The following is a 55,014-nucleotide window of genomic DNA, read 5'->3' as shown; positions in this document are numbered from 1 at the left end:
GTTGCCAGCGGCGTGATGGGCAATGACCAAGATTTGGTGGACGCGCTGCTTGCCGCCGCGCGCGAAAGCAACGACAAAGCATGGCAGCTGCCGCTGTTCCCTGAATACAAAGAGCAGCTCAAATCCAATTTCGCCGATTTGCAAAACATCGGCGGCCGCCCCGCTGGCACCATCACCGCCGCCACTTTCTTGGCGCACTTTGCCGAGAACTACAAATGGGCACATTTGGACATCGCAGGCACGGCTTGGAAATCGGGCGCGCAAAAAGGCGCGACAGGGCGACCTGTGGCGTTGCTGTTGCAGTATTTGAGCAATCAGGCGAAGTAAGCCTGTTATCGCCATCGTTCCAACCTTAAAAGGCAGCCTGAAAACCGTTTTACCCGCTTCGCTCGTTTTCAGGCTGCCTCAATCTTGTTCCCATCATCCCCACCATGACCCACCTAGACCTTGCCGCCCTGTTTATCCTCATCGCCATCCCGCTGCTCGCCCTCGCCGCGCTGTGGCAGCTCTACGTCATGCTCAGCGAAACCTACACGCTCAACCGCTATCAGCAGCAACCGCACCAAATGCTGCGGATTGCCGTCAGCCTGTTTTTCACATTCAGCCTGAGCGTGTATTGGCATTGCTCCAACGCCCGCAAAAAAGGCATCCTGTTTGCCCTGCTCGGCGGCGCGGGCATCGTGTGCTACGCGCTGGGCATGTGGTACAAAAACCATCCTTAAATCCTTAAAGGCAGCCTGAAATCCCATTTTTCAGGCTGCCTATTTGCAATCTATTTTGTAAATGAACGTAAAGCAAACCCGCCGCAAAAAGCGTACAATGCCCCCCGCCTCCCACCACCACAAAGGAAAAGCCATGACCGCACAAATCTCCCCCATCCCCGAAATTCTTGCCGACATCAAAGCAGGCAAAATGGTCATCATCACCGATGCCGAAGACCGCGAAAACGAAGGCGATTTGGTGATTGCCGCCCAATTCGTTACCCCCGAAGCCATCAACTTTATGATTAAACACGCGCGCGGCTTGGTGTGCCTGCCGATGGAAAACGCCCTTGTGGACAAGCTCGGCTTGCCGATGATGACCCAGCAAAACGGCACGCAATACGGCACCAATTTCACCGTTTCCATCGAAGCCGCGCAAGGCACCACCACCGGCATTTCCGCCGCTGACCGCGCCCTCACCATCCAAACCGCCGTGTCGCCCAATGTGCAGCCGCAAGACATCGTGCAACCGGGGCATATTTTCCCGCTGCGCGCGCAAAAAGGCGGCGTGCTGATTCGCGCGGGGCACACCGAAGCCGCCGTGGATTTAGCCCACATGGCAGGGCTAATCGGCGCAGGTGTGATTTGCGAAATTTTGAACGACGACGGCACCATGGCGCGCATGCCCGAGCTGCTGCAATTTGCCGAACAGCACGGCTTAAAAATCGGCACGATTGCCGACTTGATTGAATACCGCAGCCGCACCGAAAGCCTGCTGGAAGAAATGGGCGACACGCTGGTGCACACCCCGTGGGGCGATTTCCGCCAACACGTTTATGTAGACAAGCTCAACGGCGACACCCACCTTGCGCTGGTGAAAGGGCAGCCTGAAAACACCGATGAGACTGTAGTGCGCGTGCACGAGCCATTTTCCGCGCTGGATTTTATTCAACCCGACCCGAACCATTCATGGACGCTGCCGCAAGCCATCCAGCGCATTCAAGCTGCCGAAAGCGGCGTGATTATCCTGCTGCACCGCACCGAAGACGGCGCCGCCCTTCTGGAACGCACCCTGCCGAAAAACAGCCAGCTCGTGCAAAAATGGGACAGAAAAACCTACGGCATCGGTGCGCAAATGCTCGCCAGCTTGAACGTGAAAAAAATGCGCGTGCTGGGCAAGCCATCGGTGATGAACGGGCTCACAGGGTTTGGGCTGGAAGTGGTGGCGTTTGAAGAACAGCCGAGTGCGTAGCGGGTTGTTGCACAATAAAAGGCAGCCTGAAAACGGGAAAACTCGTTTTCAGGCTGCCTTTTATTGTTTACAAGATTAAATCGCCATCAAATCTTCTTCTTTGGCGGCGAGGATTTTGTCCACTTCTGCAATCGCTTTGTCGGTTAATTTTTGGATTGCCTCCTCGCCACGGCGCGCTTCGTCTTCCGAAATTTCCTTGTCTTTCAGCAATTTTTTGATGTGGTCGTTGGCATCTCGGCGCACATTGCGGATGGACACGCGGCCGTCTTCCGCCTCGCTGCGCACCACTTTAATCAAGTCTTTGCGGCGCTCTTCGGTGAGCATCGGCATCGGCACGCGGATGACATCGCCCATGGCGGCAGGATTTAAGCCCAGATTGGAATCGCGGATGGCTTTTTCCACGGCGGCGGCCATGTTGCTTTCGTATACTTTCACGCCGATGGTGCGCGCATCCAGCAGGGTTACGTTCGCCACTTGGCTCACGGGCACGGCGCTGCCGTAGTAGTCCACTTCCACTTGGTCTAGCAAGCCTGTGTGGGCGCGACCTGTGCGAACTTTGGCGAGGTTTTCTTTCAACACTTCAAGCGAGCGTTGCATTTTGCTTTCGGCGGATTTTTGGATGTCGTTAATCATGTTGTATTCTCGTAGGGAGTTGAATAAAGGGCGGATTATAGCAGAGTTGGTTTGTTCGTTTCAGGCTGCCTTGATGGGGATGGGGCAGCCTGAAAATAACCGTCAATTATGCACCAGCGTGCCTTCGTCTTCGCCCAGAATCACGCGTTTGAGCGCGCCTGCTTTGTGGATGCTGAACACCACGATGTTGAGATTGCGCTCTTGGCACAGCGTGAACGCGGTGGTGTCCATCACTTTCAGTTTTTTCTCAATCGCTTCGTTAAAGGTTACGTTTTTATAGCGCGTGGCGGCGGGGTCTTTTTTGGGGTCGGCGGTGTACACGCCGTCCACATTGGTGGCTTTGAGCATCACTTCGCAGCCCATTTCGGCACCGCGCAGGGCGGCGGCGGTGTCGGTAGTAAAGAAGGGGTTGCCTGTGCCTGCGGCGAAGATAACGATTTTGTGTTCTTCTAAATATTGGATGGCTTTGGGGCGGGCATAGGTTTCGGCGATTTGTTGCATGGAAAGGGCGGATTGCACGCGGGCTTTTGCGCCAACGCTTTCAAACGCATCTTTTAACGCCAGCGCGTTCATCACGGTTGCCATCATGCCCATGTAGTCGGCGGTGGCCCGGTCCATGCTGCCCGCTTGGGCGGATACGCCGCGGAATATGTTGCCGCCACCCACCACAATGCCCACTTGCACGCCTAAATCGGCGATTTCTTTGACTTGGCGCACGATGTTCATAATGGTGTCGCGGTTGATGCCGAACGGGTCGTTGCCCATCAGCGATTCGCCCGATAGTTTGAGCAGAATGCGTTTGTATTGGGTGGTCATGTTGATTGCCTTATCTTGGAGCGTTGGAGAGTTTGGGAATGGATGGGGTTGGCATCCGTATCTGCCATCAGGGCGACGCGGATTTTTGCGTTTCACGCAGCCAAACGGCGCGGATTATACGCGTTTTCAGGCTGCCTGAAATGGGGTTTTGCGGTAAACTGCGCGGATTTTTGTGAACGCGATGGGGCGGGCTGGGGCATGGCGGGGCAGCCTAAAAACGATACGGCGTAAGGCAGCCTGAAAACGGAAAATGCCGTTTCAGGCTGCCTTCTGATTGAACCAAGAAAGCAAACATGAATTTATTAGCGGTTTTGGCGCGGTTAAGCAGCATGACGATGCTCTCGCGCGTGATGGGTTTTGTGCGCGATGCGATTGTGGCGCGTTATTTTGGCGCGGGCGCGGCGATGGATGCGTTTGTGGTGGCGTTTCGGCTGCCGAATTTGCTGCGCCGCATTTTTGCCGAGGGCGCGTTTTCGCAGGCGTTTGTGCCGATGCTGGCGGATTATAAGCAGAACAAATCGGATGAAGAAACGCGATTGTTTGTGCAACACGTGGCGGGGATGCTGACATTTGCGCTGTTTATTATCACGGCAATTGGCGTGTTTGCCGCGCCTCTTGTGATTTGGGCGACGGCAAGCGGTTTCGTGCGCGATGGCACGCGGTTTGAGCTGGCGGCGAAGCTGTTGCCGATTATTTTTCCGTATATTTTGTTGATTTCGCTGTCGTCGTTTGTGGGCAGCATTTTGAATACTTACAATAAATTTTCCATTCCCGCGTTTACGCCTGTGTTGCTGAATGTGTCGTTTATTGTGTTTGCGCTGTTTTTAACGCCGTTTTTTCAGCCGCCGATTATGGCGATGGGCTGGGCGGTGTTGGTGGGCGGGCTGTTGCAGTTGGGCTTTCAGCTGCCGTGGTTATACAAGCTGGGCTTTTTCAGGCTGCCTAAGCTGCGCTTTGGCGATGCGGCGGTGAGCCGTGTGATGAAGCAGATGCTGCCGTCGATTATCGGCTCGTCGGTGGCGCAGATTTCGCTGGTAATCAATACCACGTTTGCGTCTTATCTGGCGGTGGGCAGCGTATCGTGGCTGTATTATTCGGACCGCTTGATTGAGCTGCCTTCGGGCGTGGTGGGCGCGGCGTTGGGCACGATTTTGCTGCCGAGTTTGTCTAAACACGCGGCGGCGAACAATGCGGTGGAGTTTTCGGCTCTGGTGGATTGGGGGCTGCGCTTGTGTTTGCTGCTGATTTTGCCTGCGGCGGTGGGCTTGATGGTGGTGGGGTTTCCGCTGGTGGCGACGTTGTTTATGTACCGCGAAGTGTCGCTGCACGATGCTTGGATGATTCAAAACGCGCTGGCGGCGGCGGCGCTGGGTTTGCCTGCGATGATGATGGTGAAGATTTTTGCCCCTGCGTTTTATGCGCGCAAAAATGTGAAAACGCCTGCCAAAGTGGCGGTAATTTCGCTGGTGTGCACGCAGTTGTTTAATTTGATTTTGGTGTGGCATTGGCAACACGTTGGGCTGGCGTTGGCGGTGGCTTTGGGGCAGATGGTGAACGCGGGGCTGCTGTTTACCATGCTGCGCTTGCATGAGGTGTATGCGCCGCAGTTTGCGTGGAAGCGGTTTTTGCGGCGGTTGGCGATTGCGCTGGCGGTGATGGCGGGGGGCTTGTGGGGCGTGCAGGCGGCGTTTCCCGTGGATTGGGCGGCGTTAGGCGGCGGGAGGCGCGCGCTGGTGTTGGCGGGGCTGTTGCTGCTGGCGGTGGTTTTGTATTTTGGCACGCTGGGGGTGCTGGGGGTGCGCCCGCGGGAGTTTCGGCGCAGGGAAGCGGGATAGGCGGGCTGAGGCTTTTGTGAACGCATAGAGGCAGCCCGAAACGCAATCTGAGCCTGTGCAAAACGCCTTGGAGCGGTCTGCGTAGCGAAGCGGAGTGGCGAAGCTAGAAATAAGAAATGCCGTCATTCACATACGGGTGAGAATCTGGTTTGATATTCAGAAATAATTGTAAAAACAACCTGTTGTTTATCAGCAGCCCGACAAATACCGACCTATTTATCTTAATAATACGCCACAACTAAGAAACGTCGGGCATCTATGCCCAACCTGCTTGGGAAAAAGTTTCATCTAGGCAGCCTGAAACCCGCCATCCCGTTTTCAGGCTGCCGCCCTAATCTCCGAAAAACCGCCATGAAAACCTACCGCCAACTCACCGTCCTCGCCGCCATCCTGCACGAACATCCCGCCGACAGCGTCATCCTTATCCCCGAAACCGCCGCCGCAGCCCTCCGTCCGCAAACCGTCGGCAACCTCGCCGCCCTGTTCGCACCCACCGCCCGTTTTATCGTTCAGGCTGCCGATGCGCCCCTCCGTCTCGGCTACCGCCAATGGCTCACCGTCGGCGCGCTGCAACGTATCAGGCAAAACCTGCCCGCCGCCCCGTCCCAAGCCGACTGGCTCAACATCCTCGCCACCTATCTGATTGCCCCGCCCGCCGAACCCATATCCAACGCAGACATCCCGCCGCTGGCATGGGCAGAGCTTGCCGACGACGAAGCGCGCATCCAATGGTGGATGCAATGCGTCCGCGCCTACCTCAACGGCGACGACTTCACCCCCGCCAGCCGCGCCGCGCTGGACGACTGCGAACAGCGCATCGGCTGCCCCCTGCCGCCGATGCTGCGCGCCTACCACCAACACATCGGCGTGGAATACCTCGCCGAAATCATCAACCCGCCCGAGCGCATCGAGCCGCTGCTTGACGCTTTTCCCGGACTGGAAGACATCCTTGAAGACCTGAGCGCCGAGCAAGCCGCCGCCACCCGCGCCCTCGCCGGGCAACTTATCGCATTCGGCGACTATCTGGGCAACGGCAACCTCTGGTGCCTCCACCGCCAAACAGGGCAAGTCTGGTACTGCGACCACGACACGGGCGAATGCCTCACCCCAATCTTCAACAACGTGCGTGACTACCTCGACGCGGTGATGGTTTTAAGCCTTGCCGAAGCGCACGACTCCGACGACGAAAACCATGAAACCGCCGAAAAAATGCTGCGCCAACGGCTCGGCGACGCGGTAGTGGAAAAATGGATGTATTGAGGCAGCCTGAAACGCCATCATCCCTGTTTTAGCTTTGCCAAAGCGTGCAAACCCGTTTTCAGGCTGCCTCAACCACCCCAAAGGCAGCCTGAAAACCCAACAAGAAAGGAAACCAAATGAACTTCACCGTCAAAGCCTTCGCCGAGCTCTCCCCCGCCGAACTCCACGCCATCTACACCGCGCGCGTGGCGGTTTTTGTGGTGGAGCAAGCCTGCCCGTATCAAGAAGTGGACGCGCAAGACCCCGCCGCGCTGCACATCTTCGCCGAGCAAAACGGCAAAGTCATCGCCTACTGCCGCCTGATTCCGCACGGCGACAGCGTGCATTTGGGGCGCGTGCTGGTGTTGCCCGGGCATCGCGCCGAAAAACTGGGGCGCAAAATCGTCGCCTTTGCCGTGGACTACGCCCGCGCGCATTTCCCGCAATGCAGCGTTTATGCCCAAGCGCAAGCCTATTTGGAACGCTTTTACGCCTCGTTTGGATTTGCCAGCCAATCCGCCCCTTATCTGGAAGACAATATTCCGCATATTGATATGCTATTGCCCGCCGCGCAATCATAGCGGCTCAACCCGGTTTGCAGTAAAATCACACACTTTCAGGCTGCCTAACCCTTCAAAGGCAGCCTGAAAGTTATCTTATTAATTTTAGAGAAACCACGACCATGAAAACCAACGAACTCCGCGCCAAATTCCTGCAATTTTTCCAATCCAAGGGGCATCAAATCGTTGCCTCTTCTTCGCTCGTCCCTCACGACGACCCCACGCTGCTCTTTACCAACGCGGGCATGAACCAGTTTAAAGACGTATTCTTGGGCTTTGACAAACGCCCCTACACCCGCGCCACCACCGCGCAAAAATGCGTGCGCGCAGGCGGCAAGCACAACGACTTGGAAAACGTGGGCTACACCGCCCGCCACCACACATTCTTTGAAATGATGGGCAATTTCTCGTTTGGCGACTACTTCAAAAAAGAAGTGATTCCGTTCGCGTGGGAATTTCTCACTTCGCCCGAATGGCTCAACATTCCCAAAGAAAAACTGCTGGTAACCGTGTATGCCGAAGACGACGAAGCCTACAACATCTGGCACGATGTTATCGGCGTGCCTGCCGAGCGCATCGTCCGCATCGGCGACAACAAAGGCAGCCGCTACGCTTCCGACAACTTCTGGCAGATGGGCGACACCGGCCCCTGCGGCCCCTGCACCGAGATTTTCTACGACCACGGCGAAGAAATCTGGGGCGGCATTCCCGGCAGCCCCGAAGAAGACGGCGACCGCTGGATTGAGATTTGGAACTGCGTGTTTATGCAGTTCAACCGCGACGAGCAGGGCAATATGAACCCGCTGCCCAAGCCCTCTGTCGATACCGGCATGGGCTTGGAGCGCATGGCCGCGGTGATGCAGGGCGTGCACAGCAACTATGAAATCGACCTGTTCCAAGACCTGCTCAAAGCCGTTGCCCGCGAAACCGGCACGGCGTTCAGCATGGAAGAGCCCAGCCTGAAAGTGATTGCCGACCATATCCGCTCGTGTTCCTTCCTGATTGCCGACGGCGTGATGCCCAGCAACGAAGGGCGCGGCTATGTGTTGCGCCGCATTATCCGCCGCGCCGTGCGCCACGGTTACAAACTCGGTCAGAAAAACGCCTTTTTCTACAAACTCGTGCCCGATTTGGTGAAAGAAATGGGCGGCGCGTATCCCGAGTTGAAAGAAAAACAAACGCATATTATGGAAGTGTTGCGCGGCGAAGAAATGCGCTTCGGCGAAACGCTGGAAAAAGGCATGGGCTTGTTTAACCAAGTGTGGGACGCGATGCAGTTCGCCAAATTGGAAAGCCTGTTGCCGATGGACGGCGTGGGCGAGCCGTTGCGATTGACCACCGCAGACGGTGTAGCGTTTACCGTGGTTTCGCGCAATGCGGGCAACGGCAAACAAATCGTGGTGCGCCCGCAGGTTTCAGGCAGCCTGAACGAAAGTTTCGCCTTTAATATGGAAGACGTGGTTACCAAAGAAAAACCCGAAGCCCACCGCGCTTACGGCGAAGCCCTGCAAGGCTACCTGAAAAACAATATCGCCAACAGCAAGCTGATTATGTCGGGCGAACACATCTTCAAACTCTACGACACCTACGGCTTCCCCTATGACTTAACCGCCGACATGGCGCGCGAATTGGGCATCGAGTTGGACGAAGAAGGCTTTGAGCGCGAAATGGAAGCCCAACGCGCCCGCGCCCGCGCCGCGCAAAACTTCAAAGCCAACGCCCAAGTGGCCTACGACGGCGCAGAAACCCAGTTCCACGGCTACGACAAACGCAGCCTGGACGCCACCGTACTCGCGCTCTACCGCGACGGCGAAGCCGTAAACGAGTTGAACGCAGGCGAAAGCGGCATTGTCGTGCTCGATCACACCCCGTTTTACGCCGAATCGGGCGGACAAGTCGGCGACGTAGGCTTTATTTTCAGCGGCGAAAACCGCTTTGAAGTGGAAGACACGCAAAAAATCAAAGCCGCCGTGCACGGACATTTCGGCACGCTCGTTTCAGGCAGCCTGAAAGTCGGCGACAGCATTTGCGCCGAAGTGGACAACGTTGTGCGCGAAGCCATCATGCGCAACCACAGCGTTACCCACCTGATGCACAAAGCCCTGCGCGACGTACTCGGCACCCACGTCGAGCAAAAAGGCTCGCTGCAAAACGCCGAACTCACGCGCTTTGACATCTCCCACCCGCAAGCCATCACAGCCGAAGAAATCGCCGAAGTGGAACGCCGCGTCAACCACGCCATCATGCAAAACGTGCCCGTGCGCGTCGAAACCATGAGCCTGGAAGACGCGCAAAAATCCGGCGCCATGATGCTCTTTGGCGAAAAATACGGCGACTTCGTGCGCGTCATCACCATGGGCGACTACTCCACCGAGCTGTGCGGCGGCACCCACGTTGCCCGCACCGGCGACATCGGCTTCTTCAAAATCATCAGCGAAGGCGGCATCGCCGCAGGCATCCGCCGCGTCGAAGCCATTACCGGCCAAGCCGCGCTCGACTGGGTGCAAAACCAAGAAAACCTGATTAAAGAAGCCGTAAACGAAGTCAAAGCCCAAGGCGCAAAAGACCTGCTCGCCAAAATTCAGACGGCCTTAGCCCACAGCAAAGCTCTTGAAAAAGAACTCGCCCGCGCCAAAGCCGAACTCGCCGTACACGCAGGCGCCAAGTTGCTCGACAACGCCGTAACCGTCGGCGCAGCCAGACTCGTCGCCGCCCAAATCGAAGCCGATGCCGCCGCCCTGCGCGACATCGTTACCGATTTAACCAGCAAAGGCGACAACATCGTCGTCCTCCTCGCCGCCGTAAACGACGGCAAAATCGCCCTGTGTGCAGGTGTATCCAAAGCCATGACAGCCAAAGTGAAAGCTGGCGATTTGGTCAAACACGCCGCCGAACAAATCGGCGGCAAAGGCGGCGGCCGCCCCGACTTGGCACAAGCCGGCGGCAGCGATGTCGAAAAACTGCCCGCCATGATTGAGAGCGTGAAAGATTGGGTCGGCGCGAAGCTGGATTGATGTAAGAAAGGCAGCCTGAAAGTTTCAGGCTGCCTTTTGTGCAAAGAGGCCGTCTGAAAGGCCTTGTTTGCCGTAGGTTTGGTCGCGACCCAACAGATTTTGTGAAGTATAAAAAATGTTGAGGCATGATCCAAGCTACTTAATGAAATGGAGAGAAAATAAATGGATTGTACAAATGATATAGGTCAATTAATTTCATCTGTTGTGAGCGGTGTTGCAGCAATTATAACTGCCTGCGCAACAATATTTCTCTACAAAGTAACAAAAATTCTTGCAGTAGAGACAAAAAAGATGGCAGATGCTTCCAAGCCACATATTGTTGCTACTTTGGTTATAAATAAATGGTCAATGATGCATATGGATTTGCATATTGATAATACGGGGAACGCAACGGCCTATGATATTGAAATCTCTTTTAATCTTCCATTGAAAAATACTGGGGTAAGAGAAAAATTAGAAACATTGCCTTTTCAGAAAATAAGTGTATTAAATCCAAATCAAGGATTATCTACCTATTTATCTGAATATTCGGATATAAAAGATAAGTCCTATTTTGTTGAAATTAGTTGGAAAAATAATTCAATGGCAACCGAGCGAGAATACAATAGGTATATTTTGAACATTGGTCATTACGAAGGTGTTACCAAACTTGGTGATGATAATCCTTTATGTAGTATTGCTAATAAAGTTGAAAAAATTTCTGACGATATTCGGAAAATTACAAATAAACTTAAATAATTCTTAAGAGATATTTTTTATATATTCCTCAAGGTTCGATAAAATAAGTAACCACATCTACTATCATCAATGGCAAATTTGCCGACCGTTACAGCAAGCGCGGCAGCAGCATTTATGCCCGACTCTTTACAAATGGGATTTGTCGGGCATAAATGCCCGACCTACAAATCCAAGTTTCCCAACTGCCCGCTACCGTCTGAACCCCCAAACCCCGTTTTCAGACGGCCTTTTTCCGCTAAAATCCCCCTACCATCCAACCCGAAACAAAGGAGAACCATCATGCAAGTTACCACCTCCGCCATCATCAACGGCGAATTTGCCGACCAATACGGCAAGCGCGGCAGTCAGTTTAGTGAAAACGGGATGCCGACTTATTCGATTCCTTTTGAAATCAGCGGCGCGCCAGAGGGTACGCAGTCGTTTGCCGTGGTGTTGGAAGACAAAGACGCGATTACCGCCAGCGGTTTTGTACAATTGGGCGAGCATCGGCAATAATCACTTAATTACGCATAAAACCATCCAAAAAAGCAAATCACGCAGCGTGCAGCTACTGCAACCGCAAAAAATCCAATAAATAACCAACCCAAAGGCAGCCTGAAAACCCCAATCCCGTTTTCAGGCTGCCCTTTTCCGCTAAAATCCCACCACCTACACAACCATCAACAAGGAAAAACAATGGCCGCCTCCAATCCCCCCACCCAACCCGCCTACACCCAACCCGCCCCCCCCAAAGCCCCACCCGCCGACATCACCCGCCGCGCCAACCCCGCCATACTCACCGCCCCCCACACCCGCTACACCTTCCACACCCTCAACCTCCCCCGCGCCAACGGCGAAATCCAACGCATCTTTGTCGGCATACCCCACACCCCGCCCCCCGCGCAAGGCTACCCCGCTATCTACGCCCCAGACGGCAACGCCCTGCTAGAACTGCTCACCCCACAAACCCTCAGCCAATACCACCAGCCCCCCGTGCTCGTACTCATCGGCTATCCCACCGATTTGCGCTTTGACACCGCCCGCCGCGCCTACGACTACACCCCACCCAACCCAGACGGCAAACCCATGCCCGACCCGCTCACCACAGGGCGGCAAAACGGCGGCGCACCCGACTTCCTTCACTTCATCGCCACCCAAATCCGCCCCCGCATCGCCCAACTCGCCGCCACCGACCCCGGGCAACAAACCCTGTGGGGGCACTCCTACGGCGGGCTGTTCGTGCTCTACACCCTGTTTGAACGCCCCGAACTGTTCAGCCACTATATCGCCGCCGACCCATCCTTATGGTGGCACAACGGGCTGATGCTGCACTACGCCGCCCGCGCCCGCATCATCCCCAACCGGCATTTAATCCTCCAAAAAAGCGGCGCAAGCCTCCCGCAAAAAGCCAACCCCGCGCACAACAGCGTCCCGCCCGATGCTGCCGAACGCCTCGCCGAGCAACTTCGCCAACGCGGCATCGCCACCGAATACCGCCACTACCCCAAGCAAACCCACGGCGGCTTGCTCGCCCAATCCTTTCAAGAATGGCTGGACAGCATTCAATAACTACAAAAGCAGCCTGAAAACCCGTTTTCCCGTTTTCAGGCTGCCTCATCACCACCCCAAAAGCAGCCTGAAAAACAACCAAGAGCGCGTATGTCGCTTGGGCAGCGCGTCCCGCCTCATCAGACTACGCCTTCTTCATAAAACGGAAATATGCCATGACAAACACCGAATTAGAAAACACATACGATGTGTTGTTCCAAAACAAAATCACCAACCCCGTTGATCTGCCGGGCAATCATCCCGATGAACCGATAGAACGCGGCTTTCTATATATCCAATGCGATAAATTTTATTTTGATAAAAATTTTAGCGAACTCTTCAATTTAAAGCAAAACGAATTAGACGGAATCTATTGTTTCTTATCTAAAAATTGCGAATTAACCCTTAACGACGAAAGAAAATTTTGCGGCGTGTCATTTAAAGGGGAAGCAGGCAAAGAAATCATCTCGGCAGCAATCAAGCAAAAATGGCAAAGCATGGGGCTCACATTTGCCGAGATTGACAAGCAGCAAAACCTGCTGGTTTTAAGCACCGGAGAAAACATTGATTTAAACGGCGTGGAAGCCTTGGAATACGAAATCGTCAAAAAGAAGAAAACCCAAAAAACATCAAACCAATAAGCGCAGGCCGGATTGCCCAACCCCACCGCAAGGCAGCCTGAAAGCATTGCGTGCAGCCCAAACGCCCAAGCGTGTTTTCAGGCTGCCTTCAAACCGCCCAACGTCTTGACCTCTCCCGCACCGCCCGCATCAAACAATAATTACTCTCATTTGCCTTGGCAATCCGCGCCCAAACCGTTATGATTTACACCTTTTCACATTTGCAGCATTTTTGTAAACACAACACAGAGGAATTTTTATGAAAAAACGTTTTGCCCTTGGCATCTTACCGCTTGCCCTAGCCGGCGCATTTGCCCGCGCCGACGACACCGCCCCGCACGACGGCGGCACATTGCCCACTGTATACGTTACCGCCGAACGCCAGCTGCAACAATCGCTGGGCGTGTCCAAAATCACCGCCAAAGATTTGGAACACCGCCCCGCCGTCAACGACATTTCCGACATCGTGCGCACCATGCCGGGGGTCAATTTAACGGGCAACACCGCCTCGGGCGAGCGCGGCAACAAACGCCAAATAGATATTCGCGGCATGGGCCCCGAAAACACATTGATTTTGATTGACGGCCGCCCCGTAACTTCGCGCAATGCCGAGCGATATAGCTGGCGCGGCGAGCGCAACACGCGCGGCGACAGCAACTGGGTGCCAGTGGAAGATATTGAATCCATCAGCGTATTGCGCGGCCCTGCGGCGGCACGCTACGGCTCGGGCGCGGCAGGCGGCGTGGTAAACATCATCACCAAAAAAGTGAGCACCGAATGGCATGGCGGCTTAACCTACTACACCAATCAGCCACAAGACCGCAAAGAAGGCGAAACCAACCGCATCGGCTTTAATGTGAGCGGCCCGATTATTCAAGACAAACTGGGCATCCGCATCTACGGCAGCCTGAATAAAACCGATGCCGATGCCGCCGACATCAACCCCACCAAAGTAACCACCACTCGCCGCGGCGGGCGCACCGTAACCAGCACCAGCATGGGCGCAGGGCGCGACGGCGTGAAAAACCGCGACATCGCCGCGCGCTTGGCATGGCGCATCACGCCCGAGCAAACGCTCACGCTAGACAGCTCATACAACCGCCAAGGCAATATCTACGCGGGCGACAACCAAAACAACAACCCCAACGCCTTCACGCAATCGCTATACGGCTCGGAAACTGCGCGTTTAACTCGCATCAGCAACGCACTCACCCACGAAGGCTATTGGAGCTGGGGCGACAGCAAAGTCGTAGCGCAGCTTGACCGCACCGAAAACCACCACTTAACCGAAGGCTTGATGGGCGGCCCTGAAGGGCAATACCAAAACCGCAACTTCACCGACAGCACGCTGCAAACCAAACGCCTGTTTGGCGAAGTGAACATTCCGTTTAAACTCGGCGGCGACCACGTTCTCACCATCGGCGCGGAATACAATCACGACCGCCTAAACGACCACGGATCTATGGTGCAAGGCTTCTCCGACCAAGGCAAAACCGACCGCTTCGCGGGCGTTGGCACAGGGCGCAGCAGCAAAACCAGCCAAAGCAATTTCGCCTTTTATCTGGAAGACCACTACCGCCTAGGCAACGGCACCCAGCTTATCCCCGCGCTGCGCTTTGACCACAACAGCGTTTCAGGCAGCAATTGGAGCCCCGCGCTGAACTTTGTGCAAGCCCTCGGCGGCGGCTGGACGATTAAAGGCGGCATCGCTCGTGCGTATAAATCGCCCAATCTTTACCAAAGCAACCCCAACTATATTTTGTACACACGCGGGCAAGGCTGCGCGGCGGGCACATCTAGCAGCATTCGTTGCTATTTAAAAGGCAACGACAGCCTGAAACCCGAAACCAGTTGGAACAAAGAAATTGGCTTTGAATTTGCCAACGACAAAGTGCAAGCATCTATGGCGTATTTCCACAACGATTATCGCAACAAGATTGTGGCAGGCGACCGCGCGGTGATGTTGAGCCAGCTGGGCAACTATATGTATCAATGGACGAATGCGCGCAAAGCCTTGGTGGAAGGCGTGGAAGGCAATTTAACCCTACCGCTGCACCGCACGCTCAAATGGACAACCAATTTCACCTATATGCACAAATCCATCAACAAAGACACAGGCAACCCGCTTTCCGTTACGCCCAAATTCACCATCAACAGCAGCCTGAATTGGCAGCCCACCGAGAAACTGGACGCAGCGTTAAACATTACCTATTACGGCAAACAAAAACCGCGCACCGTGATTTTGAACAACGCCGAACGCAACACAGGCCTATCAGGCGAAACGGTGAAACCTTATGGCTTGGTGGGCATCAGCGCAGGCTATCGCTTCAACAACCATGTAAACCTGCGCTTGGGCGTGAACAATTTGTTTAACAAAAAACTGTATCGCAGCTCCAACAACAGTAGCGCACAAAGCTACAACGAACCTGGTCGCGCCTTCTATGGCAGCCTGAAAGTGTCGTTTTGATTGAGTTGAGATAACCTGCAATAAAAAATAGGCAGCCTGAAAACCAATTTGGCTTTTCAGGCTGCCTAATTATTTAATTTGAACGCCGATTTAATTTATTCCAATACAAAAATTCTTTTCTGCAAAAAGCAACATAATCGGCGGCTCGTTCTGCTTTTCGCTCAAAATTATTTTGTGTTTCTTGCGCTAAATTTTGAATTTCCTGCGGGCTTAAATCGCATTCCAGTTGCGCAAGTTGCTCATCAAAACTGTTCTCATCGCGTTTTGCTTCCATATCGCAATAATCAGCAAAAACAGCATAGTAACCCTTGTCTTTGGCAATTTGACGACATTGTTTACTGCGTTGCTCCATTGCGACAAATGCTTCTTGCTTGGCACGCTGCGCGGTTTCGTATTCAGGAGAAGGCTGGTAATGAACATGGGCTAATGCGTGATTTTGGCAACCTCCGCTGGGAAGCGTTACAGTAAAAAGTTCATAGTTACCTACAAAATAACGGTAATACAAAGTAATGCCATCAATTTGATTAAAAGAAGCAAAACTTGGATTCGCACATTGATTGTTAAACAAATTGAGTAACAGATTGTCTTGAAATTCTTTGGCAATGGAATCCGCCTGCTCTGGCGTGAGTGTTAAATCATAAAAATGATTGATATTAAATGTATCTGTTGAAATTTCGGCTGAATTAACGCCTGTAAAAGTTGTCCATTCGTCAATTTTTTTAGGTATGCCGAGCAATCTTGCACCGTACACAAACTGTTCAACTATTTCGCGCTTATGATTTTGTGCATAGGTTTGCGCTTGTGATGCCGTATTTTCAGGCTGCCTCGGGGGTGATTGGGATATTATTGGCTGATAATCCTGATAGGCATGTTGTTTGGCAAAATGTTTTCCAGCAAATCCCGCGAAACACATTAAGCAAAACATAGCAATAGACCCCAATACTTTAATTATTTTATTCATTGTTTTCATTTTCCTGTTTTTCATCAGGCGATAATATCCACCAAATTGCTGTTCCGATTACACCTGCGGGTAGGCAGACATAGGTAATTTTTACGCCGACATAGGGTAGAAAACAGATGCACGCACCTAAGATAAACCACGCCCAAAATGCGATCCAACCAAAGAATGAAGCGATTTTTTTCATGGTTAAAGGGGGTAATGATTACATACAAATTTATATGCAAATTCACCCAATGTTCCAGGAATAATATAATCCGATCGTGGAGAACTTGGCGTAAAACTATCAACTATTTTACCGTTTTTGCTGTAATATACAGTAGAAAGCCTTCTTTCCATACCTAATGAACAATGTACTTCCGTATATGTTCTACTTTGAATATAAAACTTATGTGAATTAAATGATAATTTTTGTGGCTTATTGAATTCAAATTTAAACCATGCTCTATCAGAAGTCCTTGTGCTTAAATCACCATAAAGAACTACATTCTCTCCTGTTCCAATTATTACCCAATTCTCTGCCCAAACACTCCCAGACAACCCCAACAAACAAATTAGAATACCCAATTTTTTCATAATTTTTCCTTTCTTATGGATTTAAGTTAAAATTTGTGAAATTTTAACTTTGCCATAACTTGCTTTACAGCCACCAATCCGACAAACCACAATCGTATTTAGGCAGACAACAACTCAATTCAGGAAGGTAAAACACAACATGGAAATTCATGAAAAAATCCGCTTTATCCGCGAACAGCAACAAATGACCCAAGAAGAAATGGCAGAAAAATTGAATTTATCTACCAGTGGTTATTCCAAAATCGAACGCGGAGAAACCAAATTGCAGTTTGAGAAATTGCAGCAGGTTGCCAATATTTTCAAAATTGATTTAACGGATTTAATTGGTTGGAACGAGAAAAATGTTGCTTTGTTGATTACCGAAAGTGGCACAAACAGCGGCAGTTGCTATGTAGGCGGTTCTACAATCAACTTGGAATTTGAAAAATTAAAATTAACTGTTGCTCATCAAACAGAAATTATTGAACAAAAAAATGCTGAAATTGAAGCCTTGAAACGCATCATTCAGTTATTAGAAAACGATAAATCGCAATAAAGAAATAGGCAGCCTGAAAACCCATTTGGCTTTTCAGGCTGCCTTTTTCCGCTAAAATCTCAATATAAATCATACCTGAAAGCCCATCATGTACGCCATCCAAACCACTTCCGCCAGCAAAGCCAATCAATACCAACAACTCCTGCCCCAGCTTCAAGCCTTGATTGCCGCCGATGCCGATATTCTCATCGCCACGCTTGCCAACGTGTGCGCCGTGTTAAAAGAGCAGTTCAACTGGTTTTGGGTGGGCTTTTATTTGGTGAACGACAGCCGCAGCGAGCTGATACTCGCGCCGTTTCAAGGCCCGCTTGCCTGCACGCGCATTCAAAAAGGGCGCGGTGTATGCGGGCAGGCGTGGGTGCAAAACCAAACGCTGGTAGTGCCCGATGTGAACCGGCATCCCGACCACATCGCCTGTTCCAGCCAATCGCAATCCGAAATCGTCGTCCCCCTGCACAACGGCTCGGGCGAAGTCGTCGGCGTGTTAGACATCGACCACACCGAGCTGGCGGCGTTTGACGCAACCGACGCGCACTATCTGCAACAGCTTTGCGCGCTGTTGAGCCGACAGCTTTTTCAGGCTGCCTAAACATCTGAGGCAGCCTGAAAACGAGTTTACGAGCTTCTGCGAAGCTAAAACCGCCTTTATCCATCCAACGAAAGTCCGCACCATGCCCCGCCTGCTCCCTGCCCTGCTCCTTGCTGCCAACTTGTTCGCCGCCCCTGTTTACGCGCAAACCGCCACCGAACCGGACACCGAACTCGCCGAATTCGCCCGCTTCGCCCAAACCCTCACCATCAAGCAAAAAACCGAACTGCTAAACGAATTGGTGCAAAAAACAAATGCCGCCCTTGCCCATGAAAGCACCGAAGTGTTTGAAAGCATCAAAATAAGCCACCGCTATCCCCGCAGCCGCTCGCTGGATTACACGCTCACCATCCGCCCCCAACTTGCCCCGGCCATCAACATCAAACGGCTGCAATCGCCTGAGGGCAAAGCCCGCTTTCAAAATCTCCTGCAAAAAGCCATGGGCAACGCCTGCCGCGACAAGCTAAGCCGCACCCTGTTTGAAGCCCTCGGCATCCGCGAGATACGCGCTGCATTCACGCTCAACGGGCGCGCCATCAACCAAAGCCGCATGGCATTGAGCGAATGCAACCGCTTCTACCCCCCAATCGCAAACTAAGCATCCTTGCCAACCAAAGGCAGCCTGAAAATGCCCTATCACCACACCGAACTCATCCGCCTGCTGGAACAGCGCGGCTACATTTTCCCCAGCGACCCCGCATCCATCACCGAAATCCTGCGCCAAGCCGATGGTACGCCCGAAGCCAAGCTCCACCGCCGCGCCCAACTGATAGACCGCGACCAAACCATCGCCCAGCGTCTCGCCCAGTATCAGCAACGCCTGCGCTTCGCCCGCCGCGTTGCCTGCGCAGCATGGTTCATCATCGGGCTGCTCGGCACATACCAACTGATGCAACAAAGCAGCCTGAATTTCATGCTCATCCTAGTCGGCATACTCGGCGGCAACAGCCTGATGCTGATTATCTGGCTGATAAGCCTAACGCAAAAATACCGCGCCCCCACCAGCATCCCCCTTTGGCTCACAGGCAGCCTGAAAGACCCCATCCACCAAGCCCTGCTGGAACACGACGCGCAAACCGCTGCCCAGCCCCCCTTTCGCTGGATACGCGGGCGCATCAGCCACCAGCTCGCCCTATGCGGACTAGCAGGAATGTTCACCGCCAGCCTAATGCTGCTCACCGTGCGCCAATACCAATTCAACTGGCAAAGCACCCTGCTCACCGACCAACACTTCGCCCAAATCATCCGCGTCCTCGCATGGCTGCCCACCCGACTCGGCTTCGCCACCCCATCGCCCGACATCATCGCCGCCGCCCGCAACCACTACCACAGCGAACACGCCGCCGCATGGGGCATCCTGCTGCTGGGCAGCATCCTGTGCTACGGCATCGCCCCCCGCCTCATCGCATGGATCATCTGTTGGCAACAAAGCCGCCGCCACCCCCTTGCGCTCAATCTCGCCCTGCCCTATTACCAAAACATCATCCAAAAATGGCAACAACACATTATCGACGACAGCAGCGACTACCAACCCGACCGCCCCACCATCGCCCCCACCAAAATCCCGCTCAACCACACAGGCGCGCATTGGGCAATTTTGCTAGAAGCCCCCGATGCCCCCGACAACTGGTACAACCACATTCTCGGGCAAGACTGGACAAACAAAGGCAGCATCGTTGAGCGCGCCCAGCTCGCCGACCTGATTACCGAACTCGCCGCCCAGCCCGTGCAACTGCTGATAGGCATCCGCGCCCAGCAAACCCCCGACCGCGGCATCGTGCGCCAAATCAGCAAACTCGCCCAAGCCACCCAACACAACATCATCATCCAACTCTTGCCCAGCAACCCCAGCAGCCAAACCCCAGCCGAACAAGAACGCCGCGCCCAATGGCAGCAAGTGCTGCACGAGCATGGCTGGAATGGGTTGAATTAACGCGCTTTCTTGTTTACCGGTATTCGCGCAACACAAAGGCAGCCTGAAACCGCATCTACACGTTTCAGGCTGCCTTATCTGTTTGCCGGCCCATCCACGCCACAACCACACAAAACCTTAACCCAACCATTCCCCGTCGTAGAGCCGCGCCTAGCAACCAAAAATGTCGGCGAGCCGCCGACGCGCCATTTTCAGGCTGCCTCATCCTTAGCCCATCATCACTTTTCAGGCTGGCCATTGTTCACATACAAAAGCAGCCTGAAACCGCATTCACACGTTTCAGGCTGCCTTTTATCTCGCTCGCCTCACCCGATTTTGTCCTGCGCCATTGTAAAATCCGCCGCGCCCACCAGCACATCCCAACCGCCCGCCGCCAACACGCGCTCTTTTTCAGGCTGCCCGTTCAGCCAGCCGCATACGTCTTGCCAATAATAGGCATCGGCACGCCGCTTTTCCTGCGGGTCGGGCGCATCGCGCCGTTTGACGCGCACCACCGCGCCCGTTGTTGCGCCGTGTTCCAGCAGCAGCCAAATGCTGCCTTCTCGGGTGCAGGGGTAGCCGGCGTGGTGCTCGTAGCACCAGCCGACCGCCGCCTGACCGCCTGCGTGTAACGACAAGGCGGCGGCGAGCAGCGGGTAAAACTGGCGGTTCGGGCGGTTGTCGGCGGGGACGAATACAGTTGCGCCGCTGCTGCCGAGCATCTGCGCGGCGTGGAACGACGGGGCGTTGTGCAGGTTGGCGATAAAGTCAAAAGGCATGGCGGCGGCGTGGTTCAGCACGTTGTCGGTCATTTTTTCAAATACCGACGGAGATGAAAACGGGGCGGCGGTATAAACGGCGCAATCGGGCGCAACGGGACGGATTGGTTTGAGCAGGTTTGCGCCGAGCGCGGCAAGCAGGCTCAGGCGGCTGAAACGGCGCGGGTCTTGCCCGCTTTGCTGTTGCAGCGCGACTTTGAGGGGTTTGCCGCCGACCGAGGCATCGGTGTCGAAGCGGGCGGCGGCGGTGATGCGGATGTTTAAGTCTAGGATGTCCATTGCCAGATGCTTGCGGTGTTGCTGCCGCCGAAGCCGAAATGGTTGGCAAGGCAGTAAAGGTCGTCTGAAAGGGGGATTTCGCGCCCGCCGATGCCTGCTAGCTTGCGGCTGCGGAGTGCTTGGGCAAGCAGGGCGGTTTCCAGCGCGGCACTTGCGCCGAGGGTGTGCCCGATTTGCGGTTTGAACGCCGCCAGCGGCGGGGGCGTGCCGAATACGCGGTTGAGCGCGGCCAGTTCGGCGGCATCGGTGTCTGCCGTGCCGATGCCGTGGGTTTTGACAAAGGCGATGCGGCTTGGGGCGAGATTGGCTTGCGCCAATACGCTGAGGAGCAGGCGGGTTTGTGTTTCGGCATCGCTTTGCACGAGATGGCCGCCTGTGTTGGCGGCGGCGGCGATGAGTTTCAGACGCGCTTTCTGCGGTGGCGCACCGGCGGACAATGCCAATGCTGCCGCGCCTTCGCCCAATATCAAGCCGTCGCCGCCGAAGGGGCGGTATTCGTCTGCAAACAAGCCGAGGCTGTGGAAATGCAAGAGCGTGAGGCGGTTGAGGTTTTCTATGCCCAGCACAAACGCGCGTTCTGCCAGCCCGTGCGCGAGAAAGCGGTGCGCCTGCATCAGGGCGTGGGCGGACGAGGTGCAGGCGGTGGCGGTGTTGAAGATGTTGCGGTTACCGCTGCGGCGGGAAAGGTCGTCTGAAAGGTAGAGCAGATGGTGTCCCGCATGGGGTTCGCCCACCAAGCGGCGGTTTTCGTATTCAGAAATGAGATATGCGCTGGATGCGATGAAAACGGGCGCGGTGTGCCAGCTTTCAGACGGCCAGCCTGCGTTTTCGGCGGCGCGGCGCAGGTGCTGCTCGGCGGTGTCGGCAAGCTCGGCGCGGGACAGGCTGTCGGACGCGAAGGCGCGGTAGTATCGGGCGTGCTGCGGCTGTCCCAAAAAGGTAAAATCTATGGTTTCAGGCTGCCTGAAAGCGCGCTGCGGGTTTGCCGCGCTGGTTGCCGCCATGCCGCACAGCCACGTCATGCGCCATGCTCCGCGCGGACAAACGTTGCCAAATCGCGCACGCACATCATGTGTTTGCGCACCATGCGGTCGCCTTGCAGGCGCACGGCGAAATGCTGCTGCAACGCCACGCTGATTTGCAGTGCGTCCAGCGAATCCAAGCCGACGGGGCTGTCGTCGCCGAACAGCATCAGGTCGTCTGAAAAATCGGGCAGGTCAATCACATCGGTTTTGTCGGCTTCCTGCAAGATGAGTTTTTTTAATTCGGTTTCCAGGGCTTCGGGGGCTAGGGTGAAGGTGTAGGGCATGGGAGGACTTTCTGGATTAAGGTTGGGATAAATGGGCAGTCTGAAATTTTGGCAAAAGCTAAAATTTGCCCAAGCCGTGCAATGCAGCGAAATCATCTTGTTCAGCATCGGTTTGGTGGGCGTATTCCGTATCGTTGGCAATCTGCCGCGCCAAGTTTTCGCCGTATTGGTCGGCGATGAAACCCAAAGCCATGTCCATGCCTGCCGCTACGCCTGATGATGTGTAGAATTTTCCGTCTGCTACCCAGCGTGCCGCTGCTTTCCAATCTACGCCGCTGCCAAAGCTGCTTGCCCAGCCAAAGGCTTTTTTGTTGGACGTTGCCGAGTGTCCGTCCAAACAGCCTGCCGCCGCCAGCAACGCCGAGCCTGTGCAGACCGACAGACACCATTTTGCTTCGCGCACACGCGCGGCGAGCATCTGCAAAAATGCGTTGCCGGACACCAGCGTGCGCGTGCCCATGCCGCCGGGGACGAGCAAAACCGAGCCTGCGGGCAATGGCGGGCAGGCTTCGGTTTCCATCACAAAACCCGCGCCGCTGCGTATTCTGCCGCCGTTTGGCGACACATAATGCAGTGCGCTATTGGGAATACGCCCGAGAAAATCCGCCGGACCGATTAAATCAAGCGCGGTGTAGTTGTGGTAAACAAGACAGTAAATTTCAATAGAATTCACGGTTGTCCTTTCTAAATTGTGATGTGCGGCAGCCTGAAAACGGAGTTGGCGTTAATAATCAATGGTTTCAACAAATTCTGAATTTGTAGGTCGGGCATTGATGCCCGACGTTTTTTTAAATTCGCCCATGTTTGTCGGGCATCAATGCCCGACCTACGGGCTTTCAGACGACCTTTCAGGCAGCCTGAAACCTAAAAAACCGTTCAAAACCTAACCTGCGTCCGCAACTGCCTTTGATACACCCACACCGCCGCCGCCAGCGACACGGCTGCAAACCCCGCCAACAGCGCGAGATAAGGCGCGATGCCGTGCAGTTCGCTGCGGTTGAGCAGCAGCGCCTGAAACGCTTTCAAGCCCCATGCCATCGGCGACACCCAAGTGATGTGCTGCATGGTTTCGGGCATCACATGGGCGGGCACCATAATGCCGCCGAGTGCCGCCATCAGGATAATGCCGCCGCCGCCCAGCACCACGGCGTGTTCGGTGGATTTGGCGCATACGCTGATGAAGAGCGCGTAGCCGAGCGCGGCGGCGGATACGGCGGCAGACAACAGCGCGTAAGGCGCAAGGCTGCCGTTCAAAATCAATGCGCTCACGCCGATTTCGGGCAGCAGGTAACGCCCGAGCAGCAGCATGCCGGCAAACTGCAACTGGTTAATCAGAAAATACGGCACGAGTTTCGCCGCAATTAGCCCCGCCGCGCCCGCGCGCGCCAGCCGGAGCCGCGTAATCGTATTGGTCTGCCGCTCCAAAGCCATCACGTTGGACAGCGGTATCATAATGAAAAACATACCGAAAATCAGCCACGCAGGCACGCTGTGCTGCACGGCGTTGGGCTTGGCGACCGCGCCGCTGCCCGCGCTCAGGTAGTGCTCTTCCAGCATCGGTTTGCCCAAAAACGCGCTGACGACATCAAGCTGTTCGGCGTTTTTTTCGTCTATTTTCTTTTGGATGTCTTGGCGGATGGCGGCGGGCAGTTTTTTGTTGTCGATTGTGATGCCGCTGTTGTCAAAATAGGCATTGATGCGGGTTTCGGTGTAATGCTGCTGCAACACGCCTTTCACCGCCGCCAGCCACGAAGGCTCGGTATCGGGCGCGACATAAACCTGCAAGGGTTTGCTGTCGGCGAGCTTGTCGGCGGCACGGTTGGGATTGTGCAAAACCAGTTGGAAACGCCGGTCGTGCAAACCGCTTTGCGCGTCGTCGAGTTTTTCAGGCTGCATCAGGGTTACCTGAATATCGTCTTTTGCCAAACCGGCGGCAAACTGCTTATTGACCGCATCGTCTGCAACGCCCACCAGCGCGATGCGGCTGCCGTGGTGCGGGTCGGCATCGCGGCTCAGCGCGACCGACATAATCAGCATAAACGTAATCGGCATCACGAACAAAACCGCCAAACCGTGCAGGTCGCGGCTGAGCAGTTTCAATTCTTTAACAAGGGAGGCGGCAATCATGGCTGTTCCGTTTCGCGGCGCAAAAAGTCCAAATAAAACGCTTCCAGCGAGCCGTGTCCCTGCTGGAAATAGCGAATTTGCGTGCCGCTCTGCTGCAACGCCGCATACACCGCCGCCGCGTCTTGCTGCGTTTGCATCATGCCGCGATTGTCCAGCGGCGCGGCTTGGAGCATGGCTAGGGTTTCAGGCTGCAACATGGGTTCGGTGATAAAGCGCACGGTTTGCGCCTGCGCGTTTAAGAGCTCGTTCAGGCTGCCCTGATACACCAGATGCCCGTGTTGCAGCAGCGCAATTTTGCTGCAAAGCTGCTCAATTTCGGGCAGATAGTGCGAGGTGTACACCACCGTTACCTCCTGCCGCGTCAAATCCGCCACGCTGTCCAAAATAAAGCGGCGCGACTGCGGGTCGATGCCCACGGTAATCTCGTCGAGAAACACCAGCTGCGGCGCGTTGACCAGCCCGACGGCAAAGTTCAGACGGCGTTTCAGCCCGCCCGAAAGATGCTTGGCGGCTTTGTGCGCGTGTTCCTGCAAGCCCGCCTGTTCTATTAGACCGCGCAGCTTGTTCTTATCGCGCATTTTGTAAAGCGAGGCGAAAAACAGCAGGTTGTCCCATACCGAAAGCTGCGGATAAAACGCGAAATCCTGCGGCACCAGCCCGATTTTCTGCCGCTCGGCGCGGGAAAGGCGGTGCAGCGGTTTGCCGTCAAACAAAACCGCACCGTGGCGCACCGGCTGCAAGCCCGCCAGCAGCGACATCAGCGTGGTTTTGCCCGCGCCGTTGTGCCCGAGCAGCCCCAAGCATTCGCCATCGGCAATGTCAAACGACACATTATCGAGCGCGGGCGCGGCGGCGCGGGGGTAGTGGTGGGAGAGGGATTGGATTTGAATCATGGGGCGGCTCGTTTCAGGCTGCTTTGCGTTTCAACGCCCGCCACAATGCTTCTTCTTTATCGGCAATCCCGCGCAGGAAGGCGGCGATTTCGGCGCAGCCGTTTTCAGACGGCTTTTTGCATTGTTTGACGCACAGGGCGGCAAATTGCCGCCATTGGTCGCCGATGGCGGTCATGGTTTCCGAGGCAGTCTGAAAAGCGGGTTCGCCGCAGATTTGCGCCGCCTGTTCCAGAAAATAGGCGTAGATGTAGCGGAAGCCTGCGCCGCCGGTGCCGATTTCTTCCTGCATCCGCACCAGATGGCCGAGAAAGAGTTTTTGGTATTTTGCGTTATGTTTGGCGGGCAGTTTTTCAATGGTTTGGGCGACGGTGCGGATGCCTTTTACGCCGACGAAAAACACGGGCGCGAGCATATGGCGGGCGTTTTTGCGGATGGCGCGGCGGATGATGGCGGGCAGGGCGGCTTGGATGTTTTCAGGCTGCCTTTGGCTGTCCAAGGTGTACATCATGCCTTTGGCGGCGAGTGCGCCTTTGGCAAAGCGGGCGCGCTGCAAATCGTCGCTTGGGCAACGCTGCACGCTTTCAAACACGGGGTCGCTAATCAGATAATCACCGCCGTCTTTGCCGTACACCAAGAGGTTGTGGGCGTTGAAGTGGAAGCGCATCTGCGGCGGGAAATAGGGCAGCCAGAAAACGGAGGTTTGCAGTCCTGCGAGTTTGCCTGCGGCCAGCGCGTTGTCGAGCGCGGCTTTGCCTTCTTCGGGGCGGGCGAATTTCTGCACGCTGAGTTTCAGCCCGAGCACCCGGCTGGTGCGTTTGATGATGCTGCGCGGCGGGCAGCGGTAGGAAACCAGCGGCATGCCGTTAAGTTTGACAACGGGCAGCCACACGAAGGTGAGCGCATGGGCGATGCCGAAAACGAGGGCTTCGTTGAGCGGGTAGCCGCTGTGGTTGAGCAGGGTGGACATCACGCCGCTTTCGCAATGGGCGGTGTGCTGGTGGGGGAAATCGGTCATAAAGGGTCTCGAAGGTTTCAGGCTGCCTGAAACGGTTAATCGGTTTGTTTGAGCTGTTCTACGCTGAGATTGAGTGCGTCGGCGTATTGCTGCAACGCGCGCGCGGGCAGCTTGGCAAACACATCGGGGCGCAGGTGGCGGCGCGTTTGCCATTGCCAGAAGCCTGCGGCGGCGGCCAGGCTGGCGATGTCGTGACGGGCGCGGTACATCTGGTAATACAGCGGGGAAAATTCGCCGCGCAACACGGCGGCGCGGGCGGCTTCGGTTTGCGCGTCCAGTTCGTGCACGGCAAGCGCGGTGGCGTAGGCTTCGTCTGCCCAGCCGCTGCTGGTGGCAGCTTGGTAATGCCCGCCGTGCGTGCCGTAGATGATTTTTTTGTGTCCGCCGTAGCTTTCGCTTTGGTCTTGGGGGATGTCGTCGATGTCCATTTTCAGGCTGCCTCCAACAACATGAAACAAGTGGAAAACCGCCCGCTCTCGGGGATGTAGCACAGCACTTTCTGCCCGCGCTCAACGGGGAAACGGCGCATGAATTCTTCCAGAATGATGTAAATGGAAGCCGAGCCGGTGTTGCCTTTTTCTGCAAGGTTGGTGAACCATTTTTCCTGCGCAATCGGCAAGCCTGCGTTGGCCAGCCCTGCGGCGACTTTGTCGCGGAAAAAGCCCGATGAGTAATGCGGCAGAAACCAGTCGATGTCTTCGGTTTTCAGGCTGCGTTTGGCGATGATTTGCGCCAGCGGTTTTTCTATGGTGTAGGGGATGATGTGTTCGTTGAGCAACTTCACGTCTTGCTTCACCGCCATGATGCTGCTTTGCGCGCGCTCGTCTGCGCCGACGGTTTTCCAGCCGTGGAACGCGCCGTCGCGGATTTCTGCGCCGGCATACATGCAGGGCGGCATTTCGTTGGCGTAGGACCATAGTTCTATCCAATGGATTTTGAAATTCAGGCTGCCGGCAATGGGGCGGTCGGCAAGCAGTGCCGCGCCCGAGCCGTCGGAAAGCATCCAGCGCAGGAAGTCTTTTTCAAAGCCGATTTCGGGCGTGGCGTGGTGCAGCAGCCTGAAATCGGTTTCGCTTTGGAAGATTTCGCCGCGCATGATGGCGGAGGCGTTTTCCGAGGCAACGGCGATGGCGGCGGCGTGTTCGCCCGTTTTCACGGCTTGGTAGGCATATTTCATCGCTGCCATGCCCGAAACGCACACGCCTGCCAGCGAAACGGTTTCGCACGGCGGCAAACCGCTGAGCCCGTGCACCATCACGCCGTGCCCCGGCATGGTTTGGTCGGGATAGGATGTGGCGCAGGCAAGGCAGGTGGCATCGCGGGCTTCGGCGGGCAGGCGGCGCAGGGCTTCGACGGCGAGTTCGGCGTTGGTGTGGGTGGCGGCGCGGGTTTCGGGGTCGATGGCGTAGTGGCGCGCGATGATGCCGTTGGCGCGCAAAATCATGCGGCGCACGCGCGAGGGAATGCCGCCCGCCATGCCGAGCACGGCTTCCATTTGGTCGTTGGAAACGGGGGCGTTGGGCAGGAAGGCGGCGGTGCGGGTAAGATAGACTTCGTTGGTCATATTGGTGTGCAAACAAGGGGTTTCAGGCTGCCGATGGGCTGTTGGTTATCAACGCATCTTGGCAGGGCTATATGGTTTTCAGGCTGCCTGTGTTTTGAGGCAGCCTGAAACGGAAAATCATTCGCCCGATGGCTGGGCATAATGGTGTTTGGCTTGGGCAAGGCGGCGTTTGAGCAGCGGATGCAGCAGTTTTTTCAGCACGATGCTGATGGGGATAACGGTCAGAATCAGCGTAATCAGAAACACGATATACACCGCCAGCAGCGCGCGGCGCAGCAGCGGCGACACGCGCCCCGCTGCCATCAGCAGCCTGCCCCACAGGTAAAAGCTGCGGGATGCGGCTTTTTCGCTGAAAATCAGTTTTTCGTCCACCCGCGCCGCGCCCATGTTTTGAAACAGTGTTTCGTCGAGCGGCGCGCCTGCCAGCAGGGCATCGCGCAATTTTTCGCCGAAACGCGCGCCGTCTGCCAGCTCGTTTTCGGCGATGCCTGCGGCGGGCAGGCTGCGGAAATAGCGTTTGTTGCCCGTGAGCAGCCATGCGGGCGTGGTAACGAAGCTCGCCGCCGTGCCGCAGGCATCGGTTTTCACGATGTTGCCGACAAGTTGCGCGCCGTTTGCCGCGAGCAGCGTTTTCATTTTTTCCTGCGCGGCAAGCCACATATTGCGGCAGCCGATGAGCGTAATCACGGGTTTGCCCGCCAGCAGGCGGCGGGTTTCGGGGCGTTGCAGGAAAGCGGCGATGGGCTGCGAGGGCGCGAGAAACCACACGGTATAGGCAATCACCACTGCATCGTAATCATCGTGCGGAATCTGAGGCGGCTCGATGGGCGCGGGGCGCAGATGCGCGGTTTCGGGAAAGGTGTCAAAAAACTGCCAAAACCGCCACGGGAAAGGATAAGGCTGCTGCGGCACAAGCGGCACGCAATCCGTAACCACACCCGCCTGTTGCAGCGGCTTGGCAAAATATTGCGCCAGCGCGCTCAGCTGCCCTGTTTGGGAATAGTAAACGATTAAAACTTTTGGGACGGTCATGGCGGGGGATGCGGAGGCAAAGTGTTGAATTATAGCTTTTATGTGCGGTTTTTTAAATGAACGGCAGCCTGAAAGTCAAAAAAGCGGCTTTCAGGCTGCCTTTGGCTTGATTTACAGCGCGCTTTTGGCAAATTCGCCCAGCGGTTTGCCCGTTTGGATTTGCTCAAACTGCATCACGGTGCGGTCGCCCTGTTTTTCGTCCAATTGGATTTTGCGCACGACCGTGTCGCCGCTGATGCCGATGCGGGTGAAAATTTGGCGCGTAATCGCGGTTTTCGGGGTCAGTTGCAGCGTCCATTGCTGTTCCGTGCCGCTGAGGGCGAGGTCAAACTGTTTTTCCAAGCCTTGCGTGTTGCCGCCGAGCAAATCCAAAAAAAGCTGGATTTGGCGGTTTTGACCGAGCTTGCTGGCGTTGGGGTTGGCCCACGCGCTGCCCGTCCATTGCATGATGCCGTCTGCGCGCACGCGCAAGGTGGTTGCAAACGGTTTTTCCATTTGCCACAGCAGCCCTTTTTTGGGAATCAGGACGAATTTGCCCTGCGTGGTCATCGGTTTGGACAGCGATTTGAGATAACGCTGCTGGGTAAACGCGCCTTGCACGTTGGCGGGTTTTTGCAGCGTTTGCGTTAGATTGGCGAGGGAGAATGCCCACAACGCAGGCGCGGCAAACGCGATGCCGATAGAGAAAAGGTATTTTTTCATATTGCGGTTTCTTGATTGGATGATGGGATTAAGCGGATTCAGGCAGCCTGAAAAGTGGGATGCCGGCGCACGGCGTTTAGCCAGCTTTCGGGCGTTTGAAACTGCATTTCGCCCGTTTCCATGGACACGGCGGCTTGGGTGGTGGCGGCGCGGGTGAGCGTTTCGCCGCTTTGCGCGTCGCGGATGGTGTAGTCAATGCGCAGGCAGCTTTCAATTTCCACGATGGCCATGTCCACGCGGATGCGCTGCCCGAACCGGGCGGGGCGGACGTATTTGAAATCCATTTTCACAATCGGCCAGCCGTAGCCCTGCCGCGCCATTTCGTTGTAGTCGTAGCCGATGCCGGCGAGAAACGCACAGCGGGCGACTTCCAGATATTTCACATAATTGCCGTGCCACACGATGTGCATGGCATCAACATCAAAAAAGGGCACTTCCAGCTCGTGGCTGTGGCGGCAGTAGACGTGTTTTTTCATGGTGGTGGTTTTCCTTGTTTTCAGGCTGCCTCATCGCCCCAAAAATCGTAAAAATTAAACCATTGCAGCGGGTTTTTCGCGCATTCCTGCGCCATGGCATCGGCAAATTGTTGCGCGGCGGCGGCAACTTGGGCTTGGCGATTGCCGCGCGACCAGCCTGCCGTGTCGGCAAAACGGCGCAGTTTCAAATGATAGCGCCCGTTTTCTTTCATGCAAAACAGCGTGTTCACTTGCGTTTTGAGCAATGCTGCCAACAGCCAAACGCCTTGCGGCACGGGCGCGGCGTGTCCCAAAAACCGCACCGCAACCGTTTTTTCGCCACGCACGGGCACGCGGTCGGCGGCAATGGCAAGCCATTCGCCCGCGTCGATGCGGCGGTTCAGCTCCATCATCAGCGCGGAATCCAAATTCGTAACCTGTATCATTTGGATGCGGTCGGCGCCGGCTTTTTCCAGCGCTTCGTTAAACGCCTGCGCGTGCTGGCTGTGCACCAGCACGTTGAGCTTGAAACCCTGATGGTGGTCCACCAAGGCGCGGCAGATTTCGGTGTTGCCCAGATGCGAGCAGGCGAAAATCTGCCCGCGCCCGCCGCTGTCCACCATATCCGATACGCCGTCGGGGTCTTCCACCACCAAATCGGCGTAGCGGATTTTGCGCTGCCACACGGCGAAACGGTCGCAAATCGCCACGCCGAACGCGGTAAATTGGCGAAAATGCGCCATGCGCGGCAGGGCAAGCTGGGGAAACGCGGCAAGCAGGCGGGTTTGATAGCGGTGCACATGACGGCGCATGCGCGGGGCAGTGGCGTAAAAATAGCACACGACCAAGCCGATGCAGGGGTTCAGCAGCCATGCGGGCAAATAGCGCACCATCAGCGTGGTCAGCGCCAGAAACAGGCGGTTGCCGCGCTCTTGCTGCGCCGCCCAATGCTGTGAATGCGGCGGTTTCATGGTTTCAGGCTGCCTGTGATGCGCCGCCACAGCATCGTGCAAAACAGCCGCGCGTGCATTTTGCTGATGCAGGCGTTATCTGTCCATGCGCGAAAATGCGACACGCCGTCTTGCGCGTAGCGCACGCCGGTCGGTATCCAAACGGGTTTCACGCCGCGCCAATACAGGCGCACCAAAATCTCGGTGTCAAAATCCATGCGGTTGCCCAGCCGCTCTTCGCGCACCACGGCAATGGTTGCCGCCAGCGGATAGAGCCGAAAGCCGCACATGCCGTCTTTGATGTCGCGCGACCATGTGTGCAGCATGTTCCAAAAGTCGGTGATTTTGCGCCCGTAGAGCCGCGCTTTGGGCGCGTCGTCGCCGTATTGCGGTTCGCCGCAAATTATGTTTTCAGGCTGCCTTTGCGCGGCGGCGATGAATTGGGGCGTGTCGGCAAGGTTGTGCTGCCCGTCGGCATCCACTTGCAAAACGTGGGTGTAGCCGTGCTCGGCGGCGTATTGCAAGCCTGTTTTCACCGCCGCGCCTTTGCCGCCGTTGCGCTCGCGGAACAGCACGCGAATGCCGTCTGCCTGCAAATTTTGCAGCACGGGGCGGCAGTCTTCGCGCGAGCCGTCATCAACAATCAGCACATCCAAATCAAAATCACGCAGGGCATGGGCAACGCTGCCCACGGTGCTAGGGTGGTTGTAATGCGGGATAAGGGCGAGGAGGTTCATGGTTTCGCTTTCACGCAGCGCAAAATGCTGTGCCCCACGCCGATGTCGTCAAAGACTTCGGCGATTTCCAAGCCCGCATTGCGCACGCAGCGCGTGAGGTCTTCCGAATGGAAAATTTTGCTGTTGCCGTTTGCCATGGCGGTGAAATAAACGCTGGTGAGCGTGAGGCAGTAGGCGGCGGTTTCGTAGCGCTGTCTATCCCAAAACGGCTCCATAATGTACACGCTGGCATGCCCGTCCAATGCTTGGGCGGCGCGGCGCAAGATGCCGGTGGCTTCGTCTTCAGAAAAGCAATCCAAAAACTGACTCATCCAGATGGCGTCAAAGCCCGTTGGGAACGGCACGTTTTCGTCCAGCAGGTTGGCGGCGTGTCCGTGGATGCGCTCCGCGCCCGTTTTGCCGTGCGTGGCTTGTTTCATTAAAACAAGCTGCTGCGGCAAATCCATAATGGTTACGTTCACGCGCTCGTCAAACGCCACGCATTTCAATGCCCAGCGCCCTGTGTTGCCGCCCACGTCCAACAGCCGCCGAACGGGCCGGGCGAACACAATCGGCAAGGCAGCCTGAAACGCGCTGTCCGAATAAAAATGGTCAAAGCCGAACCATGCTTTCTGCGTTTCACTCGGCAGCGAAGAGAGCCCTTCGTAAATGGTCGCCCAGTTGCCGAATACTTTGAGCCCCTCGGGTTTGCCGGTTGCCAGCGTTTTTTCCAAATCAAACATGCCCTGATAGCAGACTTCCTGCACGAAATCCATATTGACCTGTGCGATTTTGTCTTTCAGCAAAAACCAGCCCGCTTTGCTGAGCAAAAAGCGGTTGTCGCGGGTGTGGATGGTGCCGATGGAGAGCGAGGCTTCAAGCAGCACCTGCGCGGCGTATGCGCTGATGCCTGTCTGCCGGGCGATTTCGTCTTGCGTGAGCCCGCCGGACGACTGGTTCAGCAGCTCAAAAATGCCGTATTTCAACATCAGCCGCGATACTTGGAACACAATCGGCGCAAAGGCGATTTCCTGCGCGAGCCGCTGCGCTTCGCCTGCGGTTTGGTGTTCTTGCGAATAGCGTTGTTCTAATGCGGGGAAAAGTTTCATCGGTTTTCCTTTTGGTTTGGGGAATAAGGTTGGCGTTTTCAGGCTGCCGCAAACACAATCCGTCCCGCCGCGCAAGGCTTGCCGTTGCCGGTGATTTTGAATGTGAGCTTGTTTTTGCCGGCATCGTATTGCAGCGCGACAGACACCTCGTCGTGCGGGCGGATAAACTGCTGGTATTTCAGGTTTTCCACCCGCGCAACGCTTTGCCTGCCCCACGGATAACGCGCCGCCAAATCGCGCGCCCATTGCAGCTCGACCACGCCCGGCACCAGCGGAAACGAGGCGAAATGCCCGCCAAAATAGGTTAAATCCAACGGCACGCGCCCTGCGAACACGTTCGGCTCGGTTTCCTGCCATTGTGGCGCGGTTTGCGGCGCGGTGAAGGCAGCCTGAAAATCGGCGGCGGCGATTTTTGCCTGCGCGTTGCGCGGCAGGGTGTCGGCAAAACGCCAATAGCGCGGCAGGGCGGTTTTGTCTTGCGCGGCGGCGAGATGGCGTTTGAGCGCGTCGGCAACCGCCGCCCGCCCGTGTTCGCGCAGGGCGGCGATGCCTGCGGCGTTTAAGGCTGCCCACACAGCGATGCGGCGTTGCTGCGGATGCAGGGCGCAATGCGCGTCGGCAATCCATTCGTGTTGCAGCAGACTGTGTTCGATTTGCGTGAGCGAAACGCGTTTGTCTTCAAATTTGATGATGCGGTCTTTGCGCCCCAGCAGCAGAAAGTCGCCGTCGGGCGCGCGTTCGACCAAATCGGCGGTTTGGAAACGCCCGCCCGACCAAGGCGAATCCGCCCACAACGCGCCCTCCGCATCTTGCCCGAACGACACGCCGTCAAACGGCCGCCATGTTTGCTGATGCCGGCGCGAGGCAATCACGCCCGTTTCGGTGCTGCCGTAAATTTCAAACGGGCGCACGGCGCAGCCTGCCAAGGCGTTTGCCGTGGCTTCGGGCAGCGCGCCGCCCGCCGACACGATGCCCGCCACCTTTTGCAAAACGCGCGGGTCGCGACCTTCGCCCAAGCGGTTGAGCACGGCGGGGCTGGCGATCCACACCGCTTGGCGGTGCGCTGCCGTAGCGGCGAGCAGGTTTTCGGGGTACACCGCCTGCGCGCGCTCCATCGTCCAGCCCATTGTGAGTGCCAGTGCAAAACGGAAAGTGAAGCCATACAGATGCTGCGGCGACACGCTGCCGATAACGGCTTCGCCGTTGCGCCCGAAAGGCAAGGCGGCGGCAAGCGTTTGCGCTTCCGCCTGCATCTGGGCGGCGGTTTTGATGACGATTTGCGCGTTGCCGCTGGAACCCGATGTTTTCAAATGCGCTTCGGCATCGGCGGGAACGGACCAGTCTTCAGGCTGCCTGCCGTTTTCAGGCTGCCTTTGCGCTTGCGCGAGGCATTCGGGCAGATGCCATGCTTGTTGGTGAACCAGATTGTCGGTGAGAAAAATATCCGCCGTTTCGCCCCAGCCGATGTTTTCCCGCGCCGTATTCGGCAGCAGCAACACCCGCGCGCCCGCGCGCCAAGCCGCCAACACCGCACAGGCAAACAGCGCGGCATCGTCAAACCACAGCGCGGCAGATTGGATGCCCGCCGTTTTCAGGCTGCCTGAAAGCGCGAATACCGCGCGGTTGAAGTCCGCCCGCGTCCAATCGGGGTGGGCGGCGATAAGGTCGTGTTGCGGCAGGTCGGGCGAGAGGATTTCGGTGAGCAGGGGCATGAGAAGCGGGAAGAAGTAAACGGGTTGGACGAGAATGGTTTCAGGCTGCCTCTCGTGGCAAACGGTTTGGGCGGTGCATCGCGGCGCAAGCGGCATTTGGCAAGATATACACGCTATCCATTTAATCTATAAAAAGATTTCCGTTTAAAAAGCAGCAAGATGCAAACATTGTAGAAATTTTTGCAAAGAAAGGCAAACCCAACGCGCTCAAAAAAACGAATTGATATACAAATACAAACGGATACGTTAAAATTGCCCCGTTTACCAACCTTAACATTCAACCCTGTTTTAGGAGACGCTTATGACTGTCCGTATTTCCCGAGTTTTGCTGTTGTCTGCCGCCGTAGCCCTGTCTGCTTGCGCATCCAAAGGCGAGCCTGCCGCAGCGGCGGAGCATGAAACCAGCCGCCCTGCCCCGCAAGTTGAGCACCGCGCTGCCGCCCAACCCGCCAGCGGAACCATCTGCCGCAGCATCGGCTCGGTTGCGGGCAAAGGCAAAAACGATGCCTATATGTGCAAAGCCTCTGCCGTGCTCAATTCTGCCGAAGCGCGCGAAGTGTTAGACCCGTCCATCCGCGTGTCCTACGGCAGCACGGGCAGCTCAACCAACGTGTCGCGCCAAAGCGCCAACGCCACAGGCAAATCAACGGACGAAACCTGCCAACGCGCGTTCCTCAACGCGGTCAAACGCTTCCAATCCACCGCGCAACGCCGCAACAAACGCGCCATCCGCTTGGTGAGCTTTTACGACCGCCAGGTCAAAGGCGGCAACGAATACGAATGCCACGTGGGCACTTTCCACAGCTATGTCGTGCTAAAAGGCAGCTATCACTGATTGCTTTCATGCAACCACCGCTTGGCGGTGGTTTTTTAATATGACCGATTTGATTTGTTTGGTGGGCACGCGCGCCATCGCGCATGAATACGAGCGCACCTTGTTAAGCCCAGAAGATGCCCGCCGCGTGGCGCAATCGCCGCAACTGGAAACGCGGTTGGACTGGCGGGTCAGCCGCGCGTTAAAGCAGCGGGCGGCTTTGCCCGTGGTGTCGCTGAGCCACAGCGCGGGCAACGCGGCGGTGTTGTGCGCCGATGCGCCGATTGCGGCGGGCGTGGATATGGAAGTGATGAAACCGCGCGATTTCGCCGCGTTGGGCGAATGGGTGTGCAGCGGGGAGGAACGCGCGTATTTGCGCGGATGCAGTTGGCAGCCTGAAACGTTTTACCGCTTATGGTGCAGCAAAGAAGCCTTGATTAAAGCGGCGGGCTTGGATTTTCCCGCGGATATGCGGCGCGTGGGCTATGACATCGTCGGCGGCGCAAAAGCGGGCTGGCGCGTGGACGGGCAAACCGGCTGGCAGGGCGTGGAGCGCGTGTTGGCGGGCAATATGGTTTTGGCGTGTGTTTGGCGCGGGGCGGGCGCGGCGGTGCGTTTTCGCTTGGCGGAGTGCGAACCCGCTTTTAAAGCAGCCTGAAAACCAATCGGCAGCCTGAAAATCAGTTTTCAGGCTGCCGACTGCTGTTTACCCACGCCAGCGTTTCAACACCAGCGAGGTATTCACGCCGCCGAAAGCAAAATTGTTGCTGACCACATAGTCCGTTTCTATTTTCCGCCCATCGCCGGTGATGTAATCGACTTTGCCGCAGCGCGGGTCGATGTCGTCCAAATTGACGGTGGGCGCAAACCAGCCGCCGTTCATCATTTCAACGGCAAACCACGCTTCCAGCGCGCCGCATGCGCCCAGCGTGTGTCCGAAATAGCTTTTCTGCGAACTCATCGGCACAAAGCCGAACACAGCTTCGGTGGCGAGGGTTTCGGCGATGTCGCCTTTTTCGGTGGCGGTGCCGTGCCCGCTCACATAGCCCACCTGTTCGGGGCGGATACCTGCGTCTTTGAGGGCGAGTTCCATGCATTTTTGCATGGTGTCTTTTTGCGGCTGGGTAACGTGGCTGCCATCGCTGTTTGCGCCGTAGCCGATGATTTCGGCGTAGATTTTGGCACCTCGCGCCCTCGCGTGTTCCAGCGATTCCAACACCAGCATGCCCGCGCCTTCGCCGATGACCAAGCCGTCGCGGGCGGCATCATACGGGCGCGGCGTGCGTTCGGGTTCGCCGTTGCGGCGGCTTGCGGCGTAGAGCGAATCAAACACATACACTTCCGAAGGGCAGAACTCTTCGCCGCCGCCTGCCAGCATGGTGTCAATCAGCCCGTATTTGATGGCTTCGTAGGCGTAGCCGATGGCTTGGCTGCCTGATGAACACGCGCTGGACGTGGGGATAATCCGCCCCGTCAGTCCGAAAAAAATGCCGATGTTGGCGGCGGTGGTGTGCGGCATCATGCGCACATAAGTGTTGGCGTTGAAATTGCGCGACGTGCCCATGAGCAGCAGCTCGCCCATATCGCCGATGTCTTTGGTGCTGCCGACCGACGAGCCGCATGCCACGCCCATTTTGCCGTTTTTAATCGTTTCGTCGCCGAGCAGGCCGGCATCCTGCAAAGCCTGCTCCGCCGCATCCACGCAAAGCTGCGACACGCGCCCCATGCTGCGGAGCTGCTTGCGCGTCCAATGCGCGGGCGGGACGTAATCGGGCAGCGGCGCGCCAAGCTGGGTTTCCAATTCGGGAAACCGCCCGTGCCAATCCATCTGTTTCACGGCGTTTTTTCCGGCTTTAAAGGCAGCCTGAATGCCCGCCCAGTCGCGCCCGAAGGCGGTAATGCCGCCGATGCCGGTAATCACAACACGCTTGGTTTCCATCAGCACAAACCTCCGTTTACCGCAATCACTTGGCGCGTGATATACGCCGCCTTTTCGTCCATCAGAAAGCGCACCGCGTGCGCCACTTCTTCGGGCGTGCCCATCCGCGCGGCAGGCACGGCTTTCAGAATTTCCCCCACGGGTACGTTTTCATCCACGATTTCCGTATCAATCAGCCCCGGTGCAACGCAGTTCACCGTGATTTTGCGCTTCGCCAGCTCCACCGCCAACGCCTTCGCCGCGCCGATGATGCCCGCTTTGGAAGCGCTGTAATTCACCTGCCCGCGGTTGCCCGTGATGCCCGACACGGAAGCCATGCACACGATGCGCCCGTCTTGGCGGCGGCGTATCATCGGCATGATGACGGGGTGCAGCACGTTGTAAAAACCGTCGAGATTGGTGCGCAGCACGCTGTCCCAATCGTCGTCTGAAACCGCGGGAAAGGCATTGTCGCGCGTCAGCCCCGCGTTCAGCACCACGCCGTAATACGCGCCGTTTGCCTCCACATCGGCGATCAGTACCTCGCGGCAGGCGGCGCGGTCGGACACGTCAAACTGCAACACGCGCGCCTGCCTGCCCATCTCGCGGATTTGCGCGGCAACGGCTTCGGCTTCATCGCGGCGGCTGCGGCAGTGTACGGCGATGTCGTAGCCGTCTTGGGCAAGGGCTAGGGCGACAGCTTTGCCGATGCCGCGGTTGGAGCCTGTGATTAAGACTGTTTTATTCATGGGGATTTCCGATATAAAGGTTTGTGTGTTTTCAGGCTGCCTGAAATCGGGTTTATAAAGAGACCTATTCAATTCAAAAATTCAAACAGATGCGGCAGCCTGAAAACGAATGCCCGTTTTCAGGCTGTCTTTGCCTTTATTCGCGCACCGTCCGCACTTCCAGCGAATTGGTGCTGCCGGTTTCGCGCATGCGCCGCCCGCTGGTAATCACATATTGCTCGCCCGCTTGGAACACGCCGCGCTCGCGCAGCAAAGCTTCCACCTCGGTGAACGCGGTTTCGTGGTCTTTGCTGGTGGTCAGTTTGAGCGGGCGCACGCCGCGATACATCGCCATGCGGCGTTGCGCTTTTTCGCTGGGCGTGAGCGCGTAAATCGGAATCAAAATGCCGTAGCGGCTCACATGAAACGCCGACGAACCGCTCTCGGTGAGCGCCACAATCGCCTTGGCGCGCACTTGTTTGGCAACGTGCACCGCCGCACTGGCCACCGCATGGGTGATTTCACCCGAATGGCTCACCGCGTGTTCGTCCACGCCCACCAGCGTATCCTGTTCTTTTTCCGCCGCCGCGCAAATCAGCGACATCTGGCGCACGGTTTCAAACGGATACGCGCCTACTGCCGTTTCGGCGGAACACATCACCGCGTCGGTGCCGTCCAACACCGCGTTCGCCACGTCGCTCACTTCGGCGCGGGTGGGCACGGGGTTGGTAATCATGGATTCCATCATTTGCGTGGCGGTGATGCTGAAACGGCGCAGTTCGCGCGCGCGCTTAATCATGCGTTTTTGCAGCGCAGGCACGGCGGCATTGCCCACTTCCACCGCCAAATCGCCGCGCGCCACCATAATGCCGTCGGATGCTTCAATAATTTCGTCCAAATTTTCAATCGCTTCAATGCGTTCAATTTTGGATACCAAGCCCGGTTGAATCGGCAAGCCCAGTTTTTCGCACTCTTCGGCAACGGCGCGGCGGGCGATGTGCATGTCTTCGGCGTTTTTCACAAAGCTCACCGCCAAATAGTCGCAGCCGATTTTCACCGCCGTTTTCAAATCGCGGAAATCTTTTTCGGTGAACGCGCCGGCCGACAAGCCGCCGCCTTGCTTGTTGATGCCTTTGTTGGATTTGAGCGTGTGGCTGTTGTTGCACACGGTGTGGATTTCGCTGCCCGCCACTTTTTCCACGGTAACGGTGAGTAAGCCGTCGTCCAGCAGCAGCACATCGCCCGTTTGCACATCGTTGGGCAATTCGCGGTAATCCAGCCCCACGCGCTCGCGTGTGCCCTCGCCTTCCAGCGCAGCATCAAACAGCAGTTTTTCGCCCGCTTCCACTTGGATGCTGCCGCCGGCGATTTTGGACACGCGGATTTTAGGCCCTTGCAAATCCGCCATAATCGCCACTTCCAAGCCGGCTTGCCGCGCCGCTTCGCGCACGATGCGGGCATTTTCTTCGTGAAACTCGGGCGTGCCGTGGCTGAAATTAAAACGCACCACATGCACGCCGCCGATGCTGATCATATCGCGCAACAAATCCACGTTGTTGCTGCCCGGCCCCAGCGTTGCCACGATTTTGGTGTTGTGGCGGATGCGCGTTAAATCACGTTTGATGGCTGACATAATGAATTCCTTGTTTTGCTTTGGGAAAATGACGATTATACCGTGTTTACCGCGTGGTTTTTTGCTTTTAACGGCGTTTTTGAAGGATGGTTACAGCGGGGTTTCAGGCTGCCTCTGGGGGATTAGGGCAGCCTGAAAAACCATTTTATGCCGTGGCGGCAACGATAAGCGTAAGCAAGTTAGGCTTGTGCCAAACGTTTCAGGCTGCCTCTGGGATAGCGATAGCACCCAAGGCAGCCTGAAACAAGCCAGTCCAATCGGTTTACGATACTTGCAGCCAAAACGTAACCGGCCCGTCGTTCACCAGCGACACCTGCATGTCCGCCGCAAATTCGCCCGTTTGCGTGGCGATGCGCGCGGCGGATTGGGCGCAAAAATAGTCATACAATTCGCGCGCCACATCAGGCTTGGCTGCGCCCGCAAAATCGGGGCGTAAACCTTTTTGCGTGTACGCGGCAAGCGTGAACTGCGACACAATCAAAAGCTGCCCGCCCGCCTGCTGCACGTTTAAATTCATGCGCTGCGCCTCGTCGGCAAACACGCGGTAAGACAACACTTTGTGCAGCAGCTTATCGGCGACGGCTGGCGTGTCGCCGTGCTGGATGCCCAGCAACACCAGCAAGCCGTGGTTGATTTCGCCAACGGTTTCGCCCGCTATGGCAACGCGGGCTTGAGTAACTCTTTGGATTAGGGCAATCATGGGATGGCTCGTTAGAATGGTTTTTCAGGCTGCCTATTATAACGAAGAGTGTGAGGCAGCCTGAAAACGGAATGAAACCATTTTCAGGCTGCCTCAATACAAAAAAGTTGCTCGGGCAGCTTAACTCTTGCCATAAGATTTAAGCTGCCCGAACAACCTAACGGAGAGAGCTATTCGGGGGGCACGCCAGAAAAGGAGGAGAAAACTGTCGTGCCGCTTGAAGGTTATTCCAGAAAAACCGGATTATTTTTTAGCGAAGTAGGCTTCCAAATCGTCGCTGCCGCCGATGTATTTACCGCCGATAAACACTTGTGGCGCAGTCGCTTTGCCGGTAATCGCGCGCACGGAAGTGATGGAAGCATCACGCCCCAACACGATTTCTTCAAACGCATAGCCTTTTTCTTTCAGCAAGGCTTTGGCTTTGGCGCAGAATGGGCAACCGGGTTTGGTAATAATGGAAACAGACTCGTGTGGTTCCCATTTGGGGTCAATGTATTTCAGCATGGTGTCGGCATCGGACACTTCAAACGGGTCGCCGTCTTTAACGGGCTCAATAAACATTTTTTCAATTTTGCCGTCTTTCACCAGCATAGAATAACGCCAAGAGCGGTCGCCAAAGCCCAATTGCTCTTTGCTCACCAGCATGCCCATGCCTTTGGTGAACTCGCCGTTGCCATCGGGCACCACGGTGATGTTTTCCGCTTCTTGGTCTGCCAACCAAGCGTTCATCACAAATGTATCATTTACAGAGATGCACACAATGCTGTCCACGCCGCGTTTTTTGAACTCGGCAGCCAGCTCGTTGTAGCGTGGCAAGTGAGTAGAGGAGCAAGTGGGCGTGAACGCGCCAGGCAATGAGAACACGGCAACGGTTTTGCCTTTAAACAAGTCATCGGTAGAAACATCCACCCAAGCATCGTCTTGGCGGGTGTGGAACACAACTGATGGTACGTTTTTGCCTTCTAGTTCGGCAGCAGTTTTAATTTGTACTGACATTTCAAACTCCAAAAAAGTTCGGTTGATAAATTTGGTTTATTGACGCGGCGAATTATATATTTTTTTTTGAAGACGACGCAATTTATAATCGCAATAACGAAAATTATGGCAGGCTATATTTGCTTGGACTTTACAAACGCTTTTCAGATTGCATCCCAGCGATACCAATAGGCAGCCTGAAACTGCATAAACCATAGTAATAAAAATGCTTTGACACTATCCGCAATAATCGTTACATTCCTTAACCTTATTTGATAAGCCAAACACCGATTTGACACAGCTTGCGGGTGCAAACAGCTAAACGTGTAAACCCTTCCACGCCCGTTGTACCGTTTGTGTGCAACGGGCTTTGATTTCTGAAAGACAACCATGATTACGCTGGACAACGTTTCCAAAAAATACCAAACGCGCGACAAAGGCTGGTTCACCGCCGTTGAACCCACCAGCCTACACATCAACCAAGGCGAGATTTTTGGGCTGATGGGCTACTCGGGCGCGGGCAAATCCACGCTGTTGCGCCTGATTAACCTGTTGGAACGCCCCGACACAGGCAAAGTGTTGATTGACAACCAAGACTTAACCGCCATGAGCGAAGCGCAACTGCGCCAAGCGCGGCAAAACATCGGCATGGTGTTTCAACAATTTAATCTGTTGAGCAACCGCACCGTTGCCGAGAATGTGGCATTTCCGCTGGAAATTGCAGGCTGGGACGCGGCAAAAATCGCCCAGCGCGTGCAAGAATGCTTGGAAATTGTGGATTTAACCGAGCGCGCCCAGCATTACCCCGCGCAGCTTTCGGGCGGGCAAAAACAGCGTGTCGGCATCGCCCGCGCGCTTGCGCCCAACCCCAAAGTGATTTTGGCAGATGAGCCGACTTCCGCGCTGGATCCGATTACCACGCGCAGCGTATTGGGCTGCCTGCAAGACATCAACGCGCGGTTTAACGTAACCATCGTGATTGTTACCCACGAAATGAGCGTGATTCGCAAGCTGTGCCACCGCACCGCGCTGCTGCATTTGGGCAAGCTGCTGGAAGTGGCGGATGTAAAAGACGGCGTGATTTTGGCGCAGTCGGAAATTGGGCGCGAATTGTTGCGCGATGATTAGCGCGGTGAACCAATCATTGTTTCAGGCTGCCTCTGGCGATACTGATTAGGCAGCCTGAAACGCTGTTCGCAAACCCAAACCAATGGCACGCCCTACCCTTTTTTCAGGCTGCCTATCTGTAAACAACAAGAGACTTACCACCATGAACGAATCCTCTCTAGCCAACCTCAAATCCCTGCTCCCCGAGTTCTACCAAGCCATCGGCGAAACGCTGATTATGGTGGGCGTGTCGTCCGCCGTGGGCATCATCGTGGGCGGGCTGCTCGGCATCTGGCTTTACACCACGGCATACGGGCAAATTTTCGCCAACCGCCCTGTGCACCGCATTCTTGGCACGCTGGTGAGCTTTATGCGCTCGTTTCCGTTTGTGATTTTGATGATTGTGGTGATGCCGCTCACGCGCCTGATTGTCGGCACATCGTTTGGGCCGTTCGCCGCCAGCGTGTCGCTGAGCATTGCCGCCAGTTTCTATTTTGCGCGGCTGGTGGAGCAAAACCTAAAAGAAGTGCCGCGCGGTGTGGTGGAAGCGGCACAAGCCATGGGCGCATCGCCGCGCACGATTATTTTTAAAGTGTTGCTGTCCGAAGCGCGTTCAGGCTTGGTGTTGAGCATCACCATTTTGATGATTGCCATTTTGGGCGAAAGCGCGGCTTCGGGCTTAATCGGCGGCGGCGGCATCGGCAATTTGGGCATCCGCTATGGGCATCAACGCTATATGGCGGATGTGATGGCGGCGGTGGTGGTGCTGCTAACCGTGATGGTGGTGATTATCCAAAGCACGGGCAACTGGCTATCGGCGAAGTTGAACAAGCGGTAACGGCGCAGCAATAGGCAGCCTGCGGAGCATAGCGGCGTTACGAAGCTAAAATGGTTTAGGCGTTTTAGCTTCGCAGAAGCCCGTAAACCCGCTTTCAGGCTGCCTATTTGATACAGGAGCAAACCAATGACATCTCGGCAGCCTGAAAACGAAATTGCAGCCGATGCCGCTTGGTATCAAAAAATCATGCGCCTTATCCGCGGCGCAGCCATGCCCGCCAGAAAATCGCCCTACGCGCTTGCCCAGCCCTTGCCCGCGCAAGCCACGCACAACCTGATTTTAGACGGCGAGCCCGGCATCCGCTATTACACCGATATGCATCGGATGATGGCGGTTTTGGGCTGGGAAACCTGCCGCCGACATCGTTGGCTGGTTAATGATATTGAGCGCAATAACAACGACACCTTTGCCGACCCATCTGTTTTTGATGGCGCAGAACCGGAACGCTGGCTGCGCGGGCATCCGCATGAGCAATACATTTGGGGCGTGTTTTCCGCCTTTGCACCTGATGCCGAAATTGATTTGGGCATTTTACCCGATGCCGAAAGCCCCACCTTTTGGTCGTTAAACGCCCAGCCGCAGCATCCGCAAGCCTTGTTTGAAATCGTCTGCTGGGACAGCACTTGCACGCTGTTCATCGGGCTGCCCGACAAGCTGGCGCAGCGCGTGGTTGCCGAATTTCCCGAATGTCGCACGCTGGATAAAACAATAGATGAGGCAGCCTGAAAACGAATTGACGAGCTTCTGCGAAGCTAAAACCGCTTAATTCGCGTTTCAGGCTGCCTATTGCGCAACCAATCAGCGCACCACGCCATTTTGCGTTGAACACCACTACCTCTCATTTCAGGCTGCAACTTTTGCAAAATGCCAACGGCAGCCTGAAAACCAAAATGGAACGGCGACGGCTCGTCGCCAAATAGTAAATCACCATAGCTTTGTTGGCTGGCAAAATGTCGGTGAGCCGCCGACACTCCATCGGTTGCAGATTTTCCAAAAGTTTCAGGCTGCCTCCCCCCTACTCTGTCCTAAAAGCAGCCTGAAACGCCACCCCGTCCGCCTGCCACACCACCACCCAATCATGCCGACCCGCCGTGCACAGCGGCAAATACACCCGCTCTGCCCGCCAGCTTCCATCCGCCTGTTTCGCCAAATCAAAACGGTTAAACCCCATCTCCATCCCATCCATGCGAAACGAAGCCGACAGCGATTGCACGCCGCTGGGCACGCCCACCGCTTCTATGGTAAACGCCGATTTGGTGCTGGTTAAACCGCGCAGCCGCAGCGTCGCCCCCTGCAAAAACGGGCACCCCGCCGCCAACACATCGCATTGCACCGCCGCCGCCCCGTTTTCAGGCTGCCGATTCTGCCACCAGCCCAGCATCGCCAACTTTGCCGCCGCCAACACCAGCAGCAACACGCCCAAAGCCAGCCATTTATTCTGTTTTGTCATCGCACCATCCATTGTCGTTCATTGCAAAGCGCGCATCATAACACCCCGCCGCCGCACAGGCAGCCTGAAAGCCCGTCCGCGCGCGTTACCCCTTTTCAGGCTGCTATAATCCGCCTTTTCCCATTCGCAGAAAGCCCCACCATGAGCCGCATCGCCTCCACCTTCGCCCAACTGGGCAAGCAAAAAGCCCTGATTGCCTACATCACCGCAGGCGACCCCAATCTCGCCGCCACCCTTGCCATGATGCACAGCATGGCAGAAAACGGCGCAGACATCATAGAACTCGGCATCCCCTTTTCCGACCCAATGGCAGACGGCCCCACCATCCAACGCGCCGTAGAACGCGCCCTCGCGCAACACGTTTCCCTGCGCGATGTGCTGGCAGTTGTCAAACAATTTCGCCAAAGCAACGCGCACACGCCCATTGTGTTGATGGGCTACCTCAACCCCGTGCACAAAATGGGCTACGAAGCCTTTGCCCAAGCCGCCGCCGAAGCAGGCGTGGACGGCGTGCTCACGGTGGACGACCCCATTGAAACCATCGCCCCGCTGCAAGCCGCCCTCGCGCAGCGCAATATTGACAACATTTTCCTCGTTGCCCCCACCACCAGCGAAGCGCGGATGCAAGCCATCGCCCGACACGCCAGCGGCTTTGTTTACTACGTTTCGCTCAAAGGCGTAACCGGCTCGGCACAGCTCAACACCGATGAAGTCGCCGCTAAAATCGCCGTGCTGCGCCAGCACATCAAGCTGCCGATTGGCGTGGGTTTCGGCATCAGCGATGCCGAAAGTGCCGCCAAAATCGCCGCCGTTGCCGATGCTGTGATTGTGGGCAGCCGCATTGTGAAAGAAGTGGAAACGCATCAAGGCAACGAAGCGCAAGCCGTGGGCGCATTGGTGCGCGAACTGAAAGCGGCGATTTAATCCATTTGCGCAACGCAAAGGCAGCCTGAAAACGTGTCAAAACCATTTTCAGGCTGCCTCTTTCTGTTTGTAGACATCAAACCGTTACCATCAATCCACAGTCCGAAACCTTTGCGAAATCTAAAATGCAATAAGAGAGTAAACTTTCCGTCATTCCCGCACAGGCGGGAATCTTGATTAAGCTTAAACAACAGTTTGTTTTTACGATAATTTCTAAATATCAAGCAAGATTCCCGCCTGCGCGGGAATGACGGCATTTTTAGTTTTCAGGCTGCCTCTATGGTTTGGCAAAGGTTTCAGCCCATCAATCCACAAAAGTAACCCCCGCCAACTGCGCCAGCTTAACCGCCTGCGCAATCGCCGCCAAAGCCTGCGGGCGCACAAAATTGCGGCGATACGCCAGCACAATGCGGCGGCTGGGCGCGGGCGCTTCAAACGGCACAATGGAAAACAGCAAATGGTCGTTGTCCGTGAGCGCGGTGGACGGCAACACGCTGATGCCCAAGCCGCTAGCAACCATGTGGCGAATCGTGTTCAGCGAGCTGCCTTGCAGCGTGTTTGCCAACCCCGCCACGCGCTGTTTTGCCGCCAATTCGCTGCACGAACCTAACACTTGGTCGCGCATGCAGTTGCCTTCGGTGAGCAGCAACACATTTTCTTCGGCGATGTCTTTGGTGGAAACCGCATCCAGCTCTTCAAAGCGATGCCCCTTGGGCACAATCACAAAAAACGGCTCGTCATACAGCGGTATCGTTTCCACGCCCGTTTCCGCGTAAGGCTCCGCCACCACAATCGCATCCACATCGGCGCGTTTGAGCATTTCGGTGAGCGCGGCGGTGTAGTTCTCTTCCAGCATCAACGGCATTTTCGGCGCAACTTGGCGCATGGATAAAATCAGCTTGGGCAGCAAATACGGCGCAACGGTAAAAATCAAGCCCAGCTTAAAATTGCCTTCCAGCTGGCTTTGTTCTTCGTTTGCCAAATAGCGAATCACCTCCGCCTCGTCCAGCACGCGCCGCGCCTGCGCCACAATGCGCGCGCCCGAATTGGTGGTCATCACTTCGTTGCTGCTGCGGTCAAACAGCGACAAGCCCAGCTCTTCTTCCAGCTTTTTGATGGCGATGGAAAGCGTGGGCTGGCTCACGTGGCAGCGTTGCGCGGCGCGCCCGAAATGCTTTTCCTGCGCCACGGCAACGATGTAGCGCAACTCGGTTAAAGTCATGCCTTATCCTCTTGTTTTTCAGGCTGCCCTTGCCCGTTGGGTTTGGTTTCGGGCAGCGTGATGTTTAACGCCAACATTTCCACGCCGTCTTGCTCCTCGCGCGTGATGTTGATGTCGTCCAATTCAATCTTCACATATTTAGACAACACTTCCAGCAGCTCTTTTTGCAGCGTGGGCAAATAATCGGGCGTTCTGGCGGTTTCGCGGTTGGCGCGCTCCTGCGTGATGATGATTTGCAAACGGTCGCGCGCCAGCGATGCGCTTTGCGGCTTTCTGCCAAACAAACGGTCAATCAACGACATGGCTTACCCCCCAAACAATTTCTTGAAAAAGCCTTTTTTCTCGGCTTCCAAGAAACGGATTTCGCGGTTTTCGCCCAGCAAGCGCGCCACCACATCCTGATACGCCTGCGCCGCAACCGCATCGTTTTGGTGAATAACAGGCTCGCCCGCGTTAGACGCTTGCAACACGTTTTGCGATTCGGGAATCACGCCAATCAACGGAATGCGCAAAATATCCTGAATGTCTTGCACCGACAGCATCTCGCCTTTTGCCACGCGCTCGGGCGAATAGCGCGTAATCAGCAGATGCTCTTTCACCGTTTCGCCGCGCTCAGCTTTGCGCGATTTGCTTTGCAAAATGCCCAAAATGCGGTCGGAGTCGCGCACGGAAGAAACTTCGGGGTTGGTGGTGATGATTGCTTCATCGGCAAAATACAGCGCCATCAGCGCGCCCGTTTCAATGCCCGCGGGCGAATCGCACACCACAAATTCAAAGTTCAAATTGGTCACCAATTCTTTCAATACTTTGCCCACGCCTTCTTTGGTGAGCGCGTCTTTATCGCGGGTTTGCGAAGCGGGCAGAATAAACAGGTTTTCGCAATGCTTGTCTTTAATCAGGGCTTGGATGGCGGTGGCCTCGCCTTGAATCACGTTCACCAAGTCATACACCACGCGCCGCTCGCAGCCCATAATCAAATCCAGATTGCGCAGGCCCACGTCAAAGTCAATCACGCAGGTTTTGTGTCCTTGCAACGCTAAACCCGTTGCGATGCTGGCGGACGTGGTGGTTTTGCCCACGCCGCCTTTGCCTGATGTAACCACAATAATTTTTGCCACTTTGAATACTCTCTTTCAGATTAGATAGTGATGGGAAAAGGATAGGCAGCCTGAAAACAATGGCTTTGAGGCAGCCTGAAAATCAGTTTTTCGTTTAACCAGAGGCAGCCTGAAAACCATATTGCCCAAACCGCTTGCTCAACCTAGTTTTCAGGCTACCTCTAACGAATAATGCGATGCTAATTGGCGTTAATCGCCAAAATCGCCAAACGCTCATCTTCCTGCAATTCAATCTGCACCGCCTTTTTGTGCAAAGACGGCGGCAAATCCTGTTCAAACACGCGGTAAATGCCCGCAATGGAAACCAATTCCGCCTGCATGGATTGCAAGAAAATCCGCGCGCTCTTGTCGCCTGATTCGCCTGCCAACGCCCGCCCACGCATCGGCGCGTACACATGGATATTGCCATCGGCGATAATCTCCGCGCCCTCGCTCACCATGCCCAGCACCACCAAATCCGCCTGCTCGGCGTAAACCTGCTGCCCCGTGCGCACGGGCGAAGTAACCACCACCGTTTTGCGCGCGGCAACCTGCGTTTCAGGCTGCGCGGCGGTGCCGTCTGCTTTGGCGGTTGCCGCAGTGGATTCGTTTGCGGTTTCGCCGGCTTGCGCGGCACGGGCGTTTTCAGGCTGCCCGGCATCTGCCGCAGCCGTGTCATCCGCCTTGTTTTCAGGCTGCCTATTGGCTTTTTTGCCATCGTCCAACCACAGCAAACCCGCCGTTTTCGCCAGCGCCGACCAATCTTTCTTGGCATGCTTCAACGCCACCACGCGCCAATCGCGCGCCGCAAACAAAGCCACCAACGCCGCCCAATCCAGCTCATCCGCCCGTTTCAAATGCGTGGCATCCAAAACAAACGGCATATGGGCAAACTGGGCATATTGCGCCGCTTTTTCGTCCAGCAGCGCGGCAATCTCCGCCAAATCCGCCGTAAACAAACGCAGCGTTAAGGCTTCCAAGCGGGCAGATTTCAAATCAAAGGCTGATTTCATGGTTTTGATTGTTTTATTCAATTAAGCTGGCAAGTTTACCGCGTTAGACAATATTACACAACTACACAGGCAGCCTGAAAATCCCGTATCCGCATCAAAACCGATTGAATTTTAAGAACAATGCCTTTACAATGCCACTTCCTTTTTTAACCACTTTTAACGAGAAGATAAGATAATGAAGAAAACACTGTTAAGCACCGTGCTATTGCTAGCCTTGGCTGCCTGCGGCGGCGAAAACAACAACGCCCCAGCGCAAAACACCAACGCATCAGGCGCAGCCCCAACAGCCAGCGCGCCCGCTACCAACGCGCTCAATATCTACAACTGGTCAAACTATGTGGACGAATCCACCGTTGAAGACTTCAAAAAAGCCAACAACCTCGATTTAACCTACGACCTATACGAAAACAACGAAACCCTAGAAGCCAAAATGCTCACCGGCAAATCAGGCTACGATTTGGGCGTGCCCGGCATCGCATTTTTGCCCCGTCAAATCAAAGCGGGTGCTTATCAGAAAATCGACAAATCGCTTATCCCCAACTACAAAAACATCGACCCCGCCCTGCTGAAATTGCTGGAACAAGCCGACCCTGGCAACGAATACGCCGTGCCTTATTTCTCGGGCGTGAACACCTTGGCGATTACCGCCAAAGGCAAAGAATTGCTCGGCGGCAAACTGCCCGACAACGCATGGGATTTGATGTTTAAACCCGAATACACGCACAAGCTCAAATCTTGCGGCATCGCGCTGTGGGACACGCCCAGCGAAATGTTCCCCATCGTGTTGAACTATCTTGGTAAAGACCCCAAAGGCAGCAACCCCGCCGACATTGAAGCCGCAGCCGCCGTGTTGCAAGCCATTCGCCCCGATGTGAAACGGTTCAGCGCATCGTATATCGACGAATTGGCGCGCGGCGACATCTGCTTGGTGGCAGGTAACGGCGGCGACTTGAACCTTGCCAAAGCGCGCAGCGAAGAAGTGAAAAATAATGTGGGCATCGAAGTGCTCACCCCCAAAGGCATGGGTTTCTGGGTGGAATCTTGGGTGATTCCCAAAGATGCGAAAAACGTTGCCAACGCGCATAAATACATCAACTACACGCTTGACCCCGAAGTGGCGGCTAAAAACGGCGCTGCGGTAACCTTTGCGCCCGCCAGCCTGCCCGCGCGCGAGAAAATGGACAAAAAACTGGTGGAAACCCGCTCCATTTTCCCAACGGCGCAAGATATGGCAGACGGCTTTGTGATGCCGCAAATGTCGGATGAGGCGAAAAAACAAACCACTGCGTTGTGGCAAAAATTGAAAATGAGCAAATAACGTTTTCTTTGCCATTAACCTATGAGGCAGCCTGAAAATCGTTTTCAGGCTGCCTGTGTTTTGGATGCAGCCTGAGTTTGATTAACTCTCTATTTTAAAAACAGAAAAATTACGACACCCATTTCTACACAACCTACCCGCCGCAATGTTCTTGCCGCGCTGATTTTTGCGAGCCGCTGGCTGCAACTGCCCATTTATCTGGGCTTGATTGTGGTGCAGGCGATTTATTCCTACAAATTCGTTAAGCTGCTTTGGGGCTTAATCACCCATCTAAACACCATGGACGAATCCACCGTGATGCTGGCGGTGCTGAATCTGATTGATGTGGTGATGATTGCCAATTTGCTGGTGATGGTGCTGATTGGCGGCTACGAGACTTTTGTGTCGCGCTTGAATGTGGACAACCACCCCGACCAGCCCGAATGGCTCAACCATGTGAATGCGTCGGTGTTGAAAGTGAAGCTGTCGATGGCGATTATCAGCATTTCGTCGATTCATTTGCTGCAAACGTTTATCAACGCGGGGCGGCTGCCTGAACAGCAGATGATGTGGCAACTGCTGCTGCATTTGGCGTTTTTGCTGTCGGCGATTGCGATGGCGTGGACGGATAAGATTGTGTATGGCACGTCGCATCAGGCGCATTGAGTGGAGGGAGATGAGGCAGCCTGAAAATGGATAGAGTGGTATTTTCTGCCTAGCGCGTTACGCTGCGGCATACCCCTTTGTTACCAAATCAAAGATTTGGACAAAGGGGCAAGGCTGCCTTTTTATTGTAACGAAATGTTTGATTAAATTGATGTAGGGTGTGTGGCTTTGCCACGCACGCGGTTGACAAAATCTTAACCTGAGCCCGCGTGCGTGCCTGCGGCACACACCCTACTCGTGCGATTCAGTAAAAAACCGCATGGTTGAACGCCACGCGGTTTTTTTTCAGGCGGCCTTTTAGGATGGCTTAATGGAACAGCGGATGGGTGGGCTGCGGTGGGGTGCAGGGGCTTGCCCCTGCTCGTGGTAGGCGGCGAAACGCCTGCACTGGCAAAGAATAAAGAATGTTAAAAGGCAGCCTGAAACGGGAAATATTCGTTTCAGGCTGCCTTTTGGGTATTGGTTGGAACCTACGCAGAATCTTAAATACGCCATTTGGCGACGAGCCGTCGCCGCTCCATTTTGATTTTCAGGCTGCCTTTGGCTTATCCGCAAGGCTAGGCAAGCTGCGCATCGCGCACATAGGGGTTGCTGCTGTCCCAAGCGTAGCCGGCGAGCACGGCGCAGAGCATTTCGCGCGATTCGCGGCTGTGCGAGGGGTTGAACACCCAGTCTTGCAGCGAGCCGTTGTACCAGTTGTCTATGCTGGTTTTGAACACTTGCGCGCCGTAGCCTTGGCGACTGGCGTATTCGCTTTGCCAATCTACTTTTTCGCCATTGAGCTGGCGTGTGAGCACTTCTACGGCGAGTTTGGCGGAATACATGGCGCTGCTGATGCCTGATGAGAACACGGGGTCTAAAAAGCCTGCGGCGTTGCCGAGGATGGCAAAGCCGTTGCCGTGGTTGGCTTTTACACCTGCGGAGTAGGAGGGGATGTAGTAGAACGGGAAGCCGTTGTCCCAGTTGGCGTGCGGCATGATTTTTTGAAACAGGGGGACTTCGCTGAAGTATTTTTTCAGCAGTTCGGATGCGCCCAGCAATCTGCCTGCTTGGTCTTCGGCTTGTTTGAAATATTTAGCTTGCCCCACCAGCCCTACGGAGCTGCGTTGGTTGTCTAATGGAATCAACCACATCCAAATATCGCGGTATTCGGGGTGCACGGCGATAAGGTTTTTGTTGCGGTCAAATTTGGGGTGGGTGATGCGGTCGTTGATTTGGGTGTGATAGACGTTGTGTTGGGTGATGCCTTGGGTGATTTCCCAGCCGAGCAGGCGGGGCACGGCGCGGAAGTAGCCGCTGGCATCCAATACGAAACGGGCGTGCAGGTCGTATTGGATGCCGCTGTTTTGTTGGATTTTGAGTTGCACGGGGGCGGCGCTGTTGTCCATGCTGATAACGGTTTCGCCGAAGTGTACGTCTGCGCCGTGTTGTTGGGCTTGGTGGATTAGGATTTGGTCAAAACGGGCGCGATCCACTTGCAGGGCGAAGTTTTTGCCTTTGCCGTGTTTGTGGCGGAAATCAAAGGCAGTGTAGTGGTTTTGATAAGTGAACGCGATGCCGTTTTTAAGCTGGAAGGGTTCGTTTTCTATGATGTGCAACACGCCTGCTTCTTCCAGCACGTCCATGCCAAGCGGCAGCAGGCTTTCGCCGACCACGTAGCGCGGGAAATGTTGCTTTTCTATCACGCACACGCTGAATCCTTGCTGCCTGAGCAGCAGGGCGGCAACCGAGCCTGCGGGGCCTGCGCCGATGATGACGACATCGTATTGTTTGGCCATGATTTCATTCCATTTTTTGGCGATTTTTGGATGGGCAAATTTTAGCATTGATTGCGTTTTCAGGCTGCTGATTAAGCGGTGGCGGCGGCGGATTGATGGGGAAGCGCAACAGTTAGGCAGCCTGAAAACGGGTGGGGGCGTTTTCAGGCTGCCGTTGGCGTTTTGTAAAGGTTTCAACCCAAAACACCAGAAGAAGGAGCCATATTGCTTTGTGCATCGCTACGATGCGGTAAGGTCTTATGGCAGCCTGAAAGGATACGCGCTTTGAGTCGTGGCAAACATTCTTTTTCAACCTGTTGTATAAACAATGCTAGGGTTTTCTACACATCAGGCAGCCTGAAAACCATCATCAAACCACCTTCCCGTCTTTCGGGCTGTAAACATTCAACGCCGCCTGCGCCAGCAGCCCGTCTTGCGGCAGCATGCCGCGCACATCGTCAGGCGCATCAATCCAATGCAGTTCGCAGTCAAACACGCCCATGCCGCTTGGGTCTTGCGTGGAAAGGTGCGCGGTGGCGGCGAGTGTTGTGCCGACCGGGATATGGTCGGCAAACAGGTTGAGTTTGCGCGTACCCAGCAAAAAACCGAGCTTCACTTCTTCGCCCGCGCCCAATGCCTGTATGCCTGCAAACGCGCCAATCGCCTGCGCCATGATTTCCATGCCCATGGTGGTCGGCAGCACGCCGTTTTGCAGCAGGATGTGTTTCTCGCCGATATGGGCTTCTACGCGCACAAAATCGGCGCAGTGTTCGATTACGCGGTCGATTAAAACCATGTGTCCGCTGTGCGGCAGCAGGAAGGCGGGGTTTTCAATGGGGCAGGTCAGTCGGTTCATAAATCGGCAAAAGTCGTCTGAAAAAAACAGGGAAAGCAGAATTATATATGGATAGCGGGGCTTTGGGCGCGCCTGCTTAGGCGCAGCAACGGTATTCAGGCAATTTGCCTGCGCACTCCGCGCCATTGACCGTGAATTCACAGGTTCTTAAATTTGTTAATATAGGTTAAAATGGCGGCATGACCAACTTGGCAACTTCACTGCCGACAGAGCAACTCCGCCATGCCCACCGCCTGCACTTTCTCATTCAATATCGCCGCGTGGCACGCCGTTTCCAACCGCCTTGCCACGCCAGAACAATGGCGCGAGTGGGCAGCAGGTCGTTTGAACGCGCAAACTCTGCCGGAACATAAGCCCGCGCTGGCGTTTCTGCCCGCCATGCAGCGGCGGCGTTTGGGCGCGGCGGCGCGGCTGGTGTGCGAAGCGGCTTGGGATTTGGCGGAGCGGTTTTCAGGCTGCCCGATGGTTTACGCCTCGCACGACGGCGAGATTAACCGCAGCTTTGAATTGTGGCCCGAGCTGCTGAAAACCCACACCGTATCGCCCACATCGTTCGGCTTGTCGGTACACAACGCGCTGGCGGGGCAATGGGCAATCCAGCGCGGCGAAATGCAGGAAAACACTGCGCTGGCAACGGGTGCGGACGGTTTGGAAAGCGCGTTGGCGGAAGCCGTGTCGCTGTTTTCAGACGGCATCGAGCGCGTGCTACTGGTGGTGGCGGACGACCCTTTGAAAACCGAATATCTCGTCGAGGCGGAACGCGCGCCGTTTGCCTACGCGCTGGCGATGGTCATCGAACGCGGCGACGCTTTCAGCTTGGCATTAGAAACGGACGACAGCGCAAGGCAGCCTGAAAGCTACTTCGGCGCACTGGATTGGATTCGCTTTCTACTTTCAGGCAGCCTGAAACACACGCGCCAATACGAAAACCGCCGCTGGATTTGGAACAAACGCGCATGAAACGCTTAGACAGACTGCGCCGCTTTTTCGCCACCATGCTGGGTTTCATCCTGTTCGGCGTGGCAGGCGTGCTGTTCAAAATCGCCCTCTTGCCCTACACGCTCAAATCCACCCGGGGCGATGTGCCGCGCCAGCTTGCCGCCCGCCGCATGATTGGGCGCGTGTGGCGGTTTTTTGTCGGCTACCTGCAATGGTCGGGCGTATTGTCCGTAACCTTCCGCGGCGCGGAAAAACTCGGGCGCGGCGGGCAGCTTATCCTCGCCAACCATCCGTCTTTATTGGATGTGGTGCTGCTGGTGAGCCACGCGCCCGACCCAAACGTGCTGGTGAAAAAAGACTTGGTGCGCAACCCCAGCATGAGCAGCCAAATCCGCGCCGCCGGCTATATTCCCAACGACGAAAGCATGGAAATGCTGGAAGAAATCGAAGCCGTGTTCCAAAGCGG

General features: G+C 55.7%; 59 protein-coding genes and 1 pseudogene (2 of these 60 only partly in view). 27 read left to right on the top strand and 33 right to left on the bottom strand.

Annotated features, from left to right (window positions below):
• The 3 genes from H3L93_RS01190 to ribBA form a co-directional block, all read left to right on the top strand.
• A protein-coding gene (locus H3L93_RS01190; protein WP_003797916.1) for a leucyl aminopeptidase crosses the window boundary here: on the top strand, nt 1–327 show its 3' end. The gene continues 1,083 nt to the left of window position 1, outside the view; 327 of the gene's 1,410 nt are visible here — the last part of the coding sequence; its start codon lies off the left edge, out of view; the stop codon is at nt 325–327.
• A 104-nt stretch (nt 328–431) separates the two neighbouring features.
• Nucleotides 432–722 (top strand): hypothetical protein, encoded by a 291-nt coding sequence (locus H3L93_RS01185; protein ID WP_040559022.1) that lies wholly within the window; start codon nt 432–434, stop codon nt 720–722.
• 97 nt (nt 723–819) lie between these two features.
• The gene (ribBA, locus tag H3L93_RS01180; RefSeq protein ID WP_050755596.1) at nt 820–1,953 is read left to right on the top strand and encodes a bifunctional 3,4-dihydroxy-2-butanone-4-phosphate synthase/GTP cyclohydrolase II; all 1,134 of its coding nucleotides are present in this window, start codon (nt 820–822) and stop codon (nt 1,951–1,953) included.
• Between the two features lie 75 nt (nt 1,954–2,028).
• On the opposite strand, the gene frr is transcribed toward ribBA, so the two are convergent.
• Nucleotides 2,029–2,586, bottom strand: coding sequence for a ribosome recycling factor (frr, locus tag H3L93_RS01175; RefSeq protein WP_003797919.1), 558 nt, complete (start codon nt 2,584–2,586; stop codon nt 2,029–2,031).
• 102 nt (nt 2,587–2,688) lie between these two features.
• Nucleotides 2,689–3,402 carry a UMP kinase gene (pyrH, locus tag H3L93_RS01170; RefSeq protein ID WP_003797920.1) on the bottom strand — a complete coding sequence of 238 codons (714 nt, stop codon included), beginning with the start codon at nt 3,400–3,402 and terminating at the stop codon, nt 2,689–2,691.
• 293 nt (nt 3,403–3,695) lie between these two features.
• Here pyrH and murJ point away from each other — a divergent pair, with 293 nt between their 5' ends.
• From murJ to H3L93_RS01120, 10 genes and pseudogenes are all read left to right on the top strand, one after another.
• A complete protein-coding gene (murJ, locus tag H3L93_RS01165) occupies nt 3,696–5,237 on the top strand; it encodes a murein biosynthesis integral membrane protein MurJ (RefSeq protein ID WP_003797923.1) in 1,542 nt (513 codons plus the stop codon).
• A 258-nt stretch (nt 5,238–5,495) separates the two neighbouring features.
• On the top strand, nt 5,496–6,497 hold the full coding sequence (locus H3L93_RS12990; RefSeq protein ID WP_003797924.1) for an SMI1/KNR4 family protein: 1,002 nt from the start codon (nt 5,496–5,498) through the stop codon (nt 6,495–6,497).
• Nucleotides 6,498–6,613: 116 nt separating this feature from the next.
• Nucleotides 6,614–7,057, top strand: a complete 444-nt coding sequence (locus H3L93_RS01155) for a GNAT family N-acetyltransferase (RefSeq protein ID WP_003797925.1) — start codon at nt 6,614–6,616, stop codon at nt 7,055–7,057.
• Between the two features lie 101 nt (nt 7,058–7,158).
• Nucleotides 7,159–10,050 carry an alanine--tRNA ligase gene (alaS, locus tag H3L93_RS01150; RefSeq protein ID WP_003797926.1) on the top strand — a complete coding sequence of 964 codons (2,892 nt, stop codon included), beginning with the start codon at nt 7,159–7,161 and terminating at the stop codon, nt 10,048–10,050.
• Nucleotides 10,051–10,212: 162 nt separating this feature from the next.
• Nucleotides 10,213–10,788, top strand: a complete 576-nt coding sequence (locus H3L93_RS01145) for a hypothetical protein (RefSeq protein ID WP_003797929.1) — start codon at nt 10,213–10,215, stop codon at nt 10,786–10,788.
• A gap of 279 nt (nt 10,789–11,067) precedes the next feature.
• Nucleotides 11,068–11,259: pseudogene (locus tag H3L93_RS01140) on the top strand (YbhB/YbcL family Raf kinase inhibitor-like protein); the annotation flags it as partial.
• Nucleotides 11,260–11,463: 204 nt separating this feature from the next.
• Entirely contained in the window at nt 11,464–12,336 is an 873-nt protein-coding gene (locus H3L93_RS01135; RefSeq protein WP_003797935.1) for an alpha/beta hydrolase, read from the top strand.
• A 155-nt stretch (nt 12,337–12,491) separates the two neighbouring features.
• A complete protein-coding gene (locus tag H3L93_RS01130; RefSeq protein WP_003797936.1) occupies nt 12,492–12,956 on the top strand; it encodes a hypothetical protein in 465 nt (154 codons plus the stop codon).
• Nucleotides 12,957–12,968: 12 nt separating this feature from the next.
• Nucleotides 12,969–13,139 carry a hypothetical protein gene (locus H3L93_RS01125; protein ID WP_003797937.1) on the top strand — a complete coding sequence of 57 codons (171 nt, stop codon included), beginning with the start codon at nt 12,969–12,971 and terminating at the stop codon, nt 13,137–13,139.
• A 55-nt stretch (nt 13,140–13,194) separates the two neighbouring features.
• Nucleotides 13,195–15,402, top strand: coding sequence for a FepA family TonB-dependent siderophore receptor (locus H3L93_RS01120; RefSeq protein ID WP_003797938.1), 2,208 nt, complete (start codon nt 13,195–13,197; stop codon nt 15,400–15,402).
• Nucleotides 15,403–15,475: 73 nt separating this feature from the next.
• Here H3L93_RS01120 and H3L93_RS01115 read toward each other — a convergent pair whose 3' ends face one another.
• From H3L93_RS01115 to H3L93_RS01105, 3 genes are read right to left on the bottom strand one after another with little or no spacing between them, the layout of a single operon-like run.
• Entirely contained in the window at nt 15,476–16,363 is an 888-nt protein-coding gene (locus H3L93_RS01115) for a hypothetical protein (RefSeq protein ID WP_040559025.1), read from the bottom strand.
• Entirely contained in the window at nt 16,356–16,547 is a 192-nt protein-coding gene (locus tag H3L93_RS01110) for a hypothetical protein (RefSeq protein ID WP_081446120.1), read from the bottom strand. The genes H3L93_RS01115 and H3L93_RS01110 overlap by 8 nt, the downstream gene beginning before the upstream one ends.
• A gap of 2 nt (nt 16,548–16,549) precedes the next feature.
• Nucleotides 16,550–16,936 (bottom strand): surface-adhesin E family protein, encoded by a 387-nt coding sequence (locus H3L93_RS01105; protein ID WP_155803213.1) that lies wholly within the window; start codon nt 16,934–16,936, stop codon nt 16,550–16,552.
• Between the two features lie 139 nt (nt 16,937–17,075).
• Between H3L93_RS01105 and H3L93_RS01100 the strand changes: the two genes are divergently transcribed.
• The 4 genes from H3L93_RS01100 (at nt 17,076) to H3L93_RS01085 (ending at nt 19,993) form a co-directional block, all read left to right on the top strand.
• On the top strand, nt 17,076–17,471 hold the full coding sequence (locus H3L93_RS01100) for a helix-turn-helix domain-containing protein (protein ID WP_003797941.1): 396 nt from the start codon (nt 17,076–17,078) through the stop codon (nt 17,469–17,471).
• A gap of 88 nt (nt 17,472–17,559) precedes the next feature.
• A complete protein-coding gene (locus H3L93_RS01095; RefSeq protein WP_003797942.1) occupies nt 17,560–18,060 on the top strand; it encodes a GAF domain-containing protein in 501 nt (166 codons plus the stop codon).
• Nucleotides 18,061–18,142: 82 nt separating this feature from the next.
• Complete coding sequence (locus H3L93_RS01090) at nt 18,143–18,658, top strand: hypothetical protein (RefSeq protein ID WP_003797943.1); 516 nt, start codon at nt 18,143–18,145, stop codon at nt 18,656–18,658.
• Nucleotides 18,659–18,688: 30 nt separating this feature from the next.
• Nucleotides 18,689–19,993: a DUF2868 domain-containing protein gene (locus tag H3L93_RS01085; protein WP_003797946.1), complete on the top strand. Its 1,305-nt coding sequence runs from the start codon at nt 18,689–18,691 to the stop codon at nt 19,991–19,993.
• A gap of 305 nt (nt 19,994–20,298) precedes the next feature.
• Here the strand turns inward: H3L93_RS01085 and H3L93_RS01080 are convergent, their stop codons facing one another.
• From H3L93_RS01080 to H3L93_RS01005, 16 genes are all read right to left on the bottom strand, one after another.
• The gene (locus H3L93_RS01080) at nt 20,299–21,030 is read right to left on the bottom strand and encodes a hypothetical protein (protein WP_003797949.1); all 732 of its coding nucleotides are present in this window, start codon (nt 21,028–21,030) and stop codon (nt 20,299–20,301) included.
• Nucleotides 21,018–22,052 (bottom strand): beta-ketoacyl synthase N-terminal-like domain-containing protein, encoded by a 1,035-nt coding sequence (locus H3L93_RS01075; RefSeq protein ID WP_003797950.1) that lies wholly within the window; start codon nt 22,050–22,052, stop codon nt 21,018–21,020. The genes H3L93_RS01080 and H3L93_RS01075 overlap by 13 nt, the downstream gene beginning before the upstream one ends.
• Nucleotides 22,049–22,339 carry an acyl carrier protein gene (locus H3L93_RS01070; protein WP_003797952.1) on the bottom strand — a complete coding sequence of 97 codons (291 nt, stop codon included), beginning with the start codon at nt 22,337–22,339 and terminating at the stop codon, nt 22,049–22,051. The genes H3L93_RS01075 and H3L93_RS01070 overlap by 4 nt, the downstream gene beginning before the upstream one ends.
• 58 nt (nt 22,340–22,397) lie before the next feature.
• Nucleotides 22,398–23,012: a DJ-1/PfpI family protein gene (locus H3L93_RS01065; protein ID WP_003797953.1), complete on the bottom strand. Its 615-nt coding sequence runs from the start codon at nt 23,010–23,012 to the stop codon at nt 22,398–22,400.
• A 203-nt stretch (nt 23,013–23,215) separates the two neighbouring features.
• A complete protein-coding gene (locus H3L93_RS01060) occupies nt 23,216–24,466 on the bottom strand; it encodes an ABC transporter permease (RefSeq protein ID WP_003797957.1) in 1,251 nt (416 codons plus the stop codon).
• Nucleotides 24,463–25,359 carry an ABC transporter ATP-binding protein gene (locus tag H3L93_RS01055; protein WP_003797959.1) on the bottom strand — a complete coding sequence of 299 codons (897 nt, stop codon included), beginning with the start codon at nt 25,357–25,359 and terminating at the stop codon, nt 24,463–24,465. Before H3L93_RS01055 ends, H3L93_RS01060 begins: the two co-directional genes overlap by 4 nt.
• A gap of 13 nt (nt 25,360–25,372) precedes the next feature.
• Nucleotides 25,373–26,374, bottom strand: a complete 1,002-nt coding sequence (gene darH / locus H3L93_RS01050; protein WP_040559028.1) for a BtrH-related acyltransferase DarH — start codon at nt 26,372–26,374, stop codon at nt 25,373–25,375.
• 35 nt (nt 26,375–26,409) lie between these two features.
• On the bottom strand, nt 26,410–26,802 hold the full coding sequence (locus H3L93_RS01045) for a DarG family dialkylresorcinol biosynthesis protein (protein WP_003797965.1): 393 nt from the start codon (nt 26,800–26,802) through the stop codon (nt 26,410–26,412).
• A gap of 2 nt (nt 26,803–26,804) precedes the next feature.
• The gene (locus tag H3L93_RS01040) at nt 26,805–27,938 is read right to left on the bottom strand and encodes a beta-ketoacyl-ACP synthase III (RefSeq protein ID WP_003797967.1); all 1,134 of its coding nucleotides are present in this window, start codon (nt 27,936–27,938) and stop codon (nt 26,805–26,807) included.
• Nucleotides 27,939–28,055: 117 nt separating this feature from the next.
• Nucleotides 28,056–28,970 carry a flavodoxin family protein gene (locus H3L93_RS01035; protein ID WP_003797970.1) on the bottom strand — a complete coding sequence of 305 codons (915 nt, stop codon included), beginning with the start codon at nt 28,968–28,970 and terminating at the stop codon, nt 28,056–28,058.
• 111 nt (nt 28,971–29,081) lie between these two features.
• A complete protein-coding gene (locus H3L93_RS01030) occupies nt 29,082–29,672 on the bottom strand; it encodes a LolA family protein (protein WP_003797972.1) in 591 nt (196 codons plus the stop codon).
• 38 nt (nt 29,673–29,710) lie between these two features.
• On the bottom strand, nt 29,711–30,148 hold the full coding sequence (locus H3L93_RS01025) for an acyl-CoA thioesterase (protein WP_003797974.1): 438 nt from the start codon (nt 30,146–30,148) through the stop codon (nt 29,711–29,713).
• Between the two features lie 20 nt (nt 30,149–30,168).
• On the bottom strand, nt 30,169–31,098 hold the full coding sequence (locus H3L93_RS01020) for a lysophospholipid acyltransferase family protein (protein ID WP_040559030.1): 930 nt from the start codon (nt 31,096–31,098) through the stop codon (nt 30,169–30,171).
• Complete coding sequence (locus H3L93_RS01015; protein WP_003797980.1) at nt 31,095–31,814, bottom strand: glycosyltransferase family 2 protein; 720 nt, start codon at nt 31,812–31,814, stop codon at nt 31,095–31,097. Before H3L93_RS01015 ends, H3L93_RS01020 begins: the two co-directional genes overlap by 4 nt.
• A complete protein-coding gene (locus H3L93_RS01010; protein WP_003797982.1) occupies nt 31,811–32,902 on the bottom strand; it encodes a FlxJ family methyltransferase in 1,092 nt (363 codons plus the stop codon). The genes H3L93_RS01015 and H3L93_RS01010 overlap by 4 nt, the downstream gene beginning before the upstream one ends.
• A gap of 38 nt (nt 32,903–32,940) precedes the next feature.
• Nucleotides 32,941–34,614 carry an ApeI family dehydratase gene (locus H3L93_RS01005; RefSeq protein ID WP_040559099.1) on the bottom strand — a complete coding sequence of 558 codons (1,674 nt, stop codon included), beginning with the start codon at nt 34,612–34,614 and terminating at the stop codon, nt 32,941–32,943.
• Between the two features lie 301 nt (nt 34,615–34,915).
• Between H3L93_RS01005 and H3L93_RS13055 the strand changes: the two genes are divergently transcribed.
• Together H3L93_RS13055 and H3L93_RS00995 are read left to right on the top strand one after the other, a co-directional pair.
• Nucleotides 34,916–35,449 carry a hypothetical protein gene (locus tag H3L93_RS13055; RefSeq protein ID WP_003797988.1) on the top strand — a complete coding sequence of 178 codons (534 nt, stop codon included), beginning with the start codon at nt 34,916–34,918 and terminating at the stop codon, nt 35,447–35,449.
• A 40-nt stretch (nt 35,450–35,489) separates the two neighbouring features.
• Nucleotides 35,490–36,086, top strand: a complete 597-nt coding sequence (locus H3L93_RS00995) for a 4'-phosphopantetheinyl transferase family protein (RefSeq protein ID WP_003797990.1) — start codon at nt 35,490–35,492, stop codon at nt 36,084–36,086.
• A gap of 48 nt (nt 36,087–36,134) precedes the next feature.
• Here the strand turns inward: H3L93_RS00995 and H3L93_RS00990 are convergent, their stop codons facing one another.
• The 5 genes from H3L93_RS00990 to H3L93_RS00970 form a co-directional block, all read right to left on the bottom strand.
• Nucleotides 36,135–37,367 carry a beta-ketoacyl-ACP synthase gene (locus H3L93_RS00990; RefSeq protein WP_003797992.1) on the bottom strand — a complete coding sequence of 411 codons (1,233 nt, stop codon included), beginning with the start codon at nt 37,365–37,367 and terminating at the stop codon, nt 36,135–36,137.
• Nucleotides 37,367–38,095: a 3-oxoacyl-ACP reductase FabG gene (gene fabG, locus H3L93_RS00985; RefSeq protein ID WP_003797993.1), complete on the bottom strand. Its 729-nt coding sequence runs from the start codon at nt 38,093–38,095 to the stop codon at nt 37,367–37,369. The genes H3L93_RS00990 and fabG overlap by 1 nt, the downstream gene beginning before the upstream one ends.
• 136 nt (nt 38,096–38,231) lie before the next feature.
• Nucleotides 38,232–39,707 carry a pyruvate kinase gene (gene pyk / locus H3L93_RS00980; protein WP_003797995.1) on the bottom strand — a complete coding sequence of 492 codons (1,476 nt, stop codon included), beginning with the start codon at nt 39,705–39,707 and terminating at the stop codon, nt 38,232–38,234.
• Between the two features lie 262 nt (nt 39,708–39,969).
• Nucleotides 39,970–40,407 (bottom strand): D-aminoacyl-tRNA deacylase, encoded by a 438-nt coding sequence (dtd, locus tag H3L93_RS00975; protein WP_003797998.1) that lies wholly within the window; start codon nt 40,405–40,407, stop codon nt 39,970–39,972.
• A gap of 243 nt (nt 40,408–40,650) precedes the next feature.
• Nucleotides 40,651–41,403, bottom strand: a complete 753-nt coding sequence (locus H3L93_RS00970) for a glutathione peroxidase (protein WP_003798001.1) — start codon at nt 41,401–41,403, stop codon at nt 40,651–40,653.
• 369 nt (nt 41,404–41,772) lie between these two features.
• Between H3L93_RS00970 and H3L93_RS00965 the strand changes: the two genes are divergently transcribed.
• From H3L93_RS00965 to H3L93_RS00955, 3 genes are all read left to right on the top strand, one after another.
• On the top strand, nt 41,773–42,510 hold the full coding sequence (locus tag H3L93_RS00965; RefSeq protein WP_003798009.1) for a methionine ABC transporter ATP-binding protein: 738 nt from the start codon (nt 41,773–41,775) through the stop codon (nt 42,508–42,510).
• A gap of 142 nt (nt 42,511–42,652) precedes the next feature.
• Nucleotides 42,653–43,327 carry a methionine ABC transporter permease gene (locus H3L93_RS00960; protein ID WP_003798012.1) on the top strand — a complete coding sequence of 225 codons (675 nt, stop codon included), beginning with the start codon at nt 42,653–42,655 and terminating at the stop codon, nt 43,325–43,327.
• A gap of 126 nt (nt 43,328–43,453) precedes the next feature.
• A complete protein-coding gene (locus tag H3L93_RS00955; protein WP_003798013.1) occupies nt 43,454–44,053 on the top strand; it encodes a hypothetical protein in 600 nt (199 codons plus the stop codon).
• A gap of 289 nt (nt 44,054–44,342) precedes the next feature.
• Here H3L93_RS00955 and H3L93_RS00950 read toward each other — a convergent pair whose 3' ends face one another.
• Nucleotides 44,343–44,777 (bottom strand): hypothetical protein, encoded by a 435-nt coding sequence (locus tag H3L93_RS00950; protein ID WP_040559033.1) that lies wholly within the window; start codon nt 44,775–44,777, stop codon nt 44,343–44,345.
• 141 nt (nt 44,778–44,918) lie between these two features.
• On the opposite strand from H3L93_RS00950, the gene trpA reads away from it, so the two are divergent.
• A complete protein-coding gene (trpA, locus tag H3L93_RS00945; RefSeq protein ID WP_003798019.1) occupies nt 44,919–45,701 on the top strand; it encodes a tryptophan synthase subunit alpha in 783 nt (260 codons plus the stop codon).
• A gap of 304 nt (nt 45,702–46,005) precedes the next feature.
• On the opposite strand, the gene H3L93_RS00940 is transcribed toward trpA, so the two are convergent.
• The 4 genes from H3L93_RS00940 to minC form a co-directional block, all read right to left on the bottom strand.
• Nucleotides 46,006–46,923 carry a hydrogen peroxide-inducible genes activator gene (locus H3L93_RS00940; protein WP_003798023.1) on the bottom strand — a complete coding sequence of 306 codons (918 nt, stop codon included), beginning with the start codon at nt 46,921–46,923 and terminating at the stop codon, nt 46,006–46,008.
• Complete coding sequence (minE, locus tag H3L93_RS00935) at nt 46,920–47,225, bottom strand: cell division topological specificity factor MinE (protein WP_003798025.1); 306 nt, start codon at nt 47,223–47,225, stop codon at nt 46,920–46,922. The genes H3L93_RS00940 and minE overlap by 4 nt, the downstream gene beginning before the upstream one ends.
• Nucleotides 47,226–47,228: 3 nt before the next feature.
• Nucleotides 47,229–48,041 (bottom strand): septum site-determining protein MinD, encoded by an 813-nt coding sequence (gene minD / locus H3L93_RS00930; protein WP_003798027.1) that lies wholly within the window; start codon nt 48,039–48,041, stop codon nt 47,229–47,231.
• Between the two features lie 179 nt (nt 48,042–48,220).
• Nucleotides 48,221–49,033 carry a septum site-determining protein MinC gene (gene minC / locus H3L93_RS00925; protein WP_003798028.1) on the bottom strand — a complete coding sequence of 271 codons (813 nt, stop codon included), beginning with the start codon at nt 49,031–49,033 and terminating at the stop codon, nt 48,221–48,223.
• Between the two features lie 175 nt (nt 49,034–49,208).
• On the opposite strand from minC, the gene H3L93_RS00920 reads away from it, so the two are divergent.
• Nucleotides 49,209–50,351: an extracellular solute-binding protein gene (locus H3L93_RS00920; protein WP_003798030.1), complete on the top strand. Its 1,143-nt coding sequence runs from the start codon at nt 49,209–49,211 to the stop codon at nt 50,349–50,351.
• A 108-nt stretch (nt 50,352–50,459) separates the two neighbouring features.
• Nucleotides 50,460–50,996 (top strand): TIGR00645 family protein, encoded by a 537-nt coding sequence (locus tag H3L93_RS00915; protein WP_040559036.1) that lies wholly within the window; start codon nt 50,460–50,462, stop codon nt 50,994–50,996.
• Nucleotides 50,997–51,553: 557 nt separating this feature from the next.
• Here the strand turns inward: H3L93_RS00915 and H3L93_RS00910 are convergent.
• Both H3L93_RS00910 and H3L93_RS00905 read right to left on the bottom strand, forming a co-directional pair.
• The gene (locus tag H3L93_RS00910) at nt 51,554–52,951 is read right to left on the bottom strand and encodes an NAD(P)/FAD-dependent oxidoreductase (protein ID WP_246313987.1); all 1,398 of its coding nucleotides are present in this window, start codon (nt 52,949–52,951) and stop codon (nt 51,554–51,556) included.
• A gap of 172 nt (nt 52,952–53,123) precedes the next feature.
• On the bottom strand, nt 53,124–53,609 hold the full coding sequence (locus H3L93_RS00905; RefSeq protein WP_182077695.1) for a hotdog family protein: 486 nt from the start codon (nt 53,607–53,609) through the stop codon (nt 53,124–53,126).
• 222 nt (nt 53,610–53,831) lie between these two features.
• On the opposite strand from H3L93_RS00905, the gene H3L93_RS00900 reads away from it, so the two are divergent.
• Together H3L93_RS00900 and H3L93_RS00895 are read left to right on the top strand one after the other, a co-directional pair.
• Nucleotides 53,832–54,569 (top strand): beta-ketoacyl synthase chain length factor, encoded by a 738-nt coding sequence (locus tag H3L93_RS00900; RefSeq protein ID WP_003798045.1) that lies wholly within the window; start codon nt 53,832–53,834, stop codon nt 54,567–54,569.
• Nucleotides 54,566–55,014, top strand: the 5' portion of a protein-coding gene (locus tag H3L93_RS00895; RefSeq protein ID WP_003798046.1) for a lysophospholipid acyltransferase family protein. The gene runs 310 nt beyond the window's last position; 449 of the gene's 759 nt are visible here — the first part of the coding sequence; its start codon is at nt 54,566–54,568; its stop codon lies beyond the right edge, outside the window. Before H3L93_RS00900 ends, H3L93_RS00895 begins: the two co-directional genes overlap by 4 nt.

Origin of the sequence: Kingella oralis (genome assembly GCF_014054985.1) — a bacterium.
Taxonomy (GTDB): domain Bacteria; phylum Pseudomonadota; class Gammaproteobacteria; order Burkholderiales; family Neisseriaceae; genus Kingella_B; species Kingella_B oralis.
The sequence above is the reverse complement of the archived record's forward strand: the minus strand, read 5'-3'. Positions and strand labels throughout refer to the sequence as shown.

Excerpts from the sequence above, each read along its gene's own strand:
- H3L93_RS01185 (WP_040559022.1), top strand. The coding sequence starts at position 432 with ATGACCCACCTAGACCTTGCCGCCCTGTTTATCCTCATCGCCATCCCG.
- ribBA (WP_050755596.1), top strand. The coding sequence starts at position 820 with ATGCCCCCCGCCTCCCACCACCACAAAGGAAAAGCCATGACCGCACAA.
- frr (WP_003797919.1), bottom strand. The coding sequence starts at position 2,586 with ATGATTAACGACATCCAAAAATCCGCCGAAAGCAAAATGCAACGCTCG.
- pyrH (WP_003797920.1), bottom strand. The coding sequence starts at position 3,402 with ATGACCACCCAATACAAACGCATTCTGCTCAAACTATCGGGCGAATCG.
- murJ (WP_003797923.1), top strand. The coding sequence starts at position 3,696 with ATGAATTTATTAGCGGTTTTGGCGCGGTTAAGCAGCATGACGATGCTC.
- H3L93_RS12990 (WP_003797924.1), top strand. The coding sequence starts at position 5,496 with ATGCCCAACCTGCTTGGGAAAAAGTTTCATCTAGGCAGCCTGAAACCC.
- H3L93_RS01155 (WP_003797925.1), top strand. The coding sequence starts at position 6,614 with ATGAACTTCACCGTCAAAGCCTTCGCCGAGCTCTCCCCCGCCGAACTC.
- alaS (WP_003797926.1), top strand. The coding sequence starts at position 7,159 with ATGAAAACCAACGAACTCCGCGCCAAATTCCTGCAATTTTTCCAATCC.
- H3L93_RS01145 (WP_003797929.1), top strand. The coding sequence starts at position 10,213 with ATGGATTGTACAAATGATATAGGTCAATTAATTTCATCTGTTGTGAGC.
- H3L93_RS01135 (WP_003797935.1), top strand. The coding sequence starts at position 11,464 with ATGGCCGCCTCCAATCCCCCCACCCAACCCGCCTACACCCAACCCGCC.
- H3L93_RS01130 (WP_003797936.1), top strand. The coding sequence starts at position 12,492 with ATGACAAACACCGAATTAGAAAACACATACGATGTGTTGTTCCAAAAC.
- H3L93_RS01120 (WP_003797938.1), top strand. The coding sequence starts at position 13,195 with ATGAAAAAACGTTTTGCCCTTGGCATCTTACCGCTTGCCCTAGCCGGC.
- H3L93_RS01115 (WP_040559025.1), bottom strand. The coding sequence starts at position 16,363 with ATGAATAAAATAATTAAAGTATTGGGGTCTATTGCTATGTTTTGCTTA.
- H3L93_RS01110 (WP_081446120.1), bottom strand. The coding sequence starts at position 16,547 with ATGAAAAAAATCGCTTCATTCTTTGGTTGGATCGCATTTTGGGCGTGG.
- H3L93_RS01105 (WP_155803213.1), bottom strand. The coding sequence starts at position 16,936 with ATGAAAAAATTGGGTATTCTAATTTGTTTGTTGGGGTTGTCTGGGAGT.
- H3L93_RS01100 (WP_003797941.1), top strand. The coding sequence starts at position 17,076 with ATGGAAATTCATGAAAAAATCCGCTTTATCCGCGAACAGCAACAAATG.
- H3L93_RS01095 (WP_003797942.1), top strand. The coding sequence starts at position 17,560 with ATGTACGCCATCCAAACCACTTCCGCCAGCAAAGCCAATCAATACCAA.
- H3L93_RS01090 (WP_003797943.1), top strand. The coding sequence starts at position 18,143 with ATGCCCCGCCTGCTCCCTGCCCTGCTCCTTGCTGCCAACTTGTTCGCC.
- H3L93_RS01085 (WP_003797946.1), top strand. The coding sequence starts at position 18,689 with ATGCCCTATCACCACACCGAACTCATCCGCCTGCTGGAACAGCGCGGC.
- H3L93_RS01080 (WP_003797949.1), bottom strand. The coding sequence starts at position 21,030 with ATGGACATCCTAGACTTAAACATCCGCATCACCGCCGCCGCCCGCTTC.
- H3L93_RS01075 (WP_003797950.1), bottom strand. The coding sequence starts at position 22,052 with ATGACGTGGCTGTGCGGCATGGCGGCAACCAGCGCGGCAAACCCGCAG.
- H3L93_RS01070 (WP_003797952.1), bottom strand. The coding sequence starts at position 22,339 with ATGCCCTACACCTTCACCCTAGCCCCCGAAGCCCTGGAAACCGAATTA.
- H3L93_RS01060 (WP_003797957.1), bottom strand. The coding sequence starts at position 24,466 with ATGATTGCCGCCTCCCTTGTTAAAGAATTGAAACTGCTCAGCCGCGAC.
- H3L93_RS01055 (WP_003797959.1), bottom strand. The coding sequence starts at position 25,359 with ATGATTCAAATCCAATCCCTCTCCCACCACTACCCCCGCGCCGCCGCG.
- darH (WP_040559028.1), bottom strand. The coding sequence starts at position 26,374 with ATGACCGATTTCCCCCACCAGCACACCGCCCATTGCGAAAGCGGCGTG.
- H3L93_RS01045 (WP_003797965.1), bottom strand. The coding sequence starts at position 26,802 with ATGGACATCGACGACATCCCCCAAGACCAAAGCGAAAGCTACGGCGGA.
- H3L93_RS01040 (WP_003797967.1), bottom strand. The coding sequence starts at position 27,938 with ATGACCAACGAAGTCTATCTTACCCGCACCGCCGCCTTCCTGCCCAAC.
- H3L93_RS01035 (WP_003797970.1), bottom strand. The coding sequence starts at position 28,970 with ATGACCGTCCCAAAAGTTTTAATCGTTTACTATTCCCAAACAGGGCAG.
- H3L93_RS01030 (WP_003797972.1), bottom strand. The coding sequence starts at position 29,672 with ATGAAAAAATACCTTTTCTCTATCGGCATCGCGTTTGCCGCGCCTGCG.
- H3L93_RS01025 (WP_003797974.1), bottom strand. The coding sequence starts at position 30,148 with ATGAAAAAACACGTCTACTGCCGCCACAGCCACGAGCTGGAAGTGCCC.
- H3L93_RS01020 (WP_040559030.1), bottom strand. The coding sequence starts at position 31,098 with ATGAAACCGCCGCATTCACAGCATTGGGCGGCGCAGCAAGAGCGCGGC.
- H3L93_RS01015 (WP_003797980.1), bottom strand. The coding sequence starts at position 31,814 with ATGAACCTCCTCGCCCTTATCCCGCATTACAACCACCCTAGCACCGTG.
- H3L93_RS01010 (WP_003797982.1), bottom strand. The coding sequence starts at position 32,902 with ATGAAACTTTTCCCCGCATTAGAACAACGCTATTCGCAAGAACACCAA.
- H3L93_RS01005 (WP_040559099.1), bottom strand. The coding sequence starts at position 34,614 with ATGCCCCTGCTCACCGAAATCCTCTCGCCCGACCTGCCGCAACACGAC.
- H3L93_RS13055 (WP_003797988.1), top strand. The coding sequence starts at position 34,916 with ATGACTGTCCGTATTTCCCGAGTTTTGCTGTTGTCTGCCGCCGTAGCC.
- H3L93_RS00995 (WP_003797990.1), top strand. The coding sequence starts at position 35,490 with ATGACCGATTTGATTTGTTTGGTGGGCACGCGCGCCATCGCGCATGAA.
- H3L93_RS00990 (WP_003797992.1), bottom strand. The coding sequence starts at position 37,367 with ATGGAAACCAAGCGTGTTGTGATTACCGGCATCGGCGGCATTACCGCC.
- fabG (WP_003797993.1), bottom strand. The coding sequence starts at position 38,095 with ATGAATAAAACAGTCTTAATCACAGGCTCCAACCGCGGCATCGGCAAA.
- pyk (WP_003797995.1), bottom strand. The coding sequence starts at position 39,707 with ATGTCAGCCATCAAACGTGATTTAACGCGCATCCGCCACAACACCAAA.
- dtd (WP_003797998.1), bottom strand. The coding sequence starts at position 40,407 with ATGATTGCCCTAATCCAAAGAGTTACTCAAGCCCGCGTTGCCATAGCG.
- H3L93_RS00970 (WP_003798001.1), bottom strand. The coding sequence starts at position 41,403 with ATGTCAGTACAAATTAAAACTGCTGCCGAACTAGAAGGCAAAAACGTA.
- H3L93_RS00965 (WP_003798009.1), top strand. The coding sequence starts at position 41,773 with ATGATTACGCTGGACAACGTTTCCAAAAAATACCAAACGCGCGACAAA.
- H3L93_RS00960 (WP_003798012.1), top strand. The coding sequence starts at position 42,653 with ATGAACGAATCCTCTCTAGCCAACCTCAAATCCCTGCTCCCCGAGTTC.
- H3L93_RS00955 (WP_003798013.1), top strand. The coding sequence starts at position 43,454 with ATGACATCTCGGCAGCCTGAAAACGAAATTGCAGCCGATGCCGCTTGG.
- H3L93_RS00950 (WP_040559033.1), bottom strand. The coding sequence starts at position 44,777 with ATGACAAAACAGAATAAATGGCTGGCTTTGGGCGTGTTGCTGCTGGTG.
- trpA (WP_003798019.1), top strand. The coding sequence starts at position 44,919 with ATGAGCCGCATCGCCTCCACCTTCGCCCAACTGGGCAAGCAAAAAGCC.
- H3L93_RS00940 (WP_003798023.1), bottom strand. The coding sequence starts at position 46,923 with ATGACTTTAACCGAGTTGCGCTACATCGTTGCCGTGGCGCAGGAAAAG.
- minE (WP_003798025.1), bottom strand. The coding sequence starts at position 47,225 with ATGTCGTTGATTGACCGTTTGTTTGGCAGAAAGCCGCAAAGCGCATCG.
- minC (WP_003798028.1), bottom strand. The coding sequence starts at position 49,033 with ATGAAATCAGCCTTTGATTTGAAATCTGCCCGCTTGGAAGCCTTAACG.
- H3L93_RS00920 (WP_003798030.1), top strand. The coding sequence starts at position 49,209 with ATGAAGAAAACACTGTTAAGCACCGTGCTATTGCTAGCCTTGGCTGCC.
- H3L93_RS00905 (WP_182077695.1), bottom strand. The coding sequence starts at position 53,609 with ATGAACCGACTGACCTGCCCCATTGAAAACCCCGCCTTCCTGCTGCCG.
- H3L93_RS00900 (WP_003798045.1), top strand. The coding sequence starts at position 53,832 with ATGCCCACCGCCTGCACTTTCTCATTCAATATCGCCGCGTGGCACGCC.